A 57,671-nucleotide genomic window follows, 5' to 3' on the forward strand; every position below is an offset into this window, starting at 1 on the left:
TCTACAAAGGCACGAAGGAAGTTACCTTCTCCGAATTGAAGGATTTTTACTGGTAAGTTTTTCTTTTCTACTGTCGATTTATTCAGTTGTTTCATAGATTATATGTAATTTTTTAGTTTAACAATCACATCCAGATCAAAGGATTACGAATCGGAAGGTTTCGCTCCACCTCTGCAATTTTAGCTTTGTGTTCAAGATTTTTCCACAGATTGAAATAAGAGTTCTCTTTATAAGCATATGCACCGAATAAAAGAGCAGGTTGTGCTACAGGCCAGTTTTCCCAAAAAGCCATATCTTTCGGAAGAGTCCAATTCTCTTTATCTTTTATAAAAGGATACATATATTCAATCCCTTTTTTAATATTCAAGCCCGTATAAGTAGAATATTCCCAAAGGTTTTCTTTATCATCAGATAAAATCTGACAAATGGCAGCCATTGCATCCAGATTGGTTAGCGAATGGCTGTAAGGATTGATTTTAGCTAATTCAAGCGGGAAACTACCATCCTCAGCCATCTGATCAGGTAGTAATACATTCTTATAACGCAGTTTACAGAATTTTAGTAAGTCATCATTATCTGTCAGCCGGGCAAATGCAGCTACCTGCATAACCCAAAAAGTAGCATGGTTGCCACGCACATTCATCGCATTTATTCCATTGGATGATGTAGTGAGCCATCGGAGATAATCCTCAAACCATTTTTTCACTATTCTCAGATTTTCTTTATCAACACATCCGGCATTCTGCATTTTATAAATGCCCTGAGCTACCTCCATCAAATGTATTGTATCTATAATTCCGACACTACGTCCGGAAGTTATTCCTTTGATAGCCTGAGCATATTGCAGATTGGGATTCATCACTGTGGTGGTATCTGCAAACCATGCATTAATATGTAAAAAAGCATGTTTTACATACTCTTCATTATTGGTTTGTATATAGGCTGAAGCCAAAGAACCTATTATTTTACTAAAACGGATCATCACCATACGGTGTTCCATGAAATTGTCAGGATTAATCTCTCCATCTCTCTTTATATATGCACCATCAGGCTTTTCAGTATCAGGCCACCAATAATCTCCTTCGGAATAATAATCGTGAATCCCTCCAGAACTTTTTTCACTATGAAAATCAATAACCGTTTGTGGCATTTGACTCATTGCCCATTCTGCATTTTCTAGAATCTGACCGTTCAATGTATCTTCCGCCAGCTTCACATAATCGGACGATTGCTCACAAGAAAAAAGCAATAAGCATAAAATAATTATGACGAATTTATATTTCATAACCGTTTTAATATAAATATAGAAACCTATAGCTCCCGGTTTCGGGAGCTATCTATAATACAAAAATCAAGAATAAAGTTTTTTCCTATTTACAGGATTGTTCCCAATACTTGTAAAATCAATCCGATTATTTAATTAATGTGTAAATCAGTTCAATACCTTTTCCGTTCACAGTATCTAGATTTCGGGAATACCTGCGGGTTTCGTCGCTGTCCCAATGCTCATGTACGCCAAGACTTTCAACCCGTTTACCATCCTGCATATATACCATACCCGAAGGAGGATTATCGGCCTGAGCCATTTCGTGCAGGTAACCGTCTGCATTTTCCCTGATCAGCATCCATGGACGGTTATAATTATCTTTGTCCGGATTATTCTTTGTCTGTGAAAATAAGATATCCAGCCCTACAGAATCCAGTGCAACCCCATCTAATGAGCCGAGCACACAAGATGGCCATTCCGAATTTTCGTACGGATAAGTCTTGTTGAAGAACGGAGCGTTTGGAAAATGCAGAGCATACGATGAATGCTTCCTTGCACAATACAGTCCATCAAGAATGTACAATATAGTTTTAGTCCCCAGATTCGGCGACGCCTCCAAATCTACGATCGGAGAATAGGAATCCTTTGTACCTTCACGATTGGTATTGATTACGCCATGCAAATCGGATGGACCTTGTATCGATCCGAAATTATTCTTCCCTATCATTGTCACCCCTGTTTGTCCTTCATCTCCACCTTCCATATTCGAGTACGGGTATGAATGGAGTTTTAGCATTGCCATATTAACAAGATATTTGGCATCCATCACCTGTTTTGGAATATTGCATGCCCTTTGGTATTCTTTCCCATTCGAATATGCGATCCCTTTTACCCATTGCGGCTGTTCTATGCGGCTGTAATCGCCATATATCGGATGTTTCTGCTCTTCGGTAAATTCTTTTTCCTGAATGAAACGAACATCCTTAAAGTCTTTCCATATTTTTTCCAGAAGATCGGCCAGAATATACCTTTTAGCATCATAGATAACAATATTTTCTTCGGGTACACCTGCATATTTTACAAGTTGCTCTACGACCGAATAAACAGTCTGGGGTGCGGCATCGGTATAATTTGTTGTACGCTGTGGGCGATTTGTAGAATTCATATTAATCTTTATAGCTACAATCTCGCCTTTTTTATATCCGGCTTTCTTATTAAAGCGTTTCTTATTATAATGTTCGAATATCTTGTTCCATGCTTTTGCATAATCTTCCTGCCCGCTCAGGGTGGTTACAATATTCCCAACCATAGCGCTGACTTTAGTCTGGTCTGTGTTTTCATCTGTCCACCACGGACTTTCCATCGATTTCCATTTTCCATTCCAGTGTGCAGTACCAGGAGCATGCGCCCATGCTACCCTTCCGGGAAAAATACCTTTAGCCACTCCTACAGGCTGGTTTTGTGCCTCCGGTTTCCAGTCATATTTAGAAAATACATAACTCCCCGATTTCGCACCATCGGTCAGTATCACATCTTTTCCTATTTTTACAGCCGGAACACCTATTATAACGATCTTGTTGCTCGTTCCTCCTTTTACCTCTACCAAAGCAGCAGAACTACCTGTCAATTCGGGAATCTCAACCTGCATATTCTGCGAATTCTCAAATCGTATAGCCGACTCCGACCCTTCAAAGACAGGAGCATACAGGCGCTTTATCGATACATTCTTTGCATCATCGCTAATTATCACCGGACGTAGGTCTGCTTTCGCCAGTTTGAAGGTAATATCTCTTAATTTTAAGCCATCTACATGCCTCATCCAAATGCCATAAGCCGGAATTGTAGGACCGAATGTCTTTATCTCCGGGTATTGGTCTATTGCCTCAGGAACTATGTGTCGTGATTCTTCCACTGGGGCACCTCCCGGCAACTCTATTTCGATGTTTTCAAGTGTAAAATTGGAAATGTAATGCCCCGGAACTCCCGTTATAAGAATGCCCGACGGTGTGGTCAATTGTGTTTTTTCCGAACTCTTTGCTTTTACATTGCGGATAACAACGTTATCAAACGAGCCTGTAGTCTGTTTCTCATCTTGTCCTTTTCGGAAGACATTCAACCTCGAACCCAAACGGAAAAGCATCGGGGTGCGCACATTATCCATTGTAATGTCTGTTATTTCTACATTGCGAAGGTGCGCTCCATCTACTGTCAACAGTTTGATTCCTCCATTAAGCGTATTATAGATATGACAGTTAGATATCTTTATATTTTCGAACGGCGCCATCGATTCAGTACCCATTTTCAGTCCTGCCTGATTGCTTTTCAACCGAACATTCTTCACCACAATATCACGGCAAGGGTACTTACTATGTGTCGTCTTGAAACACAATGCATCGTCACCGCTTTCCACATCGCAATCATAGATCTGTACACGCTCGCATCCGTCTATATCGATACCGTCATTGTGAGCTACGCCACGACTCAATATCTTTACATTTTTAATTAATATATCTCTACTCTGTGCATAATGTGAAGTCCACGATGCCGAATATTTCAGGGTGATACCATCTACTTTCACATTCTGGCATCTGATAATCCGGAGCAGGAATGGCCTTTCGCCCCAGCGTTTCGATTCGGAACGAGTGTCGGTCTTTATATGCTTTTCTTTCAATGCCGAACCCTGTCCGTCTATTATACCTTTTCCCTCTATTGTCACATTTTTTGCATCAACCGCAGCTATAAATGTGCGGCCAACCTCAATACCTAATCCATCGGTAAATGGGTCTATTTTATCATATTTATTCAGGTCGGTATCTCCTAGCAAAAGAGCGCCTTCTTCCAGATGGAGTATCACATTATCCTTGATAACTATGGTTGCCGACAAATAGGTGCCCTGCGGAATAAGCACAGTTCCTCCACCTGCTTTGGTACACGCGTCTATGGCTTTCTGAATGGCCGGGGAGTCCAGTTTCTTTCCATCCCCTTTGGCTCCATAATTTTTGACGTTATATGTTTGGGCAAACAGTTGGTTTGCACATAAGATCAAAAGCACATAAAATACTATTCTTTTCATGGTTACTTGAATTTAACAGGGATAGTCTCCCCTTCTTTAATTTGTTTTTTTACAATTATTCCCGAACTGTTTTTTACCACAACTTCCAGTTTTTCTCCTTTGCGGGTAATATCAATATCAAAACTCTGTTCGAAAGCTTTTATCGATTTAAGATTCATATAATTCCATTTGGCAGGCATATGCGGGGTGATATCGAACGAACGAAGCCCTGTAGGACGCATACCAAATAAGCCTTCGGTATATATACGGCAGTACAATCCACTTTCGGCCGATAGATGTCGTTGCGAGCCTTCGGGCCATGCTTCTATCGCATATGGCACATGATCACCTAACAATCTCCTTTTTGAATATTTCTCAAGATATTCCAATCCTTTTTCAGTTGCGCCTGCGGCAAAAACACCCCTCAAAGCATACAGGGTAGACCTGTCCCAAAATGTTTCCGTGCCGGCTTGTGTAAGCAATCCGTCGTCAGTCCAAAGACGTGGAGAAAATAACGCTTTTATAGTACCGTCGGCGCGGTCATAGATTCCCATAGTCAAAGGAATGCAAATCCAAGAACGCAGGATATCATTTCCATCATAATAACGGTATGTATGGAAGCCTTCGACTTCATAACCAAAATAATCTTCTATTGCTTTCCTCAATTGCCGGGCTTCTTTCTTGTACTCATCCAATTGTTTGGCAGGTTTATCCAAAGCTTCACCAAGATAAACAGCCGAAATAAGGGCGTCGTAATACAGGCCTGATGTACAAAGGTTCGCTTTTCCCGATGGAAACCGATTTTCCAATTCATCAGAGTCAGATGCCACTACCCCATTCGGAGTAAGTTTTCTTTTGCAATATTCAAGACACCATTCTATCAATGGCCATAGCTCCACACCTTCTGTCTTGCTGCCTTTAGCCAATGCGTAGCGAGCCGCACCGTAAGCGATCATTGCCCCGTCGCCCCGGTCTTTTGCTCCATGCCATGTGGAAGCACCCTCGGAAATAATGGAACTGGGGATCGGTTTATATTCAGGATTCATAAAACGTGCGAAATGACGAAAACTGTTAATCGCAGATTCGTTGCCTATATCATATCCTAAAAACGGGAAGAATGGGTTAATATATTCTGCCTGATCGTTAGCCCATATAGCTGCATAATAAGCTTCGCCACCGGGACCATGCATAAAGCCTCCTTTCGTTTTGTAAATACTTTCCGCTCCACGCAGTTTCGCAAAAGCAAACATGCGGTTGAGCACAGGATCGGGAGTATCGAGTATCAGGTTAGACCACCATTGCTGCACCAAAGACTGGCGGGCTGTGCGTTCTTTTTCTATATTGATGGAAGCAAATGGAGCCTCATCTATTTTTCTCCCCGAAAACATGGCAAAGAATGAAAATGTATCTCCCGGTTTTAGCTCGAACCAGCCTTTTTCTGATATATCTACGTCTACAAGGTAAGCACTATAAAGTCCTTTTTCGGCAGGAACGGGATATGTCATTTTTACTTCCGGCAGACGCAATGTAACATTCGCACTACCTATATTCTTAAATGTATATTCTTCGATATAGTACATTGAAGTTGCCGACGGATAGTGTATACGTGTAAGCTCCAATCCCTTTTTTATCGTCTTGCGCCCCGAAATATAATCGAATGTACTTTCTACTTTCAGTAATCCGTCGAAAGTAATCTTCTTTACTTTCTCACCCTGTGGCGTCATTTCGGCAACGGTTACCAATTTCGGGATATCCAGTTCGATACGCTGTTTCAGGTGAGCCTGTGTGCGTGTTACGGGATGCAAGCGCAGCATGGGGAATAGCATCGCCCTGTTGACATGAAAAGCTCCCTCAGCATCTACGCCATACCTGAGTACAACAGATAATTGCTGCCCACTCATTTCTATATGATCGTAGTGGGGTATCCTCGAATCAATATTCCATTCGATAGCACCATTGTCAGCCAGTTGCCAACGGTCATTTTGTGCGTTTAACACAACACTGCTTAAAAAGACTAAGGTTAATAAAATATACTTTTCCATATATCCTTCTTTAATTCACATTAAGACCTATTACCATACTTTCGAGTTCATTCTTACAAACAGGCATAAATCCCGTTTCCATAAGTTCCTTGCCTGTCATCACTTTCCCATCTAAAGCAAATAATGATTTTTTGCCGGTTTCGAGATTCAATTCCTTTACCGTGTATTTTGCTGATGAATCAAGCCCTTTCAATTTAATCATTCCGTTTTCTCCGTTCTTCACCTGATAAACAAATACTACAGCTTTGTTTTTATCCTGCGACACATAGCTTAACGATGCGCTGCTCTTCTCATAAGGAGAAGACAGACGATACAATTCACCATATTGAATAACAGGGCGAAGGCTGGTTTTATACAATTCTATACTGCTTTTTATCTGTCCGATCTCTTCTTTTGTGAGTTTTGACAGATCGAGGTCTACACCATAAGCTCCGCTCAATGCCACATCTATGGTAAACTTCATAGGGCGTTTACCCATGCGGGTCACATGTGCAGATATCGCATTTGCGGGGAAAATATGGGAGAATCCCCATTGTATATATACTCTCTTCAGTGGATCGGTATTATCACTAGGCCAGAAAGAATGGAAATGTTTCATGCTACCGTAATCGGTACGTCCGCTACCACCCGCACATAGCATCATCATCACATTAGGATAATTAGCGGCAGTCTTTTTCATCAGGTCTAGCAATGCCCAATTATAATCGGTCAGCAAATGCGATTGCTTTCCGGCTGGGAGATAAGATGAGCCGGGCTGAGTTACATAACGGTTTGCATCCCATTTTACATACGATATACCCGGATTCGGTTTCAGAGTTTTGTCTATAACCTCATTCCATTCGTATTGTTGCACCTCAGGACGGGTAAGGTCAAGTATCAACTGATAACGGCCATACAAAGGAGCTCTCTTTGGTTGTGTGATCACCCAGTCCGGATGTTTTTCGTAAAGTTCGCTCAACGGATTTACCATTTCGGGCTCGAGCCATATACCAAACCCGATTTTACGCTTCTCGGCTTCCTTACATAAGTAAGAAATACCACTCGGAAGTTTTTTCTTATCAGGATCCCAGTCACCCAGACCATGCTTATCATCATCACGGGCATACTTCCCGTTGCCAAACCAACCATCATCGAGCAGGAACAATTCTATTCCTACATCTTTTGCCCCATCAAATAAAGACACTATTTTTTTCTCATCGAAATCACAATGTGTCGCCTCCCAGTTATTCAGAAGGATAGGTCTTTCTTTTTTTCCGTCACGGATACCATATTTAACCGCCCATTTGTGAAGATTGCGACTGGCATGCCCTTTTCCCAAATTACTGTATGTCCATACAGACACAGGTGTTTGGAATTTTTTACCTTTCTCCAATGTGTATTTGGCTCCGAAAGGGTTAATACCCGACAATGCCCGCAGATTATTATTCCAATCGATATCGAAAGCTAGTTGAAAACTACCCGGCCACGAAAGCGAACTAATATATACCTCGCCGCTTTCTTCGTTTGCAGCCTGATTAAGGGACAGGATAAAAGAAGGAATACGCATCTGGTGTGCCCGTACTCCAATTTTAGAATCGAGTATCTTTATTCCCGAAGATAGTTTTTCCTCTACCAAAGTAGCTTCTCTTTTATAGTTACCGTTAAACTGTGTCAACCAATAATTCTTAGCAGAAAATATAGGCGCTACAGAAGCATATTTGTATAAAAGAACATCTCCGTTTTCTTCATGATAGATTTCTGTCCACATTTCCAGAATATCCTCTTTTTTATATGCTTTGATGAATATATCTACATGAAAAGGATATTGTGGGTCTTTCAGATGAATAACAGTTTGTTCTACATCCGCGTCCAATTGCTTCGTTTCATGGCTTTGGTAATATAAATCGGTAGATGTGTTGCCATCGGCATGGTTTGCTTCGAGTGCAGGCTCAGCAATAAAACCATTGCCCGATGCAGGATAAAATTCCTTTTCACGAGAAAAACCACGCGGAGGAATTACGAATTCGGCATTGGGTTTCCCATAGCCCAACTGATATAGATAATTATCGCTTCCGACCATTAGTGTCAGGCAGGAATTATCCGTTGCTATCTGAAATCGTTTGATTTCTGTTGCACCTTGTCCGAACAGTACGATGCATATTGAGAATGCACAAAGGGATAAAATTATTTTCTTCATTATTTATCGGTTTGTCAATTCGTATTTCTTATTTTTTTCTGTTTCAAAATCAATCAGGGAAGTTTCTTTCAACTCCAATTGTTGTAATAATCCGGCATTATCTCCTTTGATAAGTTCCGAAGCTTTCATCGTAAAGTTGAATGGATTCGGATTTTCGCCCTGTGCGTCTTTTATTTGCGCAGATCGGGATGTTAACGGAATAGAACTCCTTATTCTGCAATTGCCTCCTAAAGCTGATTCGATAACGACTTTGGTCAGTTGTCCGCCTTTCCACTCCATATCTACAACAAAACCACCGCGAGCCCTTAAACCCCTTACCGAACCATTCGGCCAATTGGATGGAAGTGCCGGCAGCAGATATAATTCTCCACCATGGCTTTGCAGTAACATCTCTGTGATACCCGATGTGCCTCCAAAGTTCCCGTCTATCTGGAAAGGAGGATGCGCATCGAAAAGGTTGGAGTAAGTACCTCCTCCTTTGACTGACATATTGGAAACATCCACATGTTTCAAGCCGTTTTTAAGCATTAGATATGCATGATCTCCATCTTCGAGGCGTGCCCAAAAGTTGATTTTCCATGCCATCGCCCAACCTGTCCCGCCATCACCTCTCAACAACAAGGTCTGTTTTGCGGCAGAAGCCAACTCAGGAGAAACCCGTGGCAAAATTTCATTTCCCGGATGTAGCCCATATAGATGAGATACATGACGATGATGAGGATCAACTTCATCAAAATCCCGAAACCATTCCTGCAACTGACCTTTCGACCCCAAATGAGGAGGATAGAGTTTTGCACAAGCTTGTTCCAGTTCTTGTCGGAATTCAGGATCGACATTCAACACTTTAGATGCTTCTATGCAATAGGTAAACAAATCGCGTATAATCGCTATATCCATAGTAGAGGCCTTGGATATGCCTCCTGTTTTCTTATTGCCTTTTCTATCGGTATAGATAAACTTATTTTCGGGAGAAGTTGAAGGATTGGTTACCAGATATTCCGATTCGTTATCCTGCTGAAGCCACTGTAACATAAACTCCGCAGAGCCTTTCATCAAAGGATAGGCTTTTTCTTTCAAAAACGATTTATCGCCACCGAACGCATAATGCTCCCAAAGATGGCGCGAGAACCAAGCTCCGGCCATAGGCCATGCAGTTACATGTGTCAAGTCTTTACTATCCTTATTATAATCTCCGGCCGAATAGGTCATCGCCCATACATCGCTGTTGTGATGCGCAGTCCAGCCTTTATCTATCCCATAATTTATCCGAGCCGTTTTTTCTCCATTCACCGATAATGAATAGATAAAATTGAGGAGAGGTTGATGGCATTCCGGCAATCCGGTCGGTTCGCTAGGCCAGTAATTCATCTCGGTATTGATATTTGTCGTATAATTAGAGCCCCAAGGCGGCTGCACATGAGGATTCCAAAGCCCTTGAAGATTGGACGAGATATTTCCATCGCGTGATGATGCAATGGTAAGATAGCGACCAAACTGATAATATAATGTTACCATACCGTTATCACTATCATCTGATGCAAACTTACTTAACCGCTCATTTGTAGGGATAGAATCGCACGATGACAAAGATTCACCGAGATTCAGTTCTACCCTATCAAATAATGTCCTGTAATCTTTTATATGATTATCGAGTAATTCCTTGTATGTCTTACTTGTAGCTGCATCCAAAAGCTTTTTAGTCTGTACGGACGGATCTGTTCCTTCGAGCACTGGAGATTTATAGAACCCATTGAAACCGGTTGTAGCAGACAGCAATAAAGTTACACTATTAGCATTCTCTACCGTTAATATACTATCTTTACCTACAGACTTTCCTCCTTCTGTAATCAGCCTCACATGTACTTCGAAATTAAGGCCTGCCCCTTTTTCATCTTCCGCATACACAACCTGTTCCGGTTCGTATGCCCGATGTGCGACATGCCTAGGCGCTTTCCCTTTGAGTATCAGGCAATCATCATTCGCAGCCGATGTTGTAAATCTTAATTTACTATCTAACAGTACATTGAAGTTTAACGATTGTTTTTTATCCGCTTCTATTCTCACCACCATTACCTGATCGGGAAAAGAGATAAAGCTTGTACGCTTATATTCGACTCCACCCGATACAAATTTCACAGTAGATAGAGCATTAGATATATCTAAATCCCTGTAATAAGATGTTGTACTATCGGATGACAACATCTGCATATGAAGATCGGCCAGAGGAAGATATCTGGCTGAATACGGCCCTTGCGAATTTTCTTTCCAGATAGCAGCAGCTTTTTCATAATCACCCTCGTTTACGGCTTTTCTAACAGCTTCCAGATTCACAGCACCTTTCGGATTGTTACCATCCTTCGGATATCCTGACCAAAGCGAATTTTCATTAAGCTGTATCAGTTCATTATTCGGATCGCCAAAGACCATCGCGCCTATACGTCCGTTACCCAATGGTAAAGCTTCTTCCCATACCTGTGCAGGACGATCGTACCAAAGTTTCAGTTGTTTTGGTTCTGACTGACTGCATCCTGCCAGTATTATAGCAGAAACTACTAATGAGAACAATGCTTTTTTCTTCATCTTTTACTCTTTTTGATAGTGTCTCTTTCTACAATTTCGGTAGCCCAAAGGAAACCTACGTATGCTTCTTTTGCATTCAACGATTTACGATAGTTGATATATTTTTCGTAGCTCGTTTGAACTCCAAGGCCGTCACAAGCCTCATAAATGTCAACTAAGCCTCTTTCGTTAATTTTTGCATGATTCACAATAGCATTGTATCCGTTTTTTACTACTTCAGAGTAGTCTTCTTTTTTCAATATACCCAGATTTATACCCTGTTGTATTGCATAAGTAAACATAGCAGAACCCGATGTTTCTATCCAGTTGTCGGGTTGGTCGCCTTTATCCACAACCTGATACCATCCTCCGGTCTTAGGATCCTGAGTGTTCTTCAATCCTTTGGCAAGACGGATGTATATATCTTTCAATTCATTATATCCTTTATGTTTAGGGGGTATTGTTTCCAAAGCCTCTACCAAGACCAGAGCATACCAGCCAAGCCCTTCGCCCCAAACATCCGACGACTGGGGATTTTCAGCTGTTGCCCATCTGCATTCACGGTTTCCATGTCCGGCCTCGTAAATACCATGTACATATAGTCCTGAATTTCCACGCTCCCCTCTTTTGGCATATGCAGTTATCTGCCTGATCGCTTCATCGTATGCATATTTCGAATCGCCGATAGAGCGTCCGTAGCGCAGAAGGAACATCTGACCCATGAATATACCATCTATCCACATCTGACCATGCATCCCCCTGCTGTGCCAGAATCCGCCGTCATTGTTACCGGGATAGTTTTTCATGCAATGGAGTATATAGTCGGCAGCTTTCTTATAGCGTTTATCCTTATAGTGTTCGTATAGCATTACCAGTGAATTTCCCGGCATCATGTTATCAAGGTTATCACAGACATTAGGAGCTCTCACTATTCCTTTTTCATTGGCTACAGCTATAAAGTTACCATCTTTATCTATAAAATTATCAATATAACGCTTAATATATTCCAGATAGGTTTTATCTCCGGTGTCTTTATATAATCGTTCAAACCCGCATGCCATATAGCTGTTTACATAAGTCCACGCATTGAAGTAAGCTTTTGTATAATCGGGCCAGCGAGCCATTGTACTTTGTGCTGTTGCAACAGACCATAATTCGGGAGCCTCACCTTGTTTATAATCTAAGCGTGCGCCGGGAACGGTAGATGCCGCAGCATCGAAAAGCGTTACAGGCTTAGTGCTCACATTCTTAATATAAATATCCCTGTTGGTGTTTTTCACCAATGTTTCCTTTACACCGGAGATCTGTATATCTTTAAACCAAACACTTTCTATAGGGCTGCGGCTTTGGGGAATAGCATTCAGGTATATCCCTTTATCTGCGGCATTCAAATTAGTGAAATTCTCATAGTAGTTGTACCACAACACAGGCGTAGAAGCCCCATTCTGCGGAATTTTCCCATCAGCCTGATCGATACGGAAGGCTGTCTGACAGAGGTATCCTTCCGAATTATTATTTTTCATCCAAATATCTTCAATTGTACCTCCTCTATTGTTACCCGATTTCAGATGAACGATATGAACAGGTACTTCGCCAAAAGTATTATTTTCGACAAATACATTCCGTATTTCTCCCGAAGTATTGCTGTCGATGATTATGGCACTATTTGCTGTCCTTCTGAAATAAGTATTCCTGATAATTATATCGCGACATACCTTCTCCGATTTTATCGACAAGATATTTCCACGAGAATCGATATCCCAGTTCTCTATCAGGATATTTTTACTATTCAGCAAATTAATGCCTTGCCCGTTTCCCATAATACGTCCTTTGCCCGATAATAAAACATTTTCAACATCGCCACAGGAAATAAGATAAGAGGTGGGGATATCAGGAGAAAATGCAAGCACAGCTCCATCTTCGAATTGCAGATGTATATTTGATGGCAGATCAAGCGACTTATCCATTCTGTAGGTACCTTTCGGGACAATCACAGTGCCACCTCCAAATTTCCCACAAGTCTGCAAAGTTTTTTCAAATGCCGGAGAACAATCATATACATTATCTCCAATCGCACCAAAATTTATCACATTAAATGTCTTCCACGACGAAGCTAATGCTCTCAATGTGTTCTCTACTTCTGTCGCCTGCTCCCATCCGGCTTTTTCCCGTTTACTATCTTTATCCGACACTTCTATAAATTCGATGTCAGTATATAGAACAGATTCGTCACGGCGCTGGTCCCTGTCTTTCAAACTACGGTATATTCCGTATTTCGGGCGATTGAAACGTGCTCCATCACGCCACAGATCGACATTATCTCTTTTTGCCCGAAAAAGAATTGTTCCATCCGACAATCTTTTCAATTCCATTTCGACACTCCCAGACCTGTCGTGCAAAACAGTTTCTGTTGCTTCAACCCATTCTCCCTTCACCAAATCCAAATCAATCTCGGATAAAATGGTAGATTTATTTTCTTTGGTAACGACATGGTATTGAAGGACTTCCTTATCCCCTTTCAAACGGGGTGTCAGCGTAATAATGGGCGCTCCCGCATTAGGTCCCGCATCAGCTTTCACCTGATGAATGTGACAGAAATTAGGCGCGGGCTTGAAATCTTTATCCAGTTTAAATTTCCATTTATACTGATGAGTTTTTCCTCTATGTCCTTTCATCGACTCGGGCGAAACTCCAAAAGTTTTTATCTCGGCACGCTGCCTGTCCTGTGCTCCGCAACGATCATCGTCAAGATCTATGTGCAGGGTAAAAGCAAATACCCATTTCTTCAGGTCATTGTCATACACTTGTGTTATATGCTTGATAGGATGCCCGCAATCAGGCACTTCAATACCATAGCCGTATGACTCTATCAGCTTATAAGTATCGGTTTTACCATCGGCATTCATAATCCGCCCTGCCTGAGCCGATAGCTGAAGGCAAAGTATATGAAGTACCAGCACCATAAATATTTTTATTATGCTTTTCATGCTTATTCTGTTTTGCGAATAAAGTAATTCTATTTTGTCATAAACCGGAAAGTAACTTTTCCGACTGTATCAGGTTTTCCTTTTTCGGGAGTAGATATCTTTCCTGCGAGTTGTCCTTTTTTATCTTTCTTTATTTCAATTTTTCGCCACGAAAACATGCCTTTTTCATAATCAAATGTCAAGCCATCATCGTCATATAAGCTATATGAACTTTCCTTTGTCCCGTAATGGCGGATCTCTATGTCTACTTTCTCGTTAGCCGATGGCGCATGCAGGCGGACATTCATCATCGGGATGACACCTCCGTCTTTCACATACACAGGTATTCTGTCGAGACCGGGATTCGCTGTTATTTCTTTACCATTACCCACAAATTCTCCTGTATAAAAATCATACCAGTTACCCAGAGGAAGCAGCACTTTACGTGATTGCTGACCGACGAACATAGGTGCTACCAACAAATATTCGCCTGCCATGTATTGATCTTTGACTTCCTTATTTACTGCTTCCAGATAAGGGTTATCTTCCAGATTTTGGCTTCCGGCAATAGTTTTAGAATCATTTCTGAAACCTTCTTCAAGCGCCATAGCACGGAAAGGAGGTGTTCCTTCGAAATGGTATTTTGCAAATTCGGAATAGAAATATGGCATCAATTGCATACGCAGTCCGGCATAATACCTCACCTGATCGGCTACCTCGGGAAATGACCACGGTTTTGTTCCGCTCGACCAGGCATTTATCATTGCCATAGGAGAAAAAGTAACCGACTGAAAGCGGCGCAACCACTCTTCTCCTGTTTTTGAATTCCTTACTTCAGGTGTCCACAATACACCACAAAAACCACTATTGACAAGTGCCGTTATAAAGTCCTGATGACTGTAATAATCATTATAAATAACATAAGGCATATTATTGGCTCCGGCATTCGACGCCCTTACCAGACCAAATGTGCGGGTATTTTCTTTACGATACAGGTCATCAGTTAGTTTTTGAGCCAATACGCCATAAGTCTGACGCATCTGTATCCCACTTATTCCCGAAGGAAACTTAGCCATATCGGGCCACAGATAGAAATCATATCCATCCACTTCATCTATTTTGTAGCCGCTGACACCTATCTTCACCTGATCTTTATCTAATTGGTTCCCTAATATTTTTTTAGCTTCAGGGTGGTTCAGATCAGGAACAGTGCCACACCAAACAGTATGTGTGCCGGTAAATGGTTCTATTTCTTTACTGATAGACGCATCAGGCGAAACATAAGGATTTGTCCACAGATTGAGACGAACACCCTTTGCCAGCATTTTCTTTGTAAAGCCCGCCGGATCGGGGAAGCGTTTTTTATCCCACTCGAATGTACATGGGTATGCTTTTGTTTGCCATCCAGGTTCAAGCCCTATAAAATCGAGAGGATAACCTTGTTTTTCGAATTCATCCACTTCTTTTTCCACATCGGCAGCTGTGTACAATTTCTGTACACGTTGCGTAAAGCCAAGCCCCCAGCGCGGAGGCAATGTGCCACCACCACAGAACAGGTTATATTTTTTTATCGCATCCAGAGCAGTATTGCCCGAAAACACATAAAACTTGATTCCTTCGGCCGGAATAAACACCTCTACTGCATCGGAGTAAGGACGGGCACTCCACGATTTGTCCGTATTGCGATCTTTTGCCACAGGTGGGTTCTTTGAATCTTTACGCACTCCGGTGCCTACATAGAATGTAAGATACTGCGCCGAGTTGATGAATATCCCATAACCTTTCGACGAAACATAGAAAGGAACGGGTGCATGGGTACGCCCATTATCTTTTCCTCCATAATGATCGACATGAAGATTCAAGATTTTACCCCTTTGGTGAACTGTCTGAAAATTAAGACCAAGACCAAATATTTGTTCTTCTTTGATCAATGGTAGACGCAGATATGTTTTACCGTCTATAATTTCGGCATGGATATCTTCTTTGGTCAAAGGAAATGATAGTGAAGAGAAATTTTTCAATGCCTCTGTTCTTGGTTTACATTCGGCTGCAGTCAGTAGATTATATTTATCCGGTTTACCGAATACTCCCTTCCACACTCCGGGAAATTCTTCCGTCCATTGTATCGACTGGGCTGTAAGTATTGCCGAGAATAGCAAAAATACAGCTAGTAACGTGTTTCTCATCTTATTATAGTTTTTAATTTTTTCGGGACTATTGTTCATCTAAAATATCAAAAGATTTTCCAGATTTTTGCATTCTATCATCAGAGGATAATTTACCTTTTATTTTCAATTTAATAACTGTTGCTATTTTATCCGGCATATTAGCAGGAAGATTGATTAATATTCCTTCTTTTGTTTTATTAAACTTTAATGTGGACTTACTTTGTAACAGAATGGCCTGTTGTATCTCTAAATCAGCTTTCAATAGCAGCTTCCCATCAGAAGGCCAGTCGAAAACCGACAAAAACAAAGTGGTATTATTTTTATTATCCTTTCTTGTAATACATCCCCATACCGGTTTCTTCACAGGGCTTTTCTGTGTTCCATAGATGGCTTCACCATTCACTTTCATCCATTTGCCAATAGCTTTAAGGCCATCGATACTCTGTTGAGGGATTTCCCCTTCGGCCGTAGGGCCTATATTGAGCAAATAATTCCCTCCTTTGGATGCAATATCGATAAGATTCCTTATTAAAGTTTCGGTGGTTTTCCATTTCGAATCCCAGCTTTTATATCCCCATGAACTATTCATCGTCATACATGTTTCCCAGTCGCGTCCGTCCAATTCGCTTGGATCAGGAATTTTCTGTTCCGGGGTTCTGTAATCTCCGGGAAAATTGGGGCGTTTTAGCCGATCATTGGTTATCACATTGGGATATTCTTTCAATACAGCATCCAATTTTTCGGCAAATTCGTCCGTCATACGTGTCGGAGTATCCCACCAAATGACAGCCACATCACCATAATTCGACAGTAATTCTTTTAATTGTGGAACAGAAACCCGATCGATATATTCTTCCATTGTGCGAGTTTCCTGAGCAGGATCCCAATGTCCGGCATGAGCCAATGTATATTCATCTATTTTCACCGAATCGGGATTTGGCCAGCCTTCGTTCATCACTTTACGGGCGACTGATCCTCCGGGATTATTCCAGTCCTGTGCCTGTGAATAATAAAAGCCCAGTTTCATATTATGCTTTCGGCAAGCCTTTGCCAACATATCCAATATGTCTTTATTATAGGAAGTAAAATCTACTATATTGAATTTACTGGCATCGCTTTTAAACATGGCAAAACCGTCGTGATGTTTTGCCGTGATAACAATATATTTCATCCCAGCCTCTTTTGCCAATAACACCCAGGATTCCGGATCGTATTTTACAGGATTGAACCCACTAGCATATTGCTGATATTCGGCAACAGGTATTTTACAACGATTCATAATCCATTCGGCGCCTCCGCGACGTTGCTGATGGCCATTATATACTCCGCCAAGTATGGAATAAGGGCCCCAGTGGATAAACATTCCGAAACGGGCCTCGCGCCACCAGTTCATCTTTTTGTCATGTGCTGCGTTCTGAGCTCCGGCCAGATGGAATATAAAACAGAATAAAATAAGTAGTATAGATTTCTTCATGATTATGATTCAAGTTTTTTACGATACCTAACAAAAGTAGTTTTAACTGCAAAAAACTATTTGTAAAAACATTCCATATATTTACAAAATATATCCATTTAGGAATGAAAACAGCTTTTAATTGACTGATCTTATTTCTTACGATGAGAAATAGCGATCATTGCTTCTGTACCTAAACGATCTTTCAATTGCTGATAGTACAAGCTTTTTGGTTCAACTGTTTTATCGGCTAATTCGATCCAGCCATCACCCACAGAAGCCACTCCTTTATATTCAAATTGGCTTCGCGATACTCCGTTAATAGCCCTGATTGTTTTTGTCCTGCTGTTTTCTTCCCATTCATCGTCTATAGCTCCGCCACTACCGATTGCAAGATTTTGGGCTGTAGGTGGTTGCATAACCATTATTACAGGTGCGCTGCAATTCCAGAAAACGATTTGTGCTCCGGACCATCCGTGTCCCGAACCATACCAAGCCCTGTTTACCGCGAGCAAAGAGCCATCCGGCCCTTTGATTGTAATATTGTCATACAAACATCCTGCTGCCCAACGCTGATGCGGTTCGCTAGAGGCAAATGTCATATCGCCATGCCCATCAACAAATGCATTAGGTCCGGCCACACTAGCACCGAGGACAAATTCGTGCCGGTGATGACTTGAATAACAGCGTTGGAACAAATTCATTTGCCCCCATACCGAATAAGCATAGCGCCGCCCTCCGGTGATAACAGAAATAGGATTGGTTGCCGATAAATCCTGCCCTGTTATAAATTTTGCATAACGTGATGTCCAAACACAACAATCGAAGTGCTCGACACTGACATCGCGTACCCAGGCGTTTTCAATCGAATGACAGAATATAAAATTATTAGCGTGTTTTTCATCACAATAGTATTCTCCGATATATCTGTTATCTTGCTTTACACTTTCATCGAATAAAGACATTCCGTAAATATTTTCTACTCCGCAATGGGATATTCTTTCATCAAAGCTGTATTTATATATCCGGGCTCCTCCAAATTCTTTTTGTAATGCATTGACCAATGGAATATCCAATGCGATTTTATCTCCATCGACGGCAACAATTGTCCGTTCAAAAATCAAATCTCTGGAGCCTTCTGTCCATTGTTTGGTGCCATTGGTATCCATCTTATCCCCTAATTCACGATAACGCAAAAAAGAATCGTAAGTAGATTCTCCCGACTTTGGGCGGGGAGGTATTGAATCCATACCAATAAAATGAATCCATGCCTTTGTACTAGGGCGGTGGACAATCACTTTATCTCCGGCTTTGAATGTTTTGTCGGCATCTTTTACATGCACCATTCTGCTACCCGATGGCACATATTCGTCTGTAATATATTTTTCGGATAAAATATCCCGAGAGAAAGCCTGCTTGGTTCCAAGTTCTATCACATTGGATCTCTGAGGAGAGGTGGCCAGAAAAATCGTCCCGCGCTCTTTATCATTACCTTCACCTCGCAAGACTATTCCGCTCGCTGTGATTTTTATAGGCGACGATATTTTATAGATTCCTTTTTTGATGAGTATTGTTCCCCTGAATCCGTCCGATCCCAGTTTCAATTTACTTACAGAATCAATAAGGTTTTGGATAATTGGGGTATCATCTCCTCCAGACGGTTTAGCTAATACAGCTACCACCTTTACATCAGGAATAGGAACGCCGCCCCCCATATATCCACAATGAGAGAAATCGGGGATTATATCCCCCTTGTCCGTATATGGATTATATACTAATTTGCCATCCTGTCCGAAACGGACGAGTTCGCTCTGAAACTGTGCATACACACAAATAGAAGATAATAGAAGGACAGATAAGATATATATAACTTTTTTCATATTGTATTTTTTAAAATGTAAAATTCACGCCACTCATAAATGTAGCCTTTGGCATGGGGAATCCATCATTGATCATGTATTTTCGTGCTGTCAGGTTTTCTCCATTCACAAAAAAAGATACTTGTTTGGTAAGCTGATAGACGATACGCCCATTGAATAACAGGTAATTTTCGGTTCGCGGATTATTTCCTGTCACTGTATATAACCCATCTATGTATTGCGAATTCAGATTGAAAGAGAAAGCCCCTGTCTTGTAATTCGCTTCCACAAAAGCCATATGTTTCGGCGCAGCTACAATAGGTTTGTCAGTATACAAGTAACTATAGGTAGCCATCAGTTTAAGGCCGGGCATAATCCGGTAATTTACTGCAAACTCAAATCCTTTGTTGATAAATGATCCGGTGTTTATATTTTTCGGCTTACCGTCAATCGATATTTGCTGAATCATGTCCTTTCCATCTATAAAAAAGGCTGTGAATTCGAGATTGAGTTTTCTCTCTATTAGCTCATGCAATACCGAAAAATCATAACTCATCATCGATTCGGGTTTCAGATCAGGATTGGCAGGAATAAACATATACAATTCGCGGATATTAGGACTTCTGAAACCTTTAGACAGAGATGTTTTCAATGTTGTGTTATCTGACACCCGGTATGCAATACCAGCCTGAGGTATCCATTCGTTGCCAAAAACATCATTCATCTCAAGACGGACTCCGGCATTCAGAGTAAGAGATTTGAATAAAGACTGTTGTATAAGAAGGTATACTGCTGTTTCGTTCACCGATTTATCCGCAAGGTCGTCATCTCTATCAGGATACTGATTCCAGGCTTTGCCTCCCCAGTTTTTATAATCGAGGCCTGCTGTTACCAGATTGCCTGAGAAAAGACGGAGAGACTGATAGGCCATAATGCCGGCATTATGGTCACGCGACTGAAAAAGATATTCTCGGGGCTTTCCATTTTTCCAACCGTCATTTACTTCGTGATTTCCGTAGTTATAAAATGCTTTTACGGCTCCGCTGGTTTTGCCGTAATCATTCTCTACTGAAACCGAATAAGACGAACGCAGAACATCAGCCCAATTCTCAATCATCGGTTGTGTTATGCTTCCCGGGTTATTTGTCTTGAACTTGGCAATCATTGCATTTCCTGAAAAATCCCAGTTTGGGGAAATCTTATACCCGGCTTTTGCAAAGCCGTTTGTAATATAGAATTTAGAATTATCACGATGTCCGTCTGTCCTGTTATGGTTGATTGAGACAAATGCATTAAGGCGATCCTCATATAATCCGGCATTAGCCATGTATTTTTGCGTATTATATGATCCATACTGAATCTGTCCCTGCCCGTGTATGCCATTCAGGTGTGGCCGGCGGGAAATTACATTAATAACTCCTCCCATGGCATTAGAGCCATAAAGTAATGAACCCGGTCCACGTATCACTTCTGCTTTTTCGGCATCGGATGACACATAAGCATCGGGGAGATGATGCCCAAACAGACCAGCCCATTGTGGCTGCCCATCAAGTAGCATAAGTACCTTGTTGCCGCTGCCGACACCTCTGATATTTACAGCTCCGGCCGACCCTGACGACACTCCGAATCCGGTGGTGCTTCGCTCGGTAACAAACAAACCGGGAACACGCCCCGACAAGACAGATAGAACAGCCGATTCTCCGCTATCTTCTATCTCACTACGAGATACGACAGAAACAGTTGCCGGTACCTGGCTGCGGGCTATTTGTGTCTTTGTTGTACTGACTATTGTTATTTCATTTAACGAGATAGTATCCCTACTCACCTCTTGAGCTGAAATCCAACAAGAGGAGGATAATAGTAAAAACCGGAAAATATGTTTTTTCATGATTTCTTAGATAATTTGTAATGTAAAACTATTCCAAGAAACTATGTGTTATTTGCATTTACTTTCCAAATATTTGAAGATATGGGTCATTCCTCGTTTTTAGGGGGATTATTTACGTATTCTGTAGGCGATACTCCAAAATGAGTCTTGAAACAATTGGAAAAATAAGCATGACTATTGAAGCCCACAGCCACATATACTTCAGAAACGGGCAGCTTGGCTTCTTTCAGCATTTTTGCTCCCATTGTCAGACGGAAGTTTCGTAAATATTCATTCGGAGACAGGCCTGTAACGGATTTTATTTTCCTGTATAAATTAGTGCGGCTCATACCTATTTCCTGACAGAAACTATCTAAATCGAATTCAGGATTGGAAATATTGTTTTCCAGTATAGTATACAGCTTTTGCATAAACTGCTCATCGACCGAAACGGCCTCAACTCCTAAAGATTCTAAAGAAAAACGCTTGCCGTATATATCCTTCAATTTTGCTCTTGCCTGTATTATATTACTTACCCTCACCATTAGCAGGGAAGAATCGAAAGGTTTGGTGATATAGTCATCGGCTCCTGTTTCATAGCCTTCCTTTATGTCGGATGCCATAGAGCGGGCTGTCAACATAATAACAGGAATATGACTTGTGCGGATATCATTCTTTATCTTCGAACACATTTCCATTCCATCCATCTTGGGCATCATAAGGTCGGATATTATCAGATCGGGAAGAGTGTTTATCGCTTTTGTTATGCCATCTTCTCCGTTAGATGCTTCCATTACATTATATATTTCTGCCAAATGTGAAACAATATAATTTCTCAACTCGGTATTATCCTCGACAACAAGTACCGAATAGTTTTTCTTTTTACTATTCTTATCTGCAACCGATTCTTCAGGTATCTCTATCTTGTTCAACAATGAACCTTCATACTTATCTTCATCTACAATTTCACTTGCCGAAAAACAACTCTTATCTACAGGCAATATACATCTGAATAAAGCTCCTTCTCCATCGGGACTTTCGGCCCAAATGACGCCATGATGCATTTCTATGATCGATTTACTTAGGCTTAGCCCCAATCCTGTACCCGACGCTGAATGCTCATTTTGCGCTACCTGATAGAAGGGAATAAATATATCTTCCAGTTGATCTTTCGGAATGCCAACTCCCGAATCTTTTATGTCTAATATCAGATAATCGATTTCTGATTTATTAAACATTATTGTTCTTTCCGGGTATAAATTGCGTAATCTGTCCAGTGATTCTGATCTTAAAGAAACTGATATAGCCCCTCCATTTGGCACATTCTTTAAAGCATTGGACAGAAAATTGAAAAACACCTTTTCCATCATACTTTTATCATACCAGCTTTCTACTGAATCTACAGAGTGATCAAATTTCAGTTCTATATATCTGGAACAGGCAAGTTCTTCGAATGATGATACCATCTCTTCGGTAAACTGCACAAAATCTCCCTGCGAAACTTTCAGCACCATTGTCCCACTTTCCTTTTTCTGAAAATCCATGAGGTTGTTTACCAGACGAAGCAATCGTTTTGCATTGTTTCGCATCAGCAATAGATTGTGTTTCCCTTTTTGCGTTAGAGTTTCTTTATCAATTAAATCTTCTATCGGGCTCATTATAAGAGTAAGAGGGGTTCTCAGTTCGTGAGAAAAATTCGTAAATAGTTTATTGCGGGCTTCATGGAATTCGCGTTGCGTTTTAGTCTCTATTTGTTTCATTCTTATATCATTCTGCAAACGCTTTTTCTCATTGAAATAGCGATAAATAAAGAATAATATTCCTGAAATCAGGATAAAGTACAGACAATAAGCCCACCATGTTTTCCAGAATGGAGGTAAAATTTCGATCATTATACTGGCTCCGTCATTGTTCCATGTGCCATCATTGTTCGATCCTCTGACTATGAATTTATAATTGCCCGGAGGAACATTCGTATAATAAGCTACGCGCCTGTTCCCTACCTCATTCCATTCTTTATCGAAGCCTTCGAGCATATATGCATACTGGTTCTTATCAGAGAAAACATAATTTAAGGCGCTATATTCAATCGCAATATTCGACTGGTTATACTCTAAAACAATTTTTTCCTGATTGCTGAGTTGTTCGCCCAATATGCCATCCCTGCCTTCCGGTAAGATCAAGTCGTTATTTATGAATAGATTCTTTAAAATAACCGGAGGAATATACGGATTGACCGACATCCTCTGGGGGTTGAACAATACAAATCCATTGTTTCCACTGAAAATTATATTCTCGTTCTTTAGCCTTATGCCGGCATGAGGAGTAAACTCATCTATCTTTATACCATTGGAATGTGTATAATTTACGAAAGACTTCATCTCCATATCAAAATCGGAGATACCGCTAATGGTACTTATCCATAGATGCCTGTTATTATCCTCTACTATAGCACATATATTGTCATCCGATAATCCGTTCTTCTTACTATAGGTTGTGAACTTTTCGTTTTGAGGATCGAATATAGCCAAACCACCGCCAAAAGTGCCGATCCAGATATTCCCCATACTATCTTCGAATATATTGCTTACATAATTTTCAGGAATCTTGTCCGGATTGTTGTTTGCTGGATCATTCTTATATACTTTCAATATTTGTTTTTGAGAATCGTAATAAAAAAGCCCGTCATTGCGGGTACCTACCAGAAACACACCATCTTTCAGCTCATACGCACATCTTACATCTCCAATAGCAACCTCTTTTCCATCAACAGTAATAGTTCTTTTTATCACACCATCCGGAGATATGGAAAGTAAACCCTCGTTACTAACACTTCCTATAATCAAATTTTTGTTTCGAGCCCTGCCTATATAATAAATTGAACGTTCATTTTTGAGATCATATAACAGCGAAAATCTCTCTGCATTAATATCAAAGCTATGGATAGTACCTATATTTGTTCCGCATAGGATACGATTTCCGTCTAAACAGAGAGACTTAATCGTATTCTTGCCGTATTCATCTACATTTCCTTCATACATTTTATAGCGCCGGAAAGTTTCGGCCGATTTATCCATGACGAGTAATCCTCCTCCTTCTGTAGCTATGTATAGTTTATTATTGTGATCAATCATAGGGCCTACTATTCCTAGAATATTTTCCTGATTATTATTGGGACTATAAAACTGGAATTTTTGTCCGTATCTGTTATAATAACATACTCCACCCGCGTAAGTACCTACCCACAATGTATTTGCCCGGTCGAAGTATGTATAAATAATGGAATAATGGCTTAAATTTCCCTGCCCCGAACCATATTTTTTGTATTGTTCTATTGACCATGTTTTTGTATCTATTACATTCAGTCCATTATAAGTTCCAATCAATATTGAGCCATCCGGCGCTTCTGTTATACTTCTCACATAATTATTCGTAAGGCCATTATTCTGATTAAATACCCTAAATGCATCTTCTCCTTTTTTCCGCAATCCTACTCCTCCATGCCTCGTACCTATCCACAGGTTCTCATCATGGTCGATAAAAACAGCTCTAACGTAATCATGTGGTATACTATTCGGATCGCCCGGCTTGTTTTTATAGACCTTATAAGTTTCGTTTTTTATATTATATACCACCAGCCCTTCTCCCAGTGTTCCTAAATACAATTCATCCCCTTGACGAGCTATCGCATTGATTCTGTCAATCAAGGATAAATTACCGATAGATATACGTTTAAACGAATCTGTCTCCCTATTATATAGGCAAAGGCCATCATTTGTTCCTACCCACAGATTATTGTCCTTATCAAAGTATATCGAAAGAATTGTGCTATGCATTAACGAATAATCATTGTCTTTCTCATGAAAATATCTTGTAAATTTATTTGTAGACAAATCCAGTTTGTTCAGTCCGTTATTAGTGCCAATCCATAGAGTTCCATCCTTATCTTCGGTTATACACAATATGTGATTATCACTTATAGAGGCATTATCTTCTGTCCTTGTGAAGTAGGTATCAAATGTATAGCCATCATACCTGTTGAGCCCGTTTCGGGTTCCAAACCACATGGACCCACTCTTGTCCTGATGTATGCAAACAACAGTTATTTGCGATAATCCATCTCCAAGAGACAAATTGGAAAAATAGTAACGCTCATTGGATAAAACAATATTCGAGATAATAAGAAGAGAAACAAGAAGGAGTCTTCTCATAGCAGTAGATTTTTCAGTTAAGTGATATCAATAGTAAAAATAGGAAAAACAATTTAATTATTAGCCCGGCAATTTGTATCATCATAAATAATTAACATAAAGCGAAGAAGCATTGACATTTTAAATGCCAATGCCCCTTCAGATACATCTAATTATTTACCCAGCCTATTTGATTATTCTAAACGTCCTGATTGTAAGTTTCCCATCCAAATCTGTTGCTTCAACCCGGATCTGCGTGGTACCCACAGCTATATTCTCTATCGCTTGTTTAAGAAAGTATTCGGTAGGCTTTTTTTCTGCCGAAAAATCATTGATTGTTTTTATTAATGATTCTTCTCTGAATACCTTTATCTCTTTAAGCTTAAAAGGTGCACTTACCCGGGCAAACAATGTAAATTCGGTTTTGTCGGCACCCAGTGTAATAGAATTAAACTCTGTGGTTTTTACTCCTTCGGCTTCATATTCGTAAAAGAGTATCTCCGGACCGTATTTTTCGTACAAATCTTCCTCTCCGCAAGCACTAAAAAACAGAAGAGCAGTCATCATTACAAATAATATCTTTTTCATATCGGTTTCTTTTTTGTTTATACTGTTTACCATCCCGGATTTTGAACCATATTCGGATTATTCTTTACCTCCGAGTAAGGGATCGGTTGAATGTAGTGTTTTGGCATAAAAACTCGGTTCTTCCATATCTTAATATAGTACGTATATTTATCATTAGCTCTATCCTTTACTATATCCTGCTGATATATTATCTTTTGGGTACTTTCTCCTATCTTCCAGCGACGAACATCGTGTATCCTGTGAATTTCAAAAGCTAATTCGATGCGGCGCTCGTTACGGATAAATTCCCGCATTTGTTGTTTATTATTGACAGACCACCCATTTCTTTGGAAAGTTGTTTTTACATCCGGCATATCGGCTCTGCTCCTTATAAGATCGAGACGGGCAATTACTGACGAACGGTCTGCTCCGTCTGCCAAAAATTCATTCTGAGCCTCAGCGTAGTTGAGCAGCATCTCAACATAACGAATCAAAGGGAATGCACTGGTAGAAGTACCACTAATTGTAGATACACGATCCGTTTTAGGAAATACTTTGAATGGATCGTTGAATTTACGATTGAAGAATCCGGTATGATTATAAGTCTCATTGTATTCGCGCCCATAGACAATAGGATCGGTTTCGGTTCGCCAGATTTCAAATTCTACACCATTAGCCTTCTGTGTATTGTAATATACACAATGATAAAAACGATTATCCCGGTTCTTATACGGATCTTGAGGATCGAATCCGTCATCTTTAGCTGCTTGCCTTACAATAAATTCACCATTAGCATCAGTCTTATACGAACCGTCTTCGTTTGTTTCGTATATTTTGATCCCATTACGAGTTTCGAAACTACCGACAAAATTCATCGTAGGAAGCGTTGCCCCTGCCTGAGTCTGCTCTTTTTGCATAGAGTGCGGTACACTCCATTTTGTCACTTCGTTCGTGGAACCTCCTTTTTTAGAATAGCAAAGGATAACTTCAGGATTGAGCCTTTCTATAAATACCCAATAGAAACCAAGAGAGTTTTGTGAAGCTAAACAGGTGAAGCTAGATTTACCCCAATTGCTGGGTTTAGTTGTATTAGTATGCAGTCCGTATGAAGAACCATCCTCCTTTCGCACTGCCATAAATTCTTCGGCAGCTTTTGCTGCATCTTCCCATCTTTTAGCATCATAGTTTCCCCAGCTCCAGGCACATAGTTCTGTTTTGTTGCCATAAGCATCAACGTCACTGTTGAATAGCGGACTGGCTAATTGTAACAACACACGAGATTTGATAGCCAGTGCCACAGCTTTTGTAACCCTACCGAAATCGATAGACTCGGTTGGGTATGCCGGAAGATTTGCCGCAGCCAGATCGCATTCCGAGATGATAAAATCTCTCATTTCCTGCAAATTGGCCCGAGGCGAATAAAGCTCGGGAGAGTCAACGTCCAACACCTCGGTTATAATAGGTACTCCACCTACCCAACGCAATAGTTCTGCATAATAGTAGGCCCGAAGACATATTGCTTCATATTTCATGCGAGTGCGTATTGCTTCCGTTTTTGTATAGCTTTCCAGGTCGATAGGGCTCTGATCTACTTTTTCTATGAACTTGTTACAAGCCCTGATCATTTCATAGTATTTCGTCCAACGATCGAACTGATTAGGTAGGTTGGTAGCCCCATATGAGCCTAATACGATATTTTTAGACCATGTATTAAAAGGCCTGTGTTCGCCATCATCGGTCACTCCATCAATCCAATACTGCTGATCCCAACCATATGGTAGATTTATATATATATTGGTAAGGAACTGTTTTGTATTTTGAGCATTGCTGAATACCTTATCTTCATTCAATTCTCCCGATTCCGCTTTGTCAAGAATACTATCGCCTTCTACCGAACAAGATGCAAAACTGAAAGATGCAATAAGAAACAATAAATATATAATGATATTGTTTTTCATAACTGCTTTATTTTTTATTTGATTTATAGTATATCTAATCAGAAAGTAATATTTATACCGGCATTCCATGTCCGCATCTGAGGATATGCCGAGCCTGTTTCGCTCGATGATTCCGGATCCCAGCTCATCATATTATCCCATGTGATAAGGTTGTCGCCACTAACAAAAATCCTGCAAGATGACATGAATGCCTTTTTTGCGACCTTTTTGGGGAGGGTGTACCCTATTTCCATATTTTTTAGTCGCACATACGATCTGTCAAATAGCCATCTTGTACTCATCTGATGGTTGTTGGCATTTGTACCTGAATGCAGACGCGGGTACTTTGCTGTTTCCCATGTTGCCGGATCTTCCGGAATGTAACGATCAAGGTGGTGTTCCATTACTTTACCGTTACCATTCTTACTGGTATAAAATTCCCATATGGCATATTCTCTCAATGGCATATTTCCACCACCTGCACCTTGAAACAATGCTGAGAAATCGAAACCTTTGAAACGTCCTCCAAGAGTTAATCCAAAAGAATATTCAGGCGTTTTAGATTTGCCTATTGCCCCAACATCATATTTATCTATAACTCCATCTCCATTCAGGTCTTCATATCTGCAATCTCCGGGATATACAGGACCAAACATAGGTGTAGGTAATCCGTCTACCAATACAGGGAAACCTCCATCAAGATATAATGTTCCATCTGCATTTTGCTTGAAATCATCAATCTGGTATAAGCCTAAATCTGTCAGTCCAAATATTTGTCCGATCGGTCTGTTCAGGTTGGATTCCCATTCATAGACTACATTTTCTTCGTCTATTTTGGTAAACTTGTTACGAGCAAACGTAAAGTTTCCTTTTGCATAATATTCGAAGTCTTTAACTTTTCCGTCAAATCCCACTTCTATATCAATACCTCTGTTCAACACCTTATTAATGTTACCCGGAGGCAATCCTCTATTGGTATTGGTAGGTAATCCCATTCCTAAGATAAGAGGGATGCTGTATGGGATAGCAAGGATATCGTTACGTTTTTCCTGAAAAAAGTCAACAGTAATCGATAGCTTCGAATCGAACATTCTCGTATCAAATCCGATATTGAATTTTTGGGCTCTTTCCCATGTAACCTCACTATTTCCTAATTTGCCTTCGTATATTCCTTTCTCCTGATTTCCCGATGGATTTTCGCCCCAGTAAATCTGGTTCCCGTCTCCACCCGGAGTAATTAAATATAATTGTTCATAAAAATACTTGAATGAGCCAAACTTATCATTTCCGGTTTCTCCGTATGATCCTCTTATCTTAAGAAAGTCTACAGCCTTAATATTATTCTTCCAAAACCCTTCTTCCGAAACTACCCAACCCAGTGAAAAAGCAGGAAACCATGCATATCGTTTATCTTTGGCAAAATTGGTAGATCCGTTATATCCGGCATTTACTTCTGCAAGATAGCGCTGTTTAAATCCATATGTAGCGCGTGTAGCCCATCCCAAAACTGTTATAGGAACATCAAATTCATCGATCCTCTGATCCTGATAGTAAGATACAAGTGCCCCTACTGTATGATCGTTAAATGTTCTGTTGTAATTCAGGCTTGCCTGAATATCTGTTCTTCTCAAAGCAGGGCCTTTACTTTGCGAATAAGCTATATCTACACGCTGCAATTCGTCTCCGTAATATTGTCCATTTTTATCGTAGTACCATGCTTCAGGTTCTTCTGTTATATACTTTTGAGATCTAAACGTATTGCGTATACTTCCCAGAAGTTTAAGTTTCAGTCCTTTGGTAATCACATCCAGATTCTGATCGAGTGTAAGTGATCCCTCAAAAACATTGGTATAATTCCATCGATAACCTAACTTCGATATCATAACAATAGGATTGAATTGATCCCTCGTTTTATTATTTAACGAGCCATCGGGATTGATATATGGTTGCCAGTTAGGAGCCATTTTTTGTATCCTGTCAAAGATAGCACTCCCGTTATTAGCCTGGTTTCTTGTTTCCAGACGGGCAGACAAGTCAACGCCCACTTTTGTGGATTTTGTTATATTAAAATCAAGATTCGACCGGAAATTGTAACGTGTATATCTGTTATTAGTAGGATAATTATCATTTTCTATAGTTCTATAAAGTCCCTCTTGCGTAACAAAGTTGCCTGAAATATAATATGATACAAAATCTGTTCCGCCCGAAGCACTGACGTTAATCATTTGCTGAAGTGCTGTCTTTTTGAGAAAATCTTTATAGTAATCATTATCGGGATGTGTATATGGTGAATCCCCTGTGCGGTAGTGTTCCAAGTCAGCTTCACTATAAAACGGAGTGATACCATCGTTACGGCAGGCTTCATTATACAAAGTCGCATAATCATAAGATTGTAAATACTCAGGTAATCGTATTGCCTGGCTGATTGCCGTCTGAGAAGTAAGTTTGAATGTAGGTTTGCCTTTTGTTCCTCGTTTGGTTGTAATGATAATAACTCCATTTCCCGCACGAACACCAAATACAGCTGTAGCTGAAGCATCTTTCAGTACCGATATTGATTCAACATCGTTAGAGTCTATTTCCCGCCAGTCGGTACGCACTACTCCATCTACGAGTACCAAAGGATCGGCACTATTCGGGCTTGCTTGTCCCCGAATCAGTATCCGAGAATCATCATCACCCGGTTTTCCACTACCCATTATTGTTATAACCCCTGATGCACGACCGGCCAAAGCATTGGATAAGTTGGGGGTCGCCGTCTTTTCCATGTCTTTTCCTGCCACTTGCGATATGGCGCCTACAACACTAGCTTTAGTCTGTGTACCAAACCCGACTACAACAATATCATCGAGGGTATTGGTTTCCATCTCCAATGATACTTTATAGTTATTAGAGGTGGTAAGCGGTATATCCTTCGTAATGTATCCGATATATTTTACCGTCAGAGATTTTGCATTCCCAGAGATGCTCAGCGAAAAATTACCGTCAGCATCAGCCATTGTACCATTGGTAGTACCGGTTTCTACAATTGAGGCTCCGACCAATGGTTCATTATCTTGCTCATCCAATACTGTCCCTGTAATAGTTCTCTTTTGGGCAAAGGCTTGCACAACAGCTATATTCAGGAATATCAGTGTTAATATGATGTATTTTCTCATCTTCGTCTATTTTTATTATTTACACACTTTTATATTGTTACCATCCCGGATTTTGTTGCAGATTCCTGTTCACAAAGATTTCTTTGTAAGGTATAGGGAAGAAGTAATGTTTCTTATTATCGAATACTTTTTTCTCCACATCTACAATTTCATAATTGCTCTCATCATTGATCTTGGTTATCTTCACCCCATGGATAAGTCCATCCTTGATAGTCATCCACCTTCTGACATCATAAAAACGGTGCTCTTCGAATGCTAGTTCGATACGACGTTCCTGACGGATAAATTCTCTTAGATTTTCTTTATTCAGTTCAATTCCTCTTTTAGCGAATGTCGCCTCCACAGTCGGCATCCCTGAACGTGCTCTTATCAGGTTGAGAGCCTGAACCGGAGTTATCGGATTTTTTGCACCCGGAACCATATAATTCGGCCCGTTAAATTCGTTTCCGGCTTCAGCAAGATTCAGATAGGTTTCGGCATGACGGAAATGTGACCATACATGATCTACAGAACCCGAATTAGTAACAATATTAACCACTGAGTAATCCATAAATTTATTGAGATAATAGCCAGTCGTTGTTGCAGCTTGCCCTCTTTTATTTACGCCCTCTTCCGATATATCGAATGTATAGTTGCTCTCTCCTGAAAATTTAGCATAAGTAGCCCCATGATAAATAATACTTGCATAAAAGCGAGGATCGCGGTTTGCATACGGATTCTTTTTATGCTCAGGATTATTCCAGTCAAATAGAGTTCCATCACTCATTTCGTAAGCATCTACCATCTCCTGAGACGGGCAGGTTCCTCCTTTTGCATTGGTAAATCCGGCAGGAAAATTATCGGCTTCAGTATTTCGGTTTGCAGCCCTTATACGTCCTACTATTATAATTTCAGGATTTATGGTAGATTGATTCCAGTAGTTGAAATAGCTGGCATAATTTTCACTTGCTTTGGCCTGAGTAAGACTTGCATCTTTGTTTTTCACATATAAGGAATACCATCCGAAATCGATAAGGTCTTGTGCTGCTTTCGCTGCTTTTTCCCAACGTTTATTGTCTGTATTTCCGTAGCATATCAACGGATTTGACTGTCCATCGAAACCAGTTCCGTTATATAACGGACTTGCGGCATATAATAACACTCTCGATTTGAGAGCCAGCACAGCACCTCTGTCATATCGCCCAATTTCATGAGTCTGGGTATATCTTTCTTCAGGAAAGCATTCGTAAGCTTCATCACATATTCTGAGTATAAAGTTCACAATTTCTTCGACAGAAGCCCTTGGGGTTTCTATCACTTCTTCGTCATCATATACTTTGTCTACGATCGGTATGCCTCCCCACTTCTGGAATAACCAGAAATGGCTCAAAGCCAGATGAAACAAAGCCTCGCCCTCCATCCTTTTGCGGAAACGTTCTCCTGCATGGCGATCGTTCATCATCTGAAGTCCCTCCAGCACTTTATTCGCCTTGCGTATGCCACAGTAGCCGCCCCATCTGTACCATGCACCTACATTGCCTACACCATCATCGGAACGGTAAAGGCGCATATTTGTTGGTCCCCAGAGGCCTGCACTCATTTTCTGAGGTGCATATCTTGCATTTTTGTTAGTAGATACATGTGTTGCTTCATCGCTAGCCGCTGCCAACATAGAATTGCCTTCATAGCGGTTATAGCTTGCGTTTATTTCGTCGGGACGTTCTGTAAGCATGTTGTTTACAAAAGCCTCAGCTCTTATGGAGTCGGTAAAAACGTATTCCATATCGAAGAAATTAACCGGAGTTTTATCCAGAGGATCCTCGCTACAATTATAGAGGCTGAACAATAGTAAGGATGATATTATATAATATATTTTTTTCATTGTTTTCTCGTTTTTAGAATGTTACATTGATTCCAAAATTCCATATTCGCTGGATAGGATAAAATACACCCGAGCCTGAACCGGCTTCAAGATCCACAAGATCAGTTTTCGACCATGTGTGAAGGTTGTAGCCGTTTACATACAGGCGAAGTTTTTCTATTCTTGCTTTTTTCAATAGCTCCTTATCAAATGTATATCCTATTTCAAGGCTTTTGAGACGTAAAAGGTCGTTAGGCACACGCCAGAAGTCAGATGCAGCACGGTTATTTGCCGTACGTTCGATCGACAGGCGAGGATAATCCCCTTTGTAGAATTTCATTCCATGACTTTGGTATGCTTCAGGGTCGCGCGGGTTATAGCGGTTCAGGTGATGCTCCATTACTCCTCCATTGCTATAGAATTCGTATGCCAATTCATTATTCAATCCTCTTGTGCCTCCAAACTGTCCGGTAAATTGTATGTTAAAATCAAATCTGCGATATCTCAAACCTAATGCAAGTGATGCGAAATTATTGGACTCGTTGTCTCCAAGATATACCATATCCTCGGTATTTATTACACCATCGCCATTCTGATCTTTATACATAATATCGCCCGGACGTACAACTTTACCCGCTACATCAAATTGTGAAGGAGTATCGGGATTGTCGATATCAGCTTGCGAGAAGAAGCCTATTGCTTCGTAGCCAAATACGTTTCCGATGCTGCGCCCTGTTACTTGCTGATAGTCCCAGTATGGTGTGATTTCGTTCATTTCCACAATTTTGTTTTTTGATGTGGAGAACATGCCTGAGATCATGTATTCGAAGTCTTTACCAATATTATCACTATAACTGATCCCGAGTTCCAGACCTTTATTATCCACTTTTCCTGCGGGATAGAGCGGAAGCCTGATACCCATAAGCAAACTCTTGTTGCGGTCAACCATAATATCCGAGTTCTTCTCCATAAAGACATCGAATGAAAGACTTAACTTATCTGATAAGAATTTTCCATCGATACCGATATTTGCTTTTCTTACTTTTTCCCATGTAACCTCTTTCTGGGCAAGGACGTCTTCGTACCATCCGTCAAGCCCTGTAGCTGATTGTCCCATATTTATACCACCATCTTTTACATATCTTTCGAGGTACATGAAATAACCACCCATGTCATCATTTCCTGTAAGTCCGTATGAAGCTCTTAGTTTGAGGAAGTTTATCAATTTATTTCCTTTAAGAAAATCTTCTTCTGACAAAATCCAACCAACGGATACCGCAGGAAAAAATCCAAACTTATTCTTAGGAGGCATTTGCTCCGAACCTTCATATCCGGCAGTGAATTCTGCTAGATAACGATTTTTATAAGCGTAAGAAATACGGGTGTTAAGACCTCTGTATTGACGGGCTAGATTGGAATTGTTTTCTTGTGAGATCTGGCGTTGAGAATAGCCCAGTAAAGCATATATCGTATTATCTCCTATCTGTTTAGTATAATCAAGACTAAACTTCAAAGCCATTGTGCGTGTTGATCCCGGATAGCTACCACCAGTCCCCATTTGAGTATCTTTGCCTGTTGGCGTATAACTTAAATTACCCTTAGAGTCGTATACCGGAGAGTAAGTCCCATCTTCATTTTTAGTCGTATTCAGACTATAAACCTGAAATGTTTTGTTGCGCGTTGTTTCCTGATCGAACCAATTATCGAACGCAAATTCTCCCCACAGGTTAAGGCCTTTAGTTATAATATCCAAATCATATTTTGCCTTCACTGTAGTAAATATATTGCGGATATAGTACTGCGTATATCCCTGTTTGTTCAATAGTCCATATGGGTTATTTGTTATATCCTTTGTTCCTGCAATACTTCCATCCGGCATAAAAACGGGGAACGCATTTGGAGGAGTGCGGTATAGTGACTGGAAAATACGAGATGTATAGCCATCACGTTCGCCCGGAGAGTTTCTTTGCTCTTGTCGTGCGGATAGATCAAGGGATAACAATAATTTGCTTGTAGCCTGGATATCAACATTGGAACGAAGGGTAAACATGTTGAAGTTAGCATTCGTATTGTATTGATTAGCATCTTTGTCAACCTTAAACATACCGTCGCTATTTGTATAGCCCAACGAAACAAAATATTTGGCAAATTTATTACCTCCTCTTACATCGACGCTGTAACGCTGTTGCCATACATCATCTTTTACATAGTCGTTGTACCAGTTATTATCCGGATATAAATAACGATCCATTTCATCATTGTATATCCCTTGTGCAGCAAGACGGTATTTCTCTAAAACTGCTGACGAATATTCGGGTTTGAAAGCATTGAGTTGTTCTTGTGTACGGGTTCCGTCATCATAGTCATTCCATTGAGCTTCATTATACAATTGCGCATAATTGTAAGCATTCAGAAATTTTGGTTTAGTTGTAGGAGATTTCACTCCGGCTCGCATATTGAAAGAAATTTTTATTTTTCCTTCATTTCCCCGTTTTGTTGTTACAAGGACTATTCCATTACCACTCCTCAAGCCATATTGAGCAGCAGCGGCAGCATCTTTCAATACTGTTATCGATTCTATTTCGTTAGGGTCGAGAAGTGAAAAGTCTCTCTCATAACCATCTATTATAAATACAGGAGTATTGTCATGGTTGCTCAGAGTTCTTCTTCCGCGAAGCAACGTCCTTGAACCTTCATTTCCGGGTTCACCGTTTGACTGGAGAACCATCAGTCCCGGTAAATATCCGGCAAGACGCAAATTATTACTTACTATCGGATTGTTTTCTACGGTAGCCCCACTTATATGCGATACTGCAGCAGTAATGTTTTGTTCTCTTCGCTTACCGTAAAGGATGTTCACCAGATTGTTTTCATTCTCTCCTGAATAGATACTGAGATTGATAACCAATTCGGATTCACCATTGTAAGAGACTTTCTGAGAAATAAATCCCTCTTTTACGACAATGAGTTCCTCTTTCGGTTCTATTCTTATAGAGAATATCCCCGATTTATCAGTTTTTGTATCCTTATCCATACTACTAGTTTGCACAATAGCATTTTCTATGGGTTTGCCTTCGCTGGTAAGGACTTTCCCCTTAACATTTACCGATTGGGCAAAAACAGATACTACAAAAAACTGGAAAACAGTAATCAGCAACAAGAACAGGGCTCTCGCTGGATACCCTTTCCTTCTCATTTTCCTTTTTTGTTTTGTGTGATTTTCCATTCCTTATTAGATTAAAGTTTATTATTCGTTTCAAATTTTAGAATACTCGTTTGCTGTAGGTTGTCATTGTTATTTCAATTATAAAACAGTCTATCTCTTGGTTGACTTCGGATAATCTTCACCCTTGTCCGGTACTCGTCAGATGTTGTATACCGGCAAAACTATTTCAATAAGAGATTTATAATCAGCGTATTTACCTAAATTGAATAGATAATGCAATCTGTGAAGTGTTTTTCTTTTTTATTTTATTCAATACTAATTTCTTTAGAGCTAATTAATTTTATCAAAGGTTTTGTTACGCTGTCAGGCATCTTTACCGATTCTATTTTCCCTCCTATAACATCGTCGAGAACAATAGCATGCCTTCCATCGGATTCTTCATAGTTTATCGTACAATTTTTTAATAGTATATTTTTTGCATGGCGGAACCAGAAACCATATGCAGGTTGTATCTTAAGGTCATTCACATTATAACGTCCTACCCCTATTTCTGGAGGAGATGCATTGGAATCTTCTGAAGGATGCCCGCCTTTTACCAAAAGGTTCACATTGTTAAATTGGATATTGGTGATATATCCTGTATGCTTCCCATTTGGTAATGTGAAATTCAGTCCACCTTCAACAACATCCGAATCAGGCAATTTATATCCCGCAATGATAGGAGTAGCCTTATTTTGCTTTCCACTATACGGAGCCCAACGTTTCCCGCTGTGGGAACTTCCGCCATAAACTTCTGTGATATCTATATCATTAATGATAATATTTTCGACCGATCCAATATTTGAATTTGTACACAGCAGTTCTTTTCTTATCGACTCTCCTTCTTTGAATGTAAACATCTGTACATCTGCGCCTATAACACGCCCGCGGTTTGATATGGAGATGAAAAACGGAGCTCTTGTACGCAACATCTTCGACCGAGAATGGATTTTACCGGTACGGCCTGAATTCAGATATACATTTTTGATATTTGCACCATCATTAGTCGAGATAGAAAATCCGGCCTTGTTTGATCCTAATACATAAATATTGTCGACATATACATCCTGAATATCGTCAGCCGTTTCAGAACCTATCTGAAACAGGTTGCAATTTGTGTCACCTATAATATTGCGAACGGTATAATCTTTAACCGGGCGGGTAAATCCTAATGAACAGTCGGAGCCCAGCTTTACGATATCATCGGAGCTCATCTTCGAATAAATATTTACAGCCGCCACATGGCTGCATGCCATGAAGTCGTATATATCTCGTGCATTCCCGTTGTAATATTTTCCGAGATAGGTATCGTGAACATTCAGGCTATCTGTTCCTGTAGCCAAAAGAACAAAATGGCCGCCTCTGTCGAGATGGAGTATATTATCCAGTTCGAAATTTTTCTTTCCACCCTCATCTATATAATATGGTTCATCTTTATCCGGATCATACCACATGTCTTTACCTATATTATAACCACCAATCTCAATATTCTTACAAAGCTTGAATGTAAACATCTTATCGGCACGCTTTTCAGGTGAGTTTTTCATTACTCCATCAGAGTTTACAAGGCTTCCGTTCCCGGAAATACGTCCATTTCCAAATATCTTTATATTTTCCTGCCTCTCGGCGAAGAACATAACATTACGGAAAAATGTATGTCCTACATCCTGCTTGGTCAGCCAGTTTTCAGGATTAGCATACGGACGTGGATCAGTCGGGGAAAGCCCGGCACGATAATCCCTGTCGCTAAACCATGTGGCTTCGGGAGCGTCTTGCCCAAGTAAGCCTTTGATAGTAGCACTTTTATCTACATGTAGCCAAACATTGCTTTTAAGATGTGCAGTACGCACCATATAATTGCCATCAGTAAATGATAATATACCTCCACCTATTGCATTTATATGGGAAATAGCTTTGTTTATCGCCTCGGTATCATCCGTTTTATCATCACCTTTAGCTCCGAATGTTTTCACATCGAATTTACCGGAATAGAAACTGATTGTATTTGATTCTCCCTTATGGGCACCATCTTTGACAAGAAGCTTAAACATATACATTGTATTCGGGGTAAGATTGTCCGTAATAAGCCTACCCGATGTGGCATTCACATTTTTAGCTACAGTCCATTTCTTCCCTTTATCCACCGATTGCATTAAAACTATATTTGCTTCATTTCTTGGAGCAGACCATCTTAGTTCAGGTTTAAGAAAAAGGGCTTTATCTTCTTTATATGTGAAATCACGAGGCATATCGTGACGAAAATCGGATATTGTATTTACAACTTTTACTGTTGCCGAACTCATGTTCGTCATCTTGCTTTTATATACTTGTGGCTCGGTAGTAGTATAATCCGACTGAAAAACGTAATCGCCTGTTTTACTTAAGACTACACCCTTTATACGTATTCTGAGATCGATCGCATTCAAAGGTCTCAGGTCAATATCAGAGAAAGTCAGTATCTGCCCTTTGTCTCCATTCTGAGTAATATCTACAGTTCCGACTTTCTTATACGAATAGTTTGTTCCTGTCTTACCTATCGACTGATAAGGTAAATTCCGTAAAGAAACTTCTCCCCGTCCAATAACATCCACTGTAGTATTGTCCAAAGTTGCATTTATTCCTTTTGGTATATATATATTAATTACAGCTTTAGGGGTACGTTGTCCTGCTACAAAATCGAGAGTTATATCTCCACTGGTATTGGCAGTCATATTGTTTCGATGAAGAGAGAGAGATGGCGAAAGAGCTGCTTTTTCTATATTTATTGTATAAGCCTTCTTTTTGCCCTGAGATTTAACTTCAAGTATGTCTCCCGAAGCCAAAACTCCTTCCGTCTTTATTTCTTTCTTACTGTTATATACAGTATAATCAAAATATCCTCCTGCTAACACCTGTATTTGTTTCTTAATATTATCAACAGTTAAGCCGGTTGAAACCAGACCTTCGTCTTTCGGTGTGTCTACTGTGAATGAGTAAGTCGTTCCGTCGGCCAATAATATATTATTGTCGTTGATTGTAATAATATTAGGAGATTCGGGAGATTCGACTATAAAAGCATTTTTATTCTGGGAAATGATATTTCCACTCAGAATAAAAGCAATAGAAAATAAGGTTAAAAATTTATGTTTCATTTCGCAATAAATATATGTATAAAATTGTACAGCAATATTATTCCAATTATTAAAATAGCACTTGTAAGAATCTTCCAAATTGTTGCAAATTTATTCCAAAGTCTGTTTTTGATAAATTATCTTATAACTCAGCAAATAAACCCCAATATAATGGCAATATCTCCGAAATAAGTTGGACTCTGAAAGGGGATAAAACTAGAGTGTATATATTTAATTATGTTAACATTTCAAGATTGACAAAAGCAGATTATTTAGAATAGGGAATATCAAATAACCCGTGGTGCATTTAGACAATACAAGTTTTTAAATTGTTAATATTCTTGTTATTTAGTTTGTTTATGAGTTGTATAACCGTCAGAGCCATAATCTTAGAGCCTGTTTTTGAATCCGTCAAAAGATTTGGCATAATTCCTGCGAATCATAAACTGATCACATAGTTGAGGCTACCTTCCGGTTTATTGGATTACTTTGATATACTGAAAGTAGAGGACAGCAAGGCACAGATCAAGATTTACTTGGAAGAAAAGAACAACCTGGATAATCCTCTGTATGAAAGCAAAGGTTTTTATCCTCATGTATTAGTGAATGATTTTCCTGTGCGGGTCAAGGCTTTGTTGTTAGACCTGCGCCGTCGCCGATGGATTCATAAACAGAGCGGGGACTATCTCAGCCGGGACTTTAAGATAGTAGCCGAAGGCACCCGTATCACGCAAGAGTTTGCCTCTTTTTTAAAAGGATTACACCGATAATACGGCATTAAGCTGTAAGGGCATCGGCGAGTTCTATGGATTGGATGGCAATTTATACGAACGTCAGTACCGGGATCATCTAAGCGGTTACCGCCTTTGGGACCAATTGTCTCATGCTACCGATTGGATACTCTATGAAAAGAATACAGGCAGTTATGTGGGCATCGATGAAGTGGCTCTTTCAAGAGGCGAACTTTATACCATCCTGATCAACAAAGAAGCCAAGGGCAAGAAAGGCTCTATCATCGCTATCATAAAAGGAACTGATGTCAAAACGGTCTGTAATGTGCTTTTAAAGATGTCCCGCAGACGAAGGTTCCAGGTCAGGGAGATAAGCCTGGATATGGCTCCCAATATGGAGTTGATAGCTAAAACCTGCTTCCCCACCGCTAAAAGGGTTATCGACCGCTTTCACGTACAGCAGTTAGCTTTCGATGCTGTTCAACAGATGCGTATAAAAGCCCGTTGGCAGGCTTTGGACAGGCAAGCCGTAGATATGGCAGTAGCTAAAGCAAAAGGTGAACGATACATCGCCCCGACTTTTGAAAACGGAGATTCTCTTAAACAGCTTTTAGCACGCAGCCGTTACCTCTTGTTCAAGAAAGAATCCCTGTGGACTCAAACACAGAAGCAAAGAGCGGAGATCCTGTTCAGGGAATACCCCGATATTAAAAAAGCTTATTGTTTGGCTATGCAGCTTGGATTGATCTACCATCAGGCTAAGACCAAGGATGTGGCTTTAACACGGCTGGCAAGGTGGTATGATCAGGTCGATAAATCAGGATTCCTCTCTTTCGGGACAATAGCCAGGACTATACAAACACATTACCTGAATATTATTAACTTTTTTGACAGACGTTCTACCAACGCGGCAAGTGAATCGTTCAATGCCAAAACAAAAGCAATCCCTCAGCTTTTTACGTTGATCCATTTTTTGCCATTTTCACAGGGTTGCCCTAAAAAGAAAAATCCCTGAAACTGTCTATTTTTCAGGGATTTGCTTCGTTTTGCTACTCTTCTTAAGAGGTGCCACCAGAAAGAGAACCTTAACTGTATCTCTATTGATAGTCAACCTTTTATATTTTTTTAAATTTGGAATCCCACACGATTTAGCACACGATTATTTTTCATCGTTCTGCTCGCTATTTGCATGATTTCTGTTGTAAAGGTAGGAAAAAGTCGGGAAATGAGGGCTATTTTAAGGGTGGAAATTAGCAGAAAGAACCTTTTTGCCCTGTACACAAGGCAAAAATACCACACTCTTGTTTCGTGCATAGGACGAAATGGAGATGTTAGTAACTCATAATGTGGGTGTTGTTAGGTCGTTTGAATTGGGGGAAAACTCCAAGTGAAAATCGAATGTGTATTGTGTTTTCATCTTGTCCGAAATTATTGCTTTTTTTCGGACAAAACAGAGTATTGAGATGAGTTGAGGGTGTTTTTGTTCTATCGACAAAACAAAAATACGCCATTTCCGTTTTGCGTATAAAACAAAAGAGGCTTTTATCACTCACTTGTTAGGCAAATCACTCCCAATATATTCCTCTACTCATTTAGTTGACTTGCGCAGTTCTTGCGCGTTGACTCGTATGGTGACTTGTGCAGTAGAAAAGAATTATTGTTTCTAAAGGAAGCATCTATAGACTTAAAAATTAGAAAGATTGCTATATATCCAAACTTTTGCATATCTTTGTAACCACCGTAACTGTTACGGATGTAACAAAGATAAAGAGCATGAAGTTTTATAACAGAATAAGTGAACTGGCCGAGCTGAAACGGATACAAAACTTATCGTTCAGCGACCACTCCCGTCTAACTGTAGTAACAGGAAGAAGAAGGATTGGTAAAACGAGCCTCATCATGAAATCGGTCGAGGATTTACCGACTGTCTATCTGTTTGTCGGCCGTAAAAGCGAAGCAACGCTCTGTTCGGAGTTTATTCCGATTGTCAGTCAATCACTCGACACATTTGTTCCTGCAGAAATACGCACCTTCCGATCATTGTTTCAATATCTAATGGAGCTGGCTTCACAAAAATCGTTCAATCTCGTTATTGACGAATTTCAGGAGTTCTACAATATCAATGAATCGGTATATAGCGATATGCAGAATATCTGGGACACCTATCGAAAAAAAACCAAAATGAATCTGATTGTGTCCGGCTCTATTTATTCGTTGATGCAGAAAATATTCCAAAACAATAAAGAACCTCTATTTGGTAGAGCGGACAATATTATTAAGCTTTCAGCTTTTGATTTAACCACGCTAAAAGAAATTATGCGTGATTACAATCCAAGTTACACTAATGATGACTTACTCGCACTCTATACATTTACAGGTGGGGTTCCCAAGTATGTTGAGTTATTTTGCGATAACATCACATTGAGTATAGATGAAATGATTTCATTTATGGTTCGGGAAAATTCTCCCTTTACCGATGAAGGGAAAAACCTATTGATAGAAGAGTTCGGAAAAAATTATGCGACCTACTTCTCTATCCTAAGTGCCATCTCGGGAGGTATCAATACACAACCCGAAATAGAAGCTGCATTAGGAGATAAAAGCATTGGTGGACAAATCAAGCGATTGATTGAAGATTACAATATCATTATTCGCCAACGGCCTATATTAGCAAAAGAAGGAAGTCAAGCCGTGCGATATGAAATACAAGATAATTTTATCCGTTTTTGGTTCAACTATTTCGACCGCCATCGCTCACTGATAGAGATAAAGAACTTTATTGGTTTACAGGCTATCATCAAAGCTGACTATCCAACTTATTCCGGTATCATGTTGGAAAGATACTTCAAACAGCAGCTTGCCGAAAGTTTCCAATACCGCGCCATTGGCTCATGGTGGGAGCCTAAAGGTAATCAGAACGAAATTGATATTGTTGCCCTGAAATTGGAGAAAAACCAAGCAGTAGCAGCAGAAGTAAAGCGACAAAAGAAAAATTTCAAACCAGAACTATTGGCAGCAAAGGTGGAACATCTTAAAAATAAGCTATTGCCTAAGTATCAGATTGAGATGGTTTTTTTGTCGTTGGAAGATATGTAGATTTCTTAATTATCAACATGTTACACTGATATTTACTTAACCTCGTGTCTAAAAGAAGTTAAAGTCCTACTTTAATGGGGCGTAAATGGGAAGTATTAGCATCCTCTGCTTTATTATTGAGAAAAATTCCGCTATTCGCTTTTTTAATCCGTTTTTTTTGTACTTTTGCTCTCTGAAAGTTTGCATAGTCCTAAAATTATGATAGAGAAAGTGTCTATAGAAAATGTCTTGTCATTTAGAGATGAAGAGACTTTGAGTTTCGTCGCCAAGAAAGAAAGAAGCGAGAAAACTAGTAATCAGCTATACAACTCAGTGGAGTTAGTCAATGGTGTTCCTCTTCTGAAGTGTGTGTTTTTCTTTGGTAATAATGGTGCTGGTAAATCCAATTTTATATTTGCTCTAAGAAACTTTGCGGAGTTGGTCTCATCTTTCAAGAAAAAACGTAATGAAAAAATCCCATATGCTCCTTTTGAATTTGATGACCAAACTAAAAAATCACCTTCAAAAATGTCAATATCTTATCATATTAAAGATATTAGATACACATATCGAGTTGATTGGGATGAAAATTATATTCGATATGAAAAATTAGAAAAAAAAATAGGACGTGGCAAAGATCGATGCATATATGAAAGGTTTTACAACGAAATGCAAGACACTACAGAGATTATTTTTTCTGATGCAAGTATTGATGATGATACTCGTTATCAGTTAAAGCATAGCACTATCTCTAACACCACTGTGTTGTCTGTCATAAGCGAGCTTAATGTACCTTGTACTGTTTTAAAAGATAATTTTGATTTTTTCGATAGTTCCCTAAATGTAACTCCAATGCGTGGGATATCGTTAACAGGAGGACTCCCAGTTGGGAGGAGTGCAAAGGAGGTTGTTTGCAAAGAGGTTATACTTGGTTTGATTAATGATATTGGTATCAATATAGTTGATTTTGACATAGTAAAACATGAGCTTCCTAAGGAGCTATTGGAGAAATTGAATTCTATTTTCACATCAGAAGAAATAGAAAAAGAGCGCTATCAAGAAGTAGCAACTTTTATTCATCATACTGAAAAATATGGGAATAAATTATTATCAGAGAGTGCTCAATCTGATGGTACCTTGGCTATTATAAAATTAATGATAGCTTTCTACCATACAGCCATAGATGGCGATTGTACAATCTTAGATGAAGTTACAGTTGGAATCCAACAAAAAGCTTTTAGTCGGTTATTGAAATTCTTTTTAAACATAGCAGGTAGATCGCAGCTAATTTTTGCGTCATATGATTACAGTTTATTGGAATTTGAATATATGCGTAGAGATTCGGTAAGGTTCTTCTCTAAAAACTTGGACGGGGTTTCATCTGTACAAACAATAAACTTGAAAAATGTACATAAGAACCTCAATTTTCGCAAATACGTTTTACAGAACAACAAATGGGGACAATTACCCCAGATGTGCGATGATGATACTTGGGTGGAACATTTAGATAAATATCGAAATAAAATATATCATTTGCAATAAAACAAGATAGCGGTAAAATTTAAAAGAATATCCAAATTGGATATTCTTTTTTTGTCATAAATGTGTCGTAATTGAGGTTATTACCGCTATTAAGTATTTTTAACATACGAAAGCTTGTGTGTTAGAAATGTTTTTTTGAATCTTTGTGAATATTAACATAAAAATGTAAATAGAAAATATATTCAAATGAGCGTAACAAGCATTTCTTCCAAAAACAAAAATCTTCTTTGGGCAGTATCTGCCGGAAGATGTGAATATGCAGGATGCAATAAGGTTCTGCACACAGACATTCTGACTAACAAAAAGTGTAATAGTGCATACATAGCCCATATTGTTGGCGATGAGTCGACCGGGCCACGAGGAGATGTGAAACGGTCAAAGCTATTAGCAAATGACATTAATAACTTAATGCTACTTTGTGATACACATCACAGAATGGTAGATGCGGATGAAATTACATATACTGAATCCTATCTTCTTGAAATGAAACGACAACATGAAGAACGCATCAAGCGAATAACGGATATCGCTCCCAATATGTCCAGTGAAATAATTCTATATGGAGCAAATATAGGGGTTAATAACTCTCCTTTGTCCTATCAATCGGCAAATGAAGCGTTGTTATACGATTATTATCCTGCAAGCGATTATCCGATTGAGTTGGGATATAAGAATGCTTCTTTAACAGATGATATGGACGCTTATTGGATCACTGAAGAAGCTAACCTTTTTACGCAGTTCAATCTGAAAATAAAGCCACGATTGATGCAAGGCAATACTGACCACTATTCGGTGTTTGCAATTGCTCCGCAACCATTGCTTATAAAGTTCGGAGTATTATTAAACGATCTGAATAATGTCAAAGTATATCAGAAACACAGAGAGCCTTCTACATGGAAATGGCAAACTGCTTCTTCTGATATTGAATATATTCTTCGCGAACCAGACGACAAAACGAAAGTTCCGGTTCTTGTATTTAGCATGAGTGCGACAGTAACATATGATAGAATACAAAAAGCGTTGGGGAATAATACAAGTATATGGGAAATCACCATAAACGGTGCTCCTCACAACGATTTTTTAAAAACTGAAGCATTGCTGTCTGATTTTCGTCGAACTGTCCGACATGCTTTCGATAAGATCAAATCATATCACGGTTATACGGGATTACATATTTTCCCAGCTATGCCCGTTTCTGCATCCGTTGAATTGGGTCGAGTTTGGATGCCCAAAGTCGATATGCCAATGACGATATATGATGCGAATAAGGAGAAGAACGATTTTTACAAGACAATAACAATAAAATAAATAGATATGCTTACGCAAGAAGAAAAAAAACAATTCAGCGAGATTTTAGAAACACTCGGCGAAACATTGGACATCACAGAAACCCAATATAAAGCCGCAGTTAGTAGTTATGGCGCAGTAGGCGAATGGTTGGCGAAGCCGGAATCATCACTTGCTCCATATAAACCGATCATTCGTCCGCAAGGCTCATTCATGCTTGGAACGATGATTAAGCCCGTTTGTGAAGATGACGATTTGGACATTGATTTAGTATGTGAATTGACAGGAAAAAATCCGCAGTGGACACAATATCATCTTAAACAGGCGGTCGGGAATAGGCTCAAAGCTAACGAAACTTACAAAAATATGCTTGACGAAGAAGGGAGAAGATGTTGGACATTGATGTATTCCGATAGTGCCAATTATCACATGGATATACTACCGAGCCTTGTTTGTAACGGGTATAATACTGTACTTGAAAAGGCTTTTTCGGCTACAGCGTTGGACAAAGATTACGAATCATTGGCAATACGTATAACAGATAATAAACACAGCAACTATTATACTGATACGGTTGCTGAAAATTGGATGAAAAGCAATCCATTCGGTTATGGTAGATGGTTTTTCAATGCAGCCGATGTTACCTCACTGCGTAAATCCATAATATTGTCGGAAGCTATAAGCCCCGTACCAAAGTATAATAAAGAAAAATTACCGCTCCAGCGAGTTGTTCAAATTCTGAAACGACATCGAGATATGATGTTTAACGGAGATGAACACAAACCTATTTCCATTATTATTACAACTTTGGCTTCAAGAGCATACAACAAAGAAACTTCTATCATAGATGCGCTGACAAATGTAGCCGCCAATATGAATAACTATATTGAAAGCCGTTATGACCCAAATACAGGTAAGATTGTAAAATGGATTCCGAATCCGGTAAATCCCGAAGAAAACTTTGCTGACAAATGGGTGGAACATCCTCAAAGGGAAAAGAATTTCTATAAATGGCTCGACCAAGTTGAATCAGACGTACAAGCCATTGTTCAAAAACGAGGGTTGCAATATATAGCCGAAGCAATGAAAAAGCCTTTTGGAGAGCAGGCTGTTACAAAGACGTTCTCTACTTTAGGCGAAAGGAATCGTAATCTTCGGGAAAGTGGGGTGTTAAAAATGGCAGCAGGTACAGGTATTCTTAGCACAGTAGGTAATGTAGCCGCAGCCGCACATAATTTTCATGGTAATGACTAAAAAGAAACGAATTTCGGTACATGCTCAAGGGGGAATGCTTCGGCATCTTTTCCCTGATTCTACTTTGAAAATCGTTGGATATGATAAAGGGCTAATTTGGGAAGGAAAGCTTCAACCAACTAATTTAAGCATAACTTACAATATTAAGGTAGAGTATAATATAGGATGCAACCCTAATATATATGTACTTAGTCCAAATCCCTTGCCTTTGGCTAAGGATGCGACTAAACTCCCGCATACCTATAATCACGAAAAACAGCACTTATGCTTGTATCATAGGCTCATGAATGAATGGAATGAACGTAAAATGATTGCAAAAACAATTATTCCGTGGACGAGCGAATGGCTGCTTCATTATGAGATTTGGGTAACCACCGGTACTTGGCATGGTGGTGGAATACATTAAACGTGGTTTATAAAGTCAACCATAAAGTGAGAAAACGACTTTAAGCAAGAATCAATCCACTTGCATTGTTTGGATTGAAAAGCAAATTTTGAAAGTTATGGCTAAAAAAGTTACAGGTAAAGCCGCTGCTTCTGCCGCTTCGAAAGTTTTGAGAGATGGAAGAACAAGTGCTACGAGCAAAACTGCTGCCGGAAGCGCACTTTCTCAAAGAGAAAAAAGCAGTAAAAAAGGGAAGTAAATTTATTATTAATTTTAATTTTTATATTTATGTCAACAACTAAAATGTTTGGAAGCTCATTTTCTGAAACAGAAAAGCGAGCTGTGTGGAACAAGGGTATAGTTATTTCTGGATATGATCCAGATGAAGTACGAAAAGATAGATGTGGTGCATGGATCCATTATGACAAATATGGGGATACAACAGAAAACGGTTATGGGTGGGAGATTGATCACATTAAGCCAAAATGCAAAGACGGCACAGATAATTTATCAAATCTACAGCCTCTCCACTGGCAAAACAATAGAGCAAAAGGAGATGATTACCCAGCTAATGATTATTGTGTAGTAAGTGCATCAAAGTAGTTTTTATTATTCGATAAATTAATTTGGAAATAATTATGAACAGAGAAAAGGATTGACAAAAAATGTCTGTTTTTATCAATCCTTATATTCTCACTTTTTAGATTTGTTAAACACCTCTCTTATGGAAAGGCTGAATAAAGCAATGCTTTTAGGAGATTTACTCTTTTCGTAAACGAAAAGGAAGAAATCTTCTAAAAGCCAAAGGCCTTGGCATTGCTGTTTCAGACTTGAAATATACCTTGTTTCACAAATATAAAATGGATTATCCCTGTCGAAATCCCCGTTTGGGCTTCTTCTTTTTTCTTTTCATCGGAATTTGATCCTCCTCTTTATTGGCATCAGGAGTAAGCAATCCCAATGCAGAAGACAAGCCCAAATCAGGGAGATTGAAACTTTGCTTATCTTCAATATCGTTTGAAAGGTTGTCGTCTTGTTTATATGCAACCTTGTTTTCATTCGGTTCGTCCTGCTTATCTGCATATAAGCCTGTTTGCATATCTGTGTTTTTTCTTTCATTGGAAATCTGGCGTTCTTGCATATTAAGTTGTTCGAAGAGACTGCCGTTCTTCATCGTGTTGCAGTATTCAAAGGTTTCAGTTAGTTGGCGTTGGTAGCCGAATAGTTTATCAAATCCCTGTTCTGCTTGTTGGAACAGGTTCTTCCTGTCGAAACCGCCCTTAACCGTTCCTCTCTTGGTGTTCTTGTGGTTGGTAAGCGGGGATAACTTCTTTTTGTTGGATTGGTCTTTACGGCTCACAATCAAATGACAATGCAGATTCAGGTTATTATCTGACCTGTTTCGGTCGAAATGTATCTTTCCGTAAAACTTTATATCCTCTGCCGATAGTCCTTTGTTGTAGTTCTTGGCATATTCGGGAATAACCACTTCACGGATATACCGTTTCATGGCTTCGGCTTGTTCCTGTTCGGTATTACCCATTACCCGAAGCTCCTTTTCTGACGGGCTGACATGGATAGCATAAAACTTGGCATCTGTTTTCATTAGTTGCCCTATATTGCTGTCTATATCTTTTATAACCTGTGATTTATAGATATTATCGTCTGTCAGATTGAAAAAGCCCTCTGTATAGATTCCTTGCTCCATGCGTTCCATGTCCTCATGTTCCAAATAATTACATAGCTTTCGGCTACTGCCTGCATTATTATATGTGCCTTTGGACGGTGGCGGGAAATCTATGTTCATGAGTTATTGGCTTATCAGGTCGTTAATCTCGGTTCTTAGGTTCTCTTTGCGTTTGCCGTCCATTACTCCGCATGTTGCCAGTTCCGAATAAAGGGAAATCAGTTTCAATAACTTCTGATTGTTTCTTTGCTGGGTTTGGATTTGCTTATTTATAGCATTGGAATGGCTATCAATAGTAGCAGATAGTTTATCAAGGCTTGCGGACTGGTTATTTATTACTACTGCTATTTTGCCGAAATGCTCGTCTAACTTTTTCAGAACATTGACAAGGTTATCTTTTGAGGTGTTTATTTCTAAATTTACTTTTTCCGTTAGGATTCCGACAGCCGTATCGAACTTAACGGCTATTGAATGGCTTGTTCGTATCATCGGGTTGAGTTGTTCTTCTTCGTAGTGGCGAATGAAACGGATAATATCATCCTGCCGTTTGTTAATCTTGGATAGTTCTGATTTTACCGATTCGGGAGCATCCGCAGGGTTGATATGTGCCTTGTCGATGTACCCGAATGCCAGCTTTACAACTTCACTCTTTTTCAGCGAATAGCGTTTACATATCTTTTCTACTAAACGCCCTGTTTCCTTGTCTATGGAAACAGTAGTATATATAATCTTTTGGGCTTCATCTTTCATGATAATTACTTTTTAATGGAATTTCATGTTATTAAAAGTCTGATAATTAGCGATAAATACAAAAGGCTAATTATTGGACTAATTATAGCGGTTTAGTATAAACCGCTAAAGCCGAAGGCTTTGCCCCGCAGGGCAAGAGGAAGAACAGGACGAAGTCCAGTTCCCTCTTGCTTAATTTAGCAAAACAAACAGAGCCGATAAGCGAGGTTGTTTCTGCTAAATGCGGAGCCATTACTTGAAGGCGTAAACTAAAAACAAGCCTTCATCATTTGCCTTATTCTGCTTAAAACATAAAATGCAGAATCATTCATCTTTTTCATCATTATTATCTGTCGGATGCTTCTTTTCAAACTGCTGATAGGTTTGAAAATCCATATGCTCACGAACAAAAGCGCGGACATCTTTTACTCGGTAATAGGTCTTATGAGCTATCATAAAGAAAGGCAGTTTTTTACTAGAACGATACCGCTGGAGCGTACGATATGACACTTTTAAGAGAAATGCTAAATCTTGGTTATCCAACAGTTTTTCATCTTCGTCAAATACTTCTTTGGTGTTGATAAGCGATTTCAGGTCTTGACCTATATCGTTCAACTTCTTGGATAGTTTACCCATCCATTTTTCGAAATCTTCATTATCTATATACATAATTTGCTTCGTTTTACTTATTAAACATTCAATTTATCAATGCATTGACGAAGCAAAGCTCGGCAGAACGGAGTAATTAAAATAGGGGAATCCCTATGGACTCCCCTGTAAAATATTTGTAAAAAGCTCATATACAGCAAATTGTAAACCAATTATTTTTCATCTTGTTTTACGACTTGCTTTTATTATTAGATTTCTCAGATAATCTAATGCTCTGGTTAGATTAAATGGTTTACGGCTAAATACTCTCTTTTTAGATTTATAGATACTTCCGAAATTGAAATTAAAAGCTTGTTCCAAAGCTTCAGAGATAAGGATAAGCGGGGCAGGATTCCCCTCTTCATTAAGGAACTGCCTGGATAGTTCAAATGAGACAGCAAACTCTCCCATACTATCAATCCCCAAGCCCTCTTTGGGCTTAGGGACAAAATAGACCTTTGATTTACAGGGTTTAATGCTATTATTAACGAATAAGGGTACTTGCAGAAATGTGAGTTTCAGCAAGTCAATTTCTGATTCAAGGAATAAGGTTGCTTTTCTAAGGTAGGCAAATTTCAGGGCATTTTCCCCCCTGCTCGTGTTGATAAAAGGTTTGTAAAGCTACTAACTCAATACGAGTAAAACTCAGCATCCGAAAGACTTCTATATTATTTTCGGATTGGCTGACTCTTCTTAGCTGTTCTATAAAGCACCCATAGGCATTTTGCATTTCTTCGTTTGCTACTTGTGAAGGTTCAGATAATAAACTGAACAATCTCATTTTTAATAATTCATTCATAAGCATAAATTTTAATGGTGAATATTATAATCAGACCGAAGTCCTATTTTATGCTGAATGATAATTTAAAAATTAAATATGTTGGGTTGAAGAAAGGTTCTTTGTTAAGAACTTACGCAATGAGCTAACCGAGTAAAAGACACATCCTTGATTCTGTTGTTCTAATTGGTTTATTGTCATAGATGAAGCAGCCCACACTGCAGATAAGCACGTAATTCCGACTCTTTTACATTCCACAACATCGGAAATTGCATCACCGACATAAACCATTTCATTTAAGTGTAAATTGTAGTTATTAAGTAAGTGTTTAATTGCTTCGGATTTTCTATTTCTCTCGGCAGAACCTGTCTCAATCCTATCAAAAAATTGTTCCATACCAAATTGCTGTAATGTAATATCACAGCTTATCTTTCCTTTTCCTGTTATTAGAGCAACAGGAATATGTCTATTTTTCAGTTCGTTAATCAGTTCTATTATGCCGTCAAATGGCTGAGGACATAATACATGCATTTTTTTGTAGATAGTATAAAAATCGTTCAATGCCGCTTCCCAATTATTGCCCGGAACAATTTGCTTTATCATACCTTCCTCGTCTAACCCAAAAGCCTGTATAATATCTTCTTCTGAAAGCTCATGCTGCGTATATGGCTTCACAGCCATTTTAAAAGCTTTGATACATAGTGGGATTGTATCTCCAATGGTACCATCCAAATCAAACGCGACCAATTTAATCATTGTCTTTTTCTCCTTTTATTGTAAATCTATAATTTTACTGGAAAACATTTCCATACAGCAAATATATACCTTGTTTTAAGGAAAATTAGGGTAATATTTTTCGTTATATATGTACATCTTCTCTATTATGCGTATATTTACAACATGAAACGAGAAAACTTACATCAGCCGTTTGAGATTAGCATCAGTGAACTAGATGAATCTCTTCTAAAAGAGCATGACCACACTTTTTTTGAATTGGTTTATATATTTTCCGGAACTGGAAATCAATGGATTAATAACAGTAAGTTTTCTTATCATGACGGTCATTTATTTATGATCACCCCGGGGGATTCGCACTCTTTCGAAATTCATACGATGACCAAGTTTATCAATATAAAATTCAATGACATTTATATTCATTCAGCGGTATTTGGTGCCGAAAACATACAACGGTTGGAGTTTATTTTACAGCATGCCAACCATCAGCCGGGATGTATATTGAGGAATAAGACGGATAAGCTATTGGTAAAACCTATGATTGAGGCTATTATCCGCGAATACGTCAATAGAAATATTTATAGCAAAGAAATTATCACGCAGTTAATCAATACAATAATTATTGTTGTGGCACGTAATATTGCCATATTCTTGCCGGAACAACTGGATGAACGTTCAGAAGAAAAATCACTTGATATTCTACAATATATCCAAAATAACATTTATCAACCCGATAAAATTAAAGCAAAAACGATAGCACAGCACTTCGGAATTTCGGCAAGCTATTTAGGACGCTATTTCAAGAAACACACCAACGAAACTATGCAACAATTTATCTTGAACTATAAACTACAAATGGTGGAAAACCGATTGTTGCATAGCGAGATGAGGATAAACGAAATTGTAACCGAGCTGGGGTTTACCGATGAGAGCCACCTGAATAAACTGTTTAAGAAATACAGGGGATGCAGTCCGTCGGATTTCAGGAAAAGAGGATAAGGGAAAAGGTATCTTACCAAATATAAGGGATAAGCCGGTATTTTACTTTAAACGAATACTCTCGATATCCTTTCAACTCTCTTTTCAACATCTTATCTTCCAGATTAGTCCTGATACATATTAGTATAATAATAACAGCCGATGGGATAAATGTATAAATCGCCCCTGCCAGCAAAGGAATCGACAATGCCCATAGGATAATGGAACTATAACCCGGATGGCGGACAACAGCATATACTCCTGTGGATATAACCGTTTGATTTCTTTCGGTTTGGATGCGTGAAGATGATTCGAAGTATTTATTTGTCAATAGAGACTTTGTGCTGATAATAACCGAAAGAATGTACAGGACCAATCCAATATACACGTAGTTAAAACCTATATGCGGCCATTCGAGCCGTATATCCAGCCCTATGAAAACATTCATTATAACAAAGGTGAATATCACATACAGCGACAACAGTATTTTATCCCATGATTTTGTACCGGCTTTGATATTCTTCACCCTTTCATTCAGCACTTCCGGGTTGTGGCGGGAGATTACCCATAATTCGGTGATATAGCTTCCGGCGAGGATACAGAAGTAGATCAGGAGTTGTCTACCAATGTCAAAAGTCCCTGCCGCAATCAGTATAATTCCGATTTGAAACAGTAGTTGCATGCACATCCGTAGGATGTACCGGATTCCATGTATGGATAATTGGGATAGATTCTTCATACTCTTTACATTTTTATTGGTGGTAAAAGTAAAGAGACTGAAAGGATTAATTCTTGACTTAGGTCAAGCCTATGTGTTTTTATCTAACTTTTTTCTTATTCTGCTTAGTGTTTCGGGAGAGATACCTAAAGTCGAAGCAATATGTTTTAAGGGGATTTCTTTTTCTATATCGGGATAATCGTTTAATAATTCCATGTATCTTTCTTCGGCAGTATCGAAATACAGAGCCAAGGCAATACCACGCCAACCAAACATGGAACGTTCGGCAAGTGTAGCTCTGAACTTTTGGGTATCTGTATTCATGTCTAATAACTCCATGATTTGCCCGTAAGTAAACAATACGATCTCATAATTATCCATTGCCTGGACACAGAGTTCGGCTCTTGTTTTCTTTAGGAACGAATGGTAGTCTCCGATAAATGGAAACGATTTGCTAAACCAAAGGGTGCGTTCAGTGCCTTCCTTATCTATTTTGTAATATCTGAATTTCCCCGAATCTACATATCCCATATATTTGGCCGGATCTCCCTGCATTTGAAAATGTTCACCTTTCTTTATTAAGATGTGTTTTAGTAGGTTAACGTATTCAATAGCTTTTGCCTCGTCTATGTTCAGACTAGTTAGCAGGTTGATTAGATTGGTCATATATTATTAAAACTTACTTTTCTCGTAATTATAGGGAATGCTTGTTCCCACAAGTACATCTTCGATTTTTTCGATAATTAACCAGTCGTCCATATTCCCCTGATGTTCTAAATCAAGTGCAGGATCAATCTTTTCCAGACCAGAGAATTCAACCAATATCAGGCATTTCTTATGCCATCGCTCCTTCTGCTTGTCTGTTAGGTCAAGTTTCGGATTATTCAGCTTTTCTATAATCTCGGGATCGGCAAGTTTGGTGTAGTTATCAACATGAGTCACTATGGCTTTGGCAGAAATCTTCTTCGAACCTTTCTGCATGAAGTAGAGGGTTTCACCTTCATTCACCCGGCTGTGGGGAATTTTTCTTCCTGCCGCTCCACGAACGATCATCGTTTTACTGCTATTGAGTATTTTATCTAATACTTTGGCTTTGTCATCACAATATACTAAGTGTACCACTTTACCCTTTACCATGTTTATTTAGTCAAATGATATAATACCTGAATGCCAAGACCAAATGTCATCATTCGTTCCTTTTTGTTAGTTAGAAGCTGTTGCGTCCAGTCAAGTAGCCCACCGTCAGCAATTTCAATAGTATTGCCGCCAATCACTATTTGCTGTTTTATCCTGAAACCATGATAATAGTTATTATCATGTTGCGGCTTAACAGCCGCAACTTCAAGACTACTTTTTTTCCGGACATACGATATTGTTTCCGTTATTAGCGGGCTTTGACAGTCATAGCCTTTGCACGGAATAATCTCATAATATATTTTATCCACTCCGAAACTTTTACATATTTCATACGATGTAGTCAGATGTTTTAATAGTTCTTCTTTTTCAAAAGTGAAACTACCAGTATCTCTACCGCATGAAATCAAAGCAAGAACAATAAAATGAGGCGTGAAATTAGGATTATCAAAAACTTGTGTCCTTATTACCCGTGAAATATTACTGTAATTGTAGGTTTTGTTATCTAATTCTCCTTTTTTCTTTAATGCCGCATAATGTAGTGCTATTGCGTTAGTTGGGTCGGCCTGTACTTCCGTATTTCTCAAAGCGGTAAGGACTTTCTTTTGATCTACCGTTGCTATAACACTACTTGTCCCAAGCTGTGCAACCGGGGAAAGTTCTACGGGTTTAAATCCTTTGCTTGCTATTAATTTATAAGTCCGCAATTCATTTTCTTTGTAGTCCAAAACATCTTCTAACGGGGCGGGTTTAACAAGTTTGTTGCTCTCGTATTTCTGTAATAAAGACGAGGGTGTTTCCTGCTGAACACGCCTGTTAAAAACATCCAGTAAAACCGTGTTTAACTCTGACCCACTTAATTCGTCGGCAAGTATTTTGTCTATATCCTGCAAATCCAATTTGCTGATAATATGAGCGCCTATGTCTTTTTTCATTGCTTTCTAATACTATATAAATGTTCGTCAAATATTTTGCCTTCTTTCATTATCGAGGACTTAATAATGGCCTCTTTTTCAAAGCCTACTTTTTCCAAAACTTTCATTGAGCCTATATTGTACTCGTAAATATTCGCATAAACCCGCAATAAATTAAGTTCCTCAAAGGCAAATTTTAAGCATTTCCTTACTGCATCGGTCGCATATCCTCTGCCCCAATAAGGTTCTCCAATCCAATATCCTATTTCTGCATTAATACGATATACATCATTTTGCGGAATCAGGCTACAACAGCCGACGAACGTATCATTATCATATATGCCGAAAACGTGTCCTAATACACCATTTGCGGCTAATTCAAGAAAAGTAACAGCATCTTCAACCGTATAAGGATATGGAAAAGCATCCCGTAGATTTACAGCAATTACATGATTATTTGCTAATTTCTGTATTTCTTCGGGTGCAGCTTTGTTTATATTCCTTAACTGTATCATTTTAATATATTTATGTTTTCTGCAAAGTTACCTCAATCTGATAAATGAATCGGTGTAAAAATGAATCAAAAAAATATTAATAAGTTTTGATTTTTTAGAAAATTGTTGCTTGAACGAGATTTGTAAGGTATGGAAATGCAGTAAAACCATCCCTGTCAATAAAATGCTTTCCGGTTTCCAAGAGTTTAAATTGAGCATTTAATTTCTTTGCTAGCACTTCTGAATATGGATACGGTACAATGTCGTCATCTTCTGCTGATATAACCACTCTGTTCTTTATGGTTTCAATAAAGTTAGAATGATCAATTTCTTCTTTTACAAATTCAGAAAGTTCCGGGATAGGTGAATTTTCGATAAATCCGGAGACAAGAAAAAGAGACTCTATATTATCTGTATTCTTATTCTCGAGAAATCTCAGTATAGTTACACAGCCTAAGCTATGGCCTATAAAGATTGATTTATCATCCAAGTTTGTGATATTAGCCTCTAAAAAGTCTAGCCATTCTTTTTCTACCGGTGCATGAGAGTTAGGCATATCAAATATATGCACTCTTATATTTTCAGATTCTAAGTGATTTTTCAGGTCAGGATACCAGTTGGCTTGTGAGTTGGCAGTATATCCATGAACGACATATATGTTATAGGGTTGAGTCATTTGTATTTGATTTAGAACAGTACTTTTTCAGCTATTTCATCATAACTATTAAAGATTTCAGTAGCTTCCATAAGCTTTTCAGTCCTAAAAGAGGTAGTTAGTGCGAATACTTTACATCCGGCTTCTTTAGCAGATTTAATGCCATTCGGAGAGTCTTCAATTACGATTGTGTTATCGACTGAAGCAGGTAATGTTTGTAAGGCTTTGATATACGGATCAGGAAAGGGCTTATGCCTTTCAGTATCTTTTTCGGTGATCAATAAGTCAAATAAGTCAGCAAGATAAAAATGTTTGTCAATCAGTCCAAACGTGTATGTCGATGTGGAACTTACCAACGCTGTTTTGATATTTCTATTTCTAACCTCATTAATAAAAGCAGTGAACCCCTCAACTAGTTTCATTTCAGGTATCAGTTCAAAGAACTGCTCGTTCTTTTCCTGCAAAAGTGACTGATAAGGATTCTTTTGTTTATCGAGGTTTTCATATATAT

At 39.2% G+C, this 57,671-nt stretch carries 39 protein-coding genes and 1 pseudogene (1 of these 40 running past the window's edge); 10 read left to right on the forward strand and 30 right to left on the reverse strand.

The window, feature by feature from the left end; genetic code table 11:
• Positions 1–124: 124 nt before the first annotated feature.
• From M2448_RS18930 to M2448_RS19015, 18 genes and pseudogenes are all read right to left on the reverse strand, one after another.
• Positions 125–1,285 carry an alginate lyase family protein gene (locus tag M2448_RS18930; protein WP_280647723.1) on the reverse strand — a complete coding sequence of 387 codons (1,161 nt, stop codon included), beginning with the start codon at positions 1,283–1,285 and terminating at the stop codon, positions 125–127.
• 127 nt (positions 1,286–1,412) lie between these two features.
• On the reverse strand, positions 1,413–4,340 hold the full coding sequence (locus tag M2448_RS18935; protein ID WP_280647722.1) for a glycosyl hydrolase family 28 protein: 2,928 nt from the start codon (positions 4,338–4,340) through the stop codon (positions 1,413–1,415).
• 2 nt (positions 4,341–4,342) lie between these two features.
• Positions 4,343–6,361: a hypothetical protein gene (locus M2448_RS18940; RefSeq protein WP_280647721.1), complete on the reverse strand. Its 2,019-nt coding sequence runs from the start codon at positions 6,359–6,361 to the stop codon at positions 4,343–4,345.
• A 10-nt stretch (positions 6,362–6,371) separates the two neighbouring features.
• Positions 6,372–8,537 (reverse strand): alpha-galactosidase, encoded by a 2,166-nt coding sequence (locus M2448_RS18945; RefSeq protein ID WP_280647720.1) that lies wholly within the window; start codon positions 8,535–8,537, stop codon positions 6,372–6,374.
• A gap of 3 nt (positions 8,538–8,540) precedes the next feature.
• Positions 8,541–11,117, reverse strand: coding sequence for a glycoside hydrolase family 95 protein (locus tag M2448_RS18950; protein ID WP_280647719.1), 2,577 nt, complete (start codon positions 11,115–11,117; stop codon positions 8,541–8,543).
• Positions 11,114–14,083: a glycoside hydrolase family 88 protein gene (locus M2448_RS18955; protein WP_280647718.1), complete on the reverse strand. Its 2,970-nt coding sequence runs from the start codon at positions 14,081–14,083 to the stop codon at positions 11,114–11,116. Before M2448_RS18955 ends, M2448_RS18950 begins: the two co-directional genes overlap by 4 nt.
• 29 nt (positions 14,084–14,112) lie before the next feature.
• Entirely contained in the window at positions 14,113–16,248 is a 2,136-nt protein-coding gene (locus M2448_RS18960) for a TIM-barrel domain-containing protein (protein WP_280647717.1), read from the reverse strand.
• A 28-nt stretch (positions 16,249–16,276) separates the two neighbouring features.
• Positions 16,277–17,704: an alpha-L-fucosidase gene (locus M2448_RS18965; protein WP_280647716.1), complete on the reverse strand. Its 1,428-nt coding sequence runs from the start codon at positions 17,702–17,704 to the stop codon at positions 16,277–16,279.
• A 131-nt stretch (positions 17,705–17,835) separates the two neighbouring features.
• Positions 17,836–19,563 (reverse strand): pectate lyase, encoded by a 1,728-nt coding sequence (locus M2448_RS18970; RefSeq protein WP_280647715.1) that lies wholly within the window; start codon positions 19,561–19,563, stop codon positions 17,836–17,838.
• A 10-nt stretch (positions 19,564–19,573) separates the two neighbouring features.
• Positions 19,574–21,430: a TonB-dependent receptor gene (locus M2448_RS18975; protein WP_280647714.1), complete on the reverse strand. Its 1,857-nt coding sequence runs from the start codon at positions 21,428–21,430 to the stop codon at positions 19,574–19,576.
• Positions 21,431–21,516: 86 nt separating this feature from the next.
• Positions 21,517–25,620: a hybrid sensor histidine kinase/response regulator transcription factor gene (locus M2448_RS18980; protein ID WP_280647713.1), complete on the reverse strand. Its 4,104-nt coding sequence runs from the start codon at positions 25,618–25,620 to the stop codon at positions 21,517–21,519.
• Positions 25,621–25,785: 165 nt separating this feature from the next.
• Positions 25,786–26,187 carry a hypothetical protein gene (locus M2448_RS18985; protein ID WP_280647712.1) on the reverse strand — a complete coding sequence of 134 codons (402 nt, stop codon included), beginning with the start codon at positions 26,185–26,187 and terminating at the stop codon, positions 25,786–25,788.
• Between the two features lie 26 nt (positions 26,188–26,213).
• The gene (locus tag M2448_RS18990; protein WP_280647711.1) at positions 26,214–28,124 is read right to left on the reverse strand and encodes a RagB/SusD family nutrient uptake outer membrane protein; all 1,911 of its coding nucleotides are present in this window, start codon (positions 28,122–28,124) and stop codon (positions 26,214–26,216) included.
• A gap of 38 nt (positions 28,125–28,162) precedes the next feature.
• Positions 28,163–31,261: a TonB-dependent receptor gene (locus tag M2448_RS18995; RefSeq protein ID WP_280647710.1), complete on the reverse strand. Its 3,099-nt coding sequence runs from the start codon at positions 31,259–31,261 to the stop codon at positions 28,163–28,165.
• 37 nt (positions 31,262–31,298) lie between these two features.
• Entirely contained in the window at positions 31,299–33,122 is a 1,824-nt protein-coding gene (locus tag M2448_RS19000) for a RagB/SusD family nutrient uptake outer membrane protein (protein ID WP_280647709.1), read from the reverse strand.
• Between the two features lie 13 nt (positions 33,123–33,135).
• A complete protein-coding gene (locus M2448_RS19005; RefSeq protein ID WP_280647708.1) occupies positions 33,136–36,297 on the reverse strand; it encodes a TonB-dependent receptor in 3,162 nt (1,053 codons plus the stop codon).
• Positions 36,298–36,572: 275 nt separating this feature from the next.
• A complete protein-coding gene (locus M2448_RS19010; RefSeq protein WP_280647707.1) occupies positions 36,573–39,437 on the reverse strand; it encodes a glycosyl hydrolase family 28-related protein in 2,865 nt (954 codons plus the stop codon).
• Positions 39,438–39,723: 286 nt separating this feature from the next.
• Positions 39,724–39,877: pseudogene (locus M2448_RS19015) on the reverse strand (IS982 family transposase); the annotation flags it as partial.
• Here M2448_RS19015 and M2448_RS19020 point away from each other — a divergent pair.
• The 9 genes from M2448_RS19020 to M2448_RS19060 all read left to right on the forward strand — a co-directional run bounded on the left by M2448_RS19020 (position 39,875) and on the right by M2448_RS19060 (position 48,293).
• Positions 39,875–40,186, forward strand: a complete 312-nt coding sequence (locus tag M2448_RS19020; protein ID WP_280647706.1) for a hypothetical protein — start codon at positions 39,875–39,877, stop codon at positions 40,184–40,186. The pseudogene M2448_RS19015 and the gene M2448_RS19020 overlap by 3 nt on opposite strands.
• Positions 40,187–40,226: 40 nt before the next feature.
• The gene (locus M2448_RS19025) at positions 40,227–41,162 is read left to right on the forward strand and encodes a transposase (protein ID WP_280647705.1); all 936 of its coding nucleotides are present in this window, start codon (positions 40,227–40,229) and stop codon (positions 41,160–41,162) included.
• Positions 41,163–41,920: 758 nt separating this feature from the next.
• Positions 41,921–43,243, forward strand: a complete 1,323-nt coding sequence (locus tag M2448_RS19030; protein ID WP_280647704.1) for an ATP-binding protein — start codon at positions 41,921–41,923, stop codon at positions 43,241–43,243.
• A 198-nt stretch (positions 43,244–43,441) separates the two neighbouring features.
• Positions 43,442–44,764, forward strand: coding sequence for an ATP-binding protein (locus M2448_RS19035; protein ID WP_280647703.1), 1,323 nt, complete (start codon positions 43,442–43,444; stop codon positions 44,762–44,764).
• A gap of 186 nt (positions 44,765–44,950) precedes the next feature.
• On the forward strand, positions 44,951–46,072 hold the full coding sequence (locus M2448_RS19040) for an HNH endonuclease (protein WP_280647702.1): 1,122 nt from the start codon (positions 44,951–44,953) through the stop codon (positions 46,070–46,072).
• Between the two features lie 6 nt (positions 46,073–46,078).
• A complete protein-coding gene (locus tag M2448_RS19045; protein ID WP_280647701.1) occupies positions 46,079–47,305 on the forward strand; it encodes a nucleotidyltransferase in 1,227 nt (408 codons plus the stop codon).
• Positions 47,298–47,711: a hypothetical protein gene (locus M2448_RS19050; protein WP_255495495.1), complete on the forward strand. Its 414-nt coding sequence runs from the start codon at positions 47,298–47,300 to the stop codon at positions 47,709–47,711. The genes M2448_RS19045 and M2448_RS19050 overlap by 8 nt, the downstream gene beginning before the upstream one ends.
• Positions 47,712–47,808: 97 nt before the next feature.
• On the forward strand, positions 47,809–47,949 hold the full coding sequence (locus M2448_RS19055) for a hypothetical protein (protein ID WP_185155779.1): 141 nt from the start codon (positions 47,809–47,811) through the stop codon (positions 47,947–47,949).
• Positions 47,950–47,978: 29 nt separating this feature from the next.
• Positions 47,979–48,293: an HNH endonuclease signature motif containing protein gene (locus M2448_RS19060; protein WP_280647700.1), complete on the forward strand. Its 315-nt coding sequence runs from the start codon at positions 47,979–47,981 to the stop codon at positions 48,291–48,293.
• Positions 48,294–48,555: 262 nt separating this feature from the next.
• Here M2448_RS19060 and M2448_RS19065 read toward each other — a convergent pair whose 3' ends face one another.
• The 5 genes from M2448_RS19065 to M2448_RS19085 all read right to left on the reverse strand — a co-directional run bounded on the left by M2448_RS19065 (position 48,556) and on the right by M2448_RS19085 (position 52,288).
• Positions 48,556–49,497, reverse strand: a complete 942-nt coding sequence (locus tag M2448_RS19065; protein WP_280647699.1) for a DUF5712 family protein — start codon at positions 49,495–49,497, stop codon at positions 48,556–48,558.
• A gap of 3 nt (positions 49,498–49,500) precedes the next feature.
• Positions 49,501–50,127 (reverse strand): BfmA/BtgA family mobilization protein, encoded by a 627-nt coding sequence (locus M2448_RS19070; protein ID WP_280647698.1) that lies wholly within the window; start codon positions 50,125–50,127, stop codon positions 49,501–49,503.
• 303 nt (positions 50,128–50,430) lie between these two features.
• On the reverse strand, positions 50,431–50,775 hold the full coding sequence (locus M2448_RS19075; protein WP_280647697.1) for a helix-turn-helix domain-containing protein: 345 nt from the start codon (positions 50,773–50,775) through the stop codon (positions 50,431–50,433).
• Positions 50,776–51,313: 538 nt separating this feature from the next.
• Positions 51,314–51,559: a hypothetical protein gene (locus tag M2448_RS19080; RefSeq protein ID WP_280647696.1), complete on the reverse strand. Its 246-nt coding sequence runs from the start codon at positions 51,557–51,559 to the stop codon at positions 51,314–51,316.
• A gap of 66 nt (positions 51,560–51,625) precedes the next feature.
• Positions 51,626–52,288 (reverse strand): HAD hydrolase-like protein, encoded by a 663-nt coding sequence (locus M2448_RS19085; protein ID WP_280647695.1) that lies wholly within the window; start codon positions 52,286–52,288, stop codon positions 51,626–51,628.
• Positions 52,289–52,432: 144 nt separating this feature from the next.
• Between M2448_RS19085 and M2448_RS19090 the strand changes: the two genes are divergently transcribed.
• A complete protein-coding gene (locus M2448_RS19090) occupies positions 52,433–53,266 on the forward strand; it encodes an AraC family transcriptional regulator (RefSeq protein WP_280647694.1) in 834 nt (277 codons plus the stop codon).
• A gap of 13 nt (positions 53,267–53,279) precedes the next feature.
• Here the strand turns inward: M2448_RS19090 and M2448_RS19095 are convergent, their stop codons facing one another.
• From M2448_RS19095 to M2448_RS19125, 7 genes are all read right to left on the reverse strand, one after another.
• On the reverse strand, positions 53,280–53,984 hold the full coding sequence (locus M2448_RS19095) for an isoprenylcysteine carboxylmethyltransferase family protein (RefSeq protein ID WP_280647693.1): 705 nt from the start codon (positions 53,982–53,984) through the stop codon (positions 53,280–53,282).
• A 69-nt stretch (positions 53,985–54,053) separates the two neighbouring features.
• Positions 54,054–54,629, reverse strand: a complete 576-nt coding sequence (locus M2448_RS19100; protein ID WP_280647692.1) for a Crp/Fnr family transcriptional regulator — start codon at positions 54,627–54,629, stop codon at positions 54,054–54,056.
• 6 nt (positions 54,630–54,635) lie between these two features.
• Positions 54,636–55,100 (reverse strand): hypothetical protein, encoded by a 465-nt coding sequence (locus M2448_RS19105; protein WP_280647691.1) that lies wholly within the window; start codon positions 55,098–55,100, stop codon positions 54,636–54,638.
• A 2-nt stretch (positions 55,101–55,102) separates the two neighbouring features.
• Positions 55,103–56,032 carry a hypothetical protein gene (locus M2448_RS19110; RefSeq protein WP_280647690.1) on the reverse strand — a complete coding sequence of 310 codons (930 nt, stop codon included), beginning with the start codon at positions 56,030–56,032 and terminating at the stop codon, positions 55,103–55,105.
• A complete protein-coding gene (locus M2448_RS19115; protein ID WP_280647689.1) occupies positions 56,029–56,526 on the reverse strand; it encodes a GNAT family N-acetyltransferase in 498 nt (165 codons plus the stop codon). Before M2448_RS19115 ends, M2448_RS19110 begins: the two co-directional genes overlap by 4 nt.
• A 94-nt stretch (positions 56,527–56,620) precedes the next feature.
• Positions 56,621–57,181 (reverse strand): alpha/beta fold hydrolase, encoded by a 561-nt coding sequence (locus M2448_RS19120; protein WP_280647688.1) that lies wholly within the window; start codon positions 57,179–57,181, stop codon positions 56,621–56,623.
• An 11-nt stretch (positions 57,182–57,192) separates the two neighbouring features.
• Positions 57,193–57,671 carry the 3' portion of an HAD family phosphatase gene (locus M2448_RS19125; RefSeq protein WP_280697226.1) on the reverse strand. The gene runs 160 nt beyond the window's last position, so 479 of the gene's 639 nt are visible here — the last part of the coding sequence; its start codon lies off the right edge, out of view; the stop codon is at positions 57,193–57,195.

Origin of the sequence: Dysgonomonas sp. PF1-14 (assembly GCF_029892965.1) — a bacterium.
Lineage (GTDB): Bacteria > Bacteroidota > Bacteroidia > Bacteroidales > Dysgonomonadaceae > Dysgonomonas.

Bases quoted from the DNA above. Each gene is read 5' to 3' on its own strand.
- M2448_RS19005 (WP_280647708.1), bottom strand. From the start codon at position 36,297: ATGAGAAGGAAAGGGTATCCAGCGAGAGCCCTGTTCTTGTTGCTGATT.
- M2448_RS19035 (WP_280647703.1), top strand. From the start codon at position 43,442: ATGATAGAGAAAGTGTCTATAGAAAATGTCTTGTCATTTAGAGATGAA.
- M2448_RS19095 (WP_280647693.1), bottom strand. From the start codon at position 53,984: ATGAAGAATCTATCCCAATTATCCATACATGGAATCCGGTACATCCTA.
- M2448_RS18990 (WP_280647711.1), bottom strand. From the start codon at position 28,124: ATGAAAAACAATATCATTATATATTTATTGTTTCTTATTGCATCTTTC.
- M2448_RS19110 (WP_280647690.1), bottom strand. From the start codon at position 56,032: ATGAAAAAAGACATAGGCGCTCATATTATCAGCAAATTGGATTTGCAG.
- M2448_RS18945 (WP_280647720.1), bottom strand. From the start codon at position 8,537: ATGAAGAAAATAATTTTATCCCTTTGTGCATTCTCAATATGCATCGTA.
- M2448_RS19115 (WP_280647689.1), bottom strand. From the start codon at position 56,526: ATGATACAGTTAAGGAATATAAACAAAGCTGCACCCGAAGAAATACAG.
- M2448_RS18975 (WP_280647714.1), bottom strand. From the start codon at position 21,430: ATGAAAAAACATATTTTCCGGTTTTTACTATTATCCTCCTCTTGTTGG.
- M2448_RS19000 (WP_280647709.1), bottom strand. From the start codon at position 33,122: ATGAAAAAAATATATTATATAATATCATCCTTACTATTGTTCAGCCTC.
- M2448_RS19040 (WP_280647702.1), top strand. From the start codon at position 44,951: ATGAGCGTAACAAGCATTTCTTCCAAAAACAAAAATCTTCTTTGGGCA.
- M2448_RS19105 (WP_280647691.1), bottom strand. From the start codon at position 55,100: ATGGTAAAGGGTAAAGTGGTACACTTAGTATATTGTGATGACAAAGCC.
- M2448_RS19060 (WP_280647700.1), top strand. From the start codon at position 47,979: ATGTCAACAACTAAAATGTTTGGAAGCTCATTTTCTGAAACAGAAAAG.
- M2448_RS19030 (WP_280647704.1), top strand. From the start codon at position 41,921: ATGAAGTTTTATAACAGAATAAGTGAACTGGCCGAGCTGAAACGGATA.
- M2448_RS18995 (WP_280647710.1), bottom strand. From the start codon at position 31,261: ATGAGAAAATACATCATATTAACACTGATATTCCTGAATATAGCTGTT.
- M2448_RS18960 (WP_280647717.1), bottom strand. From the start codon at position 16,248: ATGAGAAACACGTTACTAGCTGTATTTTTGCTATTCTCGGCAATACTT.
- M2448_RS18965 (WP_280647716.1), bottom strand. From the start codon at position 17,704: ATGAAGAAATCTATACTACTTATTTTATTCTGTTTTATATTCCATCTG.
- M2448_RS18985 (WP_280647712.1), bottom strand. From the start codon at position 26,187: ATGAAAAAGATATTATTTGTAATGATGACTGCTCTTCTGTTTTTTAGT.
- M2448_RS19080 (WP_280647696.1), bottom strand. From the start codon at position 51,559: ATGCTTATGAATGAATTATTAAAAATGAGATTGTTCAGTTTATTATCT.
- M2448_RS19050 (WP_255495495.1), top strand. From the start codon at position 47,298: ATGACTAAAAAGAAACGAATTTCGGTACATGCTCAAGGGGGAATGCTT.
- M2448_RS19065 (WP_280647699.1), bottom strand. From the start codon at position 49,497: ATGAACATAGATTTCCCGCCACCGTCCAAAGGCACATATAATAATGCA.
- M2448_RS18930 (WP_280647723.1), bottom strand. From the start codon at position 1,285: ATGAAATATAAATTCGTCATAATTATTTTATGCTTATTGCTTTTTTCT.
- M2448_RS19045 (WP_280647701.1), top strand. From the start codon at position 46,079: ATGCTTACGCAAGAAGAAAAAAAACAATTCAGCGAGATTTTAGAAACA.
- M2448_RS19085 (WP_280647695.1), bottom strand. From the start codon at position 52,288: ATGATTAAATTGGTCGCGTTTGATTTGGATGGTACCATTGGAGATACA.
- M2448_RS19090 (WP_280647694.1), top strand. From the start codon at position 52,433: ATGAAACGAGAAAACTTACATCAGCCGTTTGAGATTAGCATCAGTGAA.
- M2448_RS19070 (WP_280647698.1), bottom strand. From the start codon at position 50,127: ATGAAAGATGAAGCCCAAAAGATTATATATACTACTGTTTCCATAGAC.
- M2448_RS18955 (WP_280647718.1), bottom strand. From the start codon at position 14,083: ATGAAAAGCATAATAAAAATATTTATGGTGCTGGTACTTCATATACTT.
- M2448_RS19055 (WP_185155779.1), top strand. From the start codon at position 47,809: ATGGCTAAAAAAGTTACAGGTAAAGCCGCTGCTTCTGCCGCTTCGAAA.
- M2448_RS18970 (WP_280647715.1), bottom strand. From the start codon at position 19,563: ATGAAAAAAGTTATATATATCTTATCTGTCCTTCTATTATCTTCTATT.
- M2448_RS18935 (WP_280647722.1), bottom strand. From the start codon at position 4,340: ATGAAAAGAATAGTATTTTATGTGCTTTTGATCTTATGTGCAAACCAA.
- M2448_RS18980 (WP_280647713.1), bottom strand. From the start codon at position 25,620: ATGAGAAGACTCCTTCTTGTTTCTCTTCTTATTATCTCGAATATTGTT.
- M2448_RS19075 (WP_280647697.1), bottom strand. From the start codon at position 50,775: ATGTATATAGATAATGAAGATTTCGAAAAATGGATGGGTAAACTATCC.
- M2448_RS18940 (WP_280647721.1), bottom strand. From the start codon at position 6,361: ATGGAAAAGTATATTTTATTAACCTTAGTCTTTTTAAGCAGTGTTGTG.
- M2448_RS19100 (WP_280647692.1), bottom strand. From the start codon at position 54,629: ATGACCAATCTAATCAACCTGCTAACTAGTCTGAACATAGACGAGGCA.
- M2448_RS18950 (WP_280647719.1), bottom strand. From the start codon at position 11,117: ATGAAGAAAAAAGCATTGTTCTCATTAGTAGTTTCTGCTATAATACTG.
- M2448_RS19010 (WP_280647707.1), bottom strand. From the start codon at position 39,437: ATGAAACATAAATTTTTAACCTTATTTTCTATTGCTTTTATTCTGAGT.
- M2448_RS19120 (WP_280647688.1), bottom strand. From the start codon at position 57,181: ATGACTCAACCCTATAACATATATGTCGTTCATGGATATACTGCCAAC.